We start from the raw sequence: 46,523 nt of genomic DNA, 5'->3' as shown, positions 1-46,523 counted from the left end.
ATCAACATCACGCCGATGCTCGACCTCGCCTATGTGTTACTGGTGATTTTCATCCTGATGACGACTGCCTCGGTGCAGGGTTTGACCATGAACCTGCCCAAGCCCTCGAACAAGCCGAGTACGGAACAGCACGAGGTCAAGATCGTGCAGGTGCAGGAGGGCGGCACCATGCTGATGAACGGTATCGGCATCAGTCTGGCGGAGCTGGAAAGCCAGCTTAATGCAGCAAAGGCGCGCGACCCGAAATTCTCCGTGATGATCAAGGGCGATGCGCGTGCTCCATATGCGGGAATCATTGCCGTGGTGGATCTGGTGACGCGGCTGGAAATCGAGAATGTCGGCCTGGTGACATCGAGGATAGGCACCTGATGGCGGTAGCACAGATGCAGGAAGAACAAGCTGTTCCGGCCTGGAAACGGTTTGGGGTCATCGGCCTGGTGCTTGTGTTGCTGACAGTGCTTGGTTACGGCGTTTACAGCCTGTTATCGAGCAAGCCAGGGCCGAAGAAGCAACCGGTGACTACGATCAAGATATTGCCCGATACGCCGCCACCACCTCCTCCGCCGCCGAAAGAGCCACCCAAGGAGCAGCCGAAAGAGCAACCCAAGGAGATCAAGGTGGAGCAGCCCAAGCCGGTGGAAGCGCCGCCTGAGCCGCAGAACCTCAAGATGGAGGGCGAGGCGGGCGATGCGCCCAGCGCATTCGGCACGGGCAAGGTCACCAATGAATACAGCGGCGGTGATGTGGGCGTGAAGATCGGCGGCAGCAAGGGGTTGTCCGCCTATGCCTGGTACACCAGCAAGATCAAGGCCAGCATCGAGGCGGCCATTGCAGAGCAGAAAGACTTGGCGCGCGAGCAATACAAGGTTGTGGTGGAGCTTTGGCTTGCCAAGGATGGGCGAGTGGAAAGGATAGAGCTGGTGAGCGGCAGCGGCGAGCAGGCGAAGGATGAGCTGCTGCGGCAGGCATTGCGCTCGGTCACGCGCATTTCTGAAGCGCCGCCCGAGGATATGCCGCAGCCGGTGAGATTGAGGATTACCGCGAAAAGCATGGGCGGGTAGTCAATTTGAAGATGCAGGCCCAATGGCCTGAATGAAGGCAAGAGACGGAAATGAAGATGAAAACAGGGATGATCAAGCCGGCTGCGCTGGCGCTGGCCATGGCTTCGGTATTCACAGCGCCTGCCACGGCAGGGGAGCGCGAATCGCTGGAGCAATTGCGCAGCACGACGATTGGATTGATCGAGGCGCTGGTGCAGGAAGGCATACTGCCCAAGGACAAGGCGGACACGCTGTTGAAGAAGGCGGAGGAAGCCAGGCAGGCCGCCACTTCCACGGAGCAAGCGCCGGATGCCGCCGTTGCGGCGACGCCTGCCGCTGACGGCGGGGTGGTACGGGTGCAGTATGTGCCGGAGTTCGTCAAGCAGCAGTTGCGGGCCGATATCGAAAAGGAAGTCATGGCCAAGCTCAACTACCATGTGGAAGAAGAACGCTTGAAGTTGCCGGACTGGCTGGACCGTATTTCGTTTGAAGGCGATGTGCGCCTGCGCTATGAGCCCGACCGGTTTTCAGGCCGAAACCTGCAAGAGTTTCAATATGGGCTGAATCCAGGGCGCCAGGCAATGATCTCCAATACGCAGGATGACCAGAACCGCTATCGCGCGCGCGCGCGCTTTGGCATCAATGCGAAACTCAGCGACACCTTCACGGCTGGCATCCGCATGACCACCGGGCATATGGATGACCCTGTATCGCCGAACGAATCCATCGATATCCATGCCGCCAAGCTTCAGTGGGGGCTGGATCGGGCGTTTATCACCGCCAAACCCTATGATTGGGTCAGCGCGACCGCGGGCCGGTTCGCCAACCCCTTCTTCTCGACTGATATGGTATGGGACCCCGATCTGGCATTCGATGGCGTGGCGATGGCATTCATGCCCAAGTTGACGGATAGCATCGCGGGCTTTGGCACTATCGGCGCTTTCCCGATTGACCAGGTCAAGAAGGGCTCGGTCAATAAAGCCGATGACAAATGGATCATGGGAGCGCAGGCGGGAATTACCTGGACCAGTCCGAACCAGTCCAGCATCAAGGCCGGCATTGCGCTTTATGACTTCAAGAATGTTGAAGGCATCCGGAACAATATAGATGGCTTTGACTCGCGCTATAACGGCACGGTGATGCCGTACCGGCAAAAAGGCAACAATACGTTCGATGTTTACATGAACGGCAATAACAGTTGCGGCTTGGTCGTGACGGGCTCAGGCGCGGGATACAGTGGCGATGGTTGCGGTCTGGCTTCCAAATTCAAGGTATTGAACTTGACCGGCCAGATTGACCTGGCGACTTTCGACCCTGTGCATGTAATTCTGCAAGGCGATTACGCCAGAAATATTGGTTTCGACCAGAAGGAAATCCTGAGACGGACAGGATCCTTGTACAAGGAAGAGAATGAGGCTTACCAGATCAGGTTGACTGTGGGCATGCCAGAAATCAGGAAGCGCCATGACTGGCAGGTGTTTGGTGCCTACAAGAGGCTGGAGGCGGATGCAGTGGTGGATGCATTTACCGATTCCGATTTCCACATGGGCGGCACCGATGCCAAGGGGACTATTCTGGGCGGCAGCTACGGCCTGGACAAAAACACCTGGTTTACGGCACGCTGGCTCAGCACCCGCGAGATCAGCGGCTTGCCGCTTTCCATTGATGTATTCCAGTTTGACCTCAACGCCAGGTTCTGATCATGAGCATGGCCGGGATAATGGGAAGGATATCGCTGGTTTTGCTGGTCGTCATGGCGGTCAGCGGGGTGGCATCGCAGGCATGGGCTGCCGACAAGGACAAGGCCGCCAAGCAGCAGGAGCGCCGCATGCGCCAGATGATGCAGCAGGTGCAGGCGGAAAAGGAGCAGTTGCAGAGTCAGTTTGAGCAGGAAAAGACCAAATTGCAGGCGGAAACCCAGGCGGAGCAGGCCAGGAATGCGGAGTTGAAAAACAGCATTGCCAGCGCCGGCCGCAAGAGCGCGGCGCTTGGTATGGAGCTGGATGCATTGCGCAAGGAAAAGGAAAGTCTGCAGGTAACCGGGCAGGCGTTGCAGGTCCAGCTCGAAACCATACAGCAACAGCTTGCCACTGCGCAGGAGACCATGCGCAAGGGAGAGGCTCAGCGACAGGAAATGCAGGCGGTGATCGTGAAAAAACAGCAGCAATTGAATGCCAGCAGAGAGAAAAATGACAAGCTGTATGATTTCGGCCTGCAATTGATCAAGATTTATGAAAAGCCCGGCCTGTATCAGAAAGTCATGCGCGATGAGCCTTTTACCCAGCTCAAGCGTGTGGAGCTTGAAAATATCCTGCAGGATTACAAGGACAGGATAGACGAGGCAAGAATAGGCATAAATGACGTTTCTCCCTGATTCCACCCTGTTGATAAAAAATCCCGGTTTATAGCCGGGTTTTTTATGTGCGCCAAACGGGTTAATCATGCACATATAGTTGTCATATTCGTTTTTTAGAATGCATCGCAGGCAAGGTTGCCGCTCATAGGCGCCTTGATGTTTAAGTCAATCGACAGGGAACGATGTAATGAAAAAGAACATGATTTGCGCCGCTGTGGCGCTGGCGTTTCTGCCAGCAGTGGCGAGCGCTGACAGCAGCATCCTGAATGGTCTGGAAAAATTGTGGACGTACAACCATGCCAGTACCGGCGTGGCAGGACAATCTGCCGAGATCGTTGCTTTTGATAGCCTGACCAACTCATTGTGGGTTGCTGGCGTTGCAGGCGTGGATGTGCTCAATGCCAGCAACGGCAGCTTGATCCAGCATATCAACACCAGCATTTATGGCAGCATCAACAGTGTGGCCATCCATAACGGCATTGCCGCGTTTGCCATTGAGAATAAAACAGACCGCACCCAGCCGGGTGTCGTCAAACTGTTTGATACCACAACATTGTCATTGAGTGGCGGCATTAATTCGATCACGGTTGGTGCGCTGCCTGACATGCTGACCTTCAGTCCGGACGGTAGTCGCCTGCTGGTGGCGAATGAAGCGACGCCTACCAATTACTCCGGTTACGATCCCGTCGGTAGCGTCAGCATCATCGATATGGGCAGCCGCACGGTGGCGGCTACTGTTACCTTCGACAGTGCACCTGTATCGGGTAGCTATTTACGTCCTAAATCTGTTACCGGCATGGATTTCGAACCTGAATACATTGCGGTAAGTCCGGATGGCAGCAAAGCCTTCGTTACCTTGCAGGAATCCAATGGTGTAGGCGTGATCAACCTGAACACCCATCAGGCAGAACAAGTGATTGGCTTGGGTGTTAAGGATTTCAGCCAGCCAGGCAATTACATCGACCCTTCTGATAAGGATGGCAAGATAGAGCTACGCCCTGTCAATGCGAAAGGCTTATATCAACCTGATGGCATGGCAGCCTATGAAGCCAACGGCAACATCTACATGGTGCTTGCCAATGAAGGGGATACCCGTGAGGACGAGGCGGATAAAAGCCGCCTGGGTGGCGCTGGCGATGCCAATCGCCTGAACGTGGCCAACCCGGATACGACGCCGGATAATGTTGTGACATTCGGCGCACGTTCTTTCTCCATCCGCGACCAATACGGCAACCTGGTGTTCGATAGTGGCAGCCAGCTGGACGCCAAGGCCATCGCGCTCGGCATTTACGATGATGGTCGTAGCGACGACAAAGGCGTGGAGCCGGAAGGTGTCGAACTGCTGGAAATCAATGGCCGCACCATCGCCTTCATCGGCCTGGAACGCACTCTCAAGTCAGCCGTGGCGGTCTATGACATCACCGACCCATTCAATGTCAGCTACATCGACATGATCGTCACCGATGGTGATGTAGCGCCTGAGGGTCTAAAGGGCTATTTCCACGATGGCTATTATTACCTGTCCATCGCCAATGAAGGTACGGCCACCACCTCGCTTTACCGACTGGCAGCCGTGGCTGCCGTGCCAGAGCCATCGGCCTACGGCATGATGCTGGCCGGATTGGCCGCAATCGCCTGGGCTGGACGCCGTCGTCAACGCCGTTAAGCGTATTTATTGATTCATCCAAATGATTGTCAGAATTAAAGGAACCATGAACATGAAAAAACTAGCAAGCCTGTTGTTATTGTCCACACTCGGTATGAGCAGCCTGGCGAATGCCGATGTCAGGATCACCGAATGGATGTACAACACCGATAACAAGAAAAGTGGTGAGTTCTTCGAGCTGACCAACTTTGGCAGCGACGCCGTCGATTTTTTCAACTGGAGCTATGACGACGATAGCCGTATTCCCGGCACGTTCAGCCTGGCCTCTTTTGGTATTGTCAATCCTGGCGAGTCCGTCATCGTCACCGAGCTGGATGCCACGGCATTCCGCACCCTCTGGAACCTGGCGGCAAACACCAAGGTGATCGGCCTGCTGTCTGTCAACCTAGGGCGCGAGGATGAAATCAATATTTACAACGGCAATGTTCTGGTTGACCGGCTAACCTACAACGATAAGGAAAGCAACGGCCCGAGAACCAGCGGTATCGGCGGAGTGCCTGGCTCATGGGCGGCAGTGGGCGCTCATCAGGCATCAGGCTGGGTGCTGTCTCAGCTTGGTGATGCGGAAGGTAGCGTGCTTTCCAATGCAGGCGATATCGGTAGCCCTGGCCGTAGCGCTTACGCCTATGTCGCCGCAGTACCGGAACCTTCCACCTACGCTATGCTGGTTGCAGGCCTGGTATTGATGGGTTTTACTGCCTATCGCCGCCGCCGGGACAAATTCAAAGTGTGAGGATTGGTCATGGATTAGTCCATTCGGGCCCATGACAAAAAAAATGGGTCGGTTACAATACGCCCCATGCTGTAAAGAAAAAGATTTACTGTATTTTTAGATTGTTTTTATTTTTAGGGGATTTACATGAAATTCATCAAGACATTGCTGGCTTCCGTGGCATTCATGGTTGCTGCTTCCAGCGCTAATGCTGCTCCTGTTGTAAAGCAAGACCTGGGGCCAATCAGCAGCCTCACTTGGATTGATCCAGTGACGGTTACTGGTGCGATCGACGATATATTCACTTTTTCACTGAATGTGCCGGCTGCTGATTTTTCAGCCAACAAGCTTGTGCTGACCTTGGGTCAAGCCACGATCTGGGATTTCAGCAATCTGACATTCAGCGTCTATCAAGGAACATTTGGCTCTAACGTTGTGGCTGGTGATCTGCTGAACAGCGTTAACATCACTAGCCCTGCCTCAAGCGTTGAATTCAGCCTGAACGGACTGACTGCTGGCGATTTCTACATCCAAGTGGCTGGTACAACCAGTGGTCTGGGTGGTGGTACTTACACCTTCGCTATCGCTCCAGTACCAGAGCCAAGCAGCGTTGCTATGCTGTTGGTAGGTTTCGCTGCTCTGGGTGCTGTAGCACGCCGTCGTAGCAAGAGCCTGTAATATTCAGGATAGTTGAGAAAACGGCACCTAAGGGTGCCGTTTTTTTTTGTATTTTTCTGGCTGGTGTAGCTATTGTGTTTGCAGACCGTCAGCAAGTGTTGGATTGATTGTCCATTTCCTAATAAACAGTATTTGGAATAACCAATAAGGTTGCAAACGATGCTGATGGCGTCGTTTTTGTGTTAAGAATCAGTGTTTTTATAATTTTGTATAACCGTAAATTCTTTTGTTTGTGGGATATGCCGGTATAATTAAGTCCGGGGGGATCATTGATTGATCAGAAAAGGAGTTTTTATGAATGTACTTAAACGTGTAATGTTGCCTGCGGCTTTCGTATTTGCCGCTTCTACTGCTTATGCTGATGTTGTGGATCTGGGCGAACTCAGCCCTGGCGTTACTCCATATACTGCTACTGTAGCTGCAGGTGCTTTCAGCACTGACTACACCTTCAGCCTGGCTAATCTCACCAGCGGTGTTTTCTCTTTGAATCAATTGCCACTGACTAATAACGGTGTTGCTGTGTTTGATTTCAGCAGCCTGAAGTTCGACCTGTATAGCGTTGCTGATGGTTGGCAAGCAGGCGCTGTTGCAGGTGGCGAATTCAGTTTTGCTAACCTGGCAGCTGGTGATTACTATGTCACCGTTGCGGGTAATGCCAATGGTGCTTTCGGCGGTATCTATGCCGGTTCGATCAGCATTGCAGCCGTACCAGAGCCAAGCAGCATTGCCATGCTGATGATTGGTTTTGCTGCGCTGGGTGCTGTTGCGCGCCGTCGCCAGAACAAGCTGTAATTTGTAGTGTGGTATGTAAAACGGCGCTCATTGAGCGCCGTTTTTTTATCTATTCACCAAGCAAGTTGCAGCTTATTTAAGTGGCGGCACGTGGCAAGGTCAAGCGGAAGCAGGTTGCCTGCTCATTGCTGTGGACGGTTAATTTTCCGTCATGGCTTTCCAGGATTCTTCTGGCGATATGCAGGCCCAGGCCTGTGCCATGGATGGCAGAGCTATCTTCCAGCCGCACATATTTCTCAAAAATCCTCTCATGCAGCTCTTGAGGAATGCCAGGCCCGGTATTCCTTACCTCGAGATGACACTCATGCTGGTCATGAAACACCCGGACAGTGATATCTGTTTCGGGGGTGGAATATTTCAATGCATTATCAATCAGATTTGAAATCACCAGGTTGATCAGGTATTGATCCCCATGAATCATGGCTGAGGTCGGGCTGAGTTCCAGCACGATCCGGCGGTCGCTGAAATTCAGGTAGTGTTCGACCATCACGCGTGCCAGCTCTCCCAGGTTGAGGGTCTCATGGCGAATGTTCTGGCGGGTGTTGCCTGTTTCCAGCCTGTCCATGCTGAGAAAGTTATCGATCATGCGGCTCATGCGTTGGCTGGCGCGGCGTATTTTGCGCAATGCTGGAGCTAGGACGCCCATGTCGAGATTGGGTTGGGATTGGAGCAGAGATAATCGTTGCGAGGTAGTGTCGATAATGGCAAGCGGGGTGCGGAATTCATGGGAAGCCATGGCAAAAAATTCCCGTTGCGCCTGCATCAGCTCGTTTTGTTTTTCCAGGGAGTCTTCAAGCTTGGCTTGCAAGGCTTGCCGCTCTTGCACTTCATGGTGCAGCTTGTGATTGGCGCGTTCCAGCTGGAAGGTTCGATCCTGCACCCGCTGATCGAGAATGCGTTTGTGTTCCTGGGAAAGCTCCAGGGCTTTTTCCTTGGCATGCAGCTTTTTTTCCGCATCCTGTTTGGCGACATTAATCAGCCCTAGAGTCACGAGGGTAAGCGAAATCAGCGGCCAGAAGATAGGCATATCCATCATGGTGATTGGCGGGCCGATCGATATATTGAGGTTGTGCAGCATGACCAGGATATATAAACCGAAGCCGAGCCAGAACGACAATATGTACAAGAGACGGTCAAAATGCCGGTGGAGTAACAGCCATACACTGGCATAAAGCAGGATGGAAAGATTGACCATCAAAAACAGATTGGTCATGAGGCCATTGAATGGAAGTAATTGGATGCCGATACCCAGGAAAATTGCCAGTTCCAGGCCCACAATTATTTTTGTCAGGCGGAATAAACGGGGCAGGTGTTTTTTAAGCTGAAAAAGCGAAACATAGAAAATCAGGACAGTGGCCATGAACAGGAAGTTGGTCGATTTCTGGATGGCATCTGAAGCTAGGGGCGCAAGCGGGAGTGAAATTTGTGCCGTGCCTGCGAGATAAGCCTGTGTGATACATGAAACACACTGGTATATCGAATAAAGGATGAATACCTCATTGCGTAGCCATATCCAGAGAATCAGGGCAAGCAAGGCAAGAAACAGACGGACGCCATAATACGCGCCAGTGAGGCTATCTGGCTGGGATTGACCACTGATGAACACATGCGGCTGCCAAAGCGTGGCGTGAAAATTGATGACACTGGTGGATTGCACCCGGACGTAATAGGTTTGCGCGCCACTGCTCGCATCGGGATAAAGAGGAAAGAGGAAGTTTCGGTATTGGATTGGCCTGGCTTCGACCGAAAAATGATCTCCAAGCTGGAGCTTGCTGTAATGATTTTTAGCGTCAGGGACATACAGCGACACATCATCCAGAATGGCAGGAAATATCTCCAGCCAGTATTTATTGTTGGGGATATCAGGAAAATCCAGCGTGAATTTGAACCAGAACGCATCTTTGGAATAGCCGGCTATCCAGCCCAGAGGCATAGGGGAGAACGCGCCAGCCTGGTCTTGCCTGATAATCTCTTCAAGCGACGCCTGGCCGGAAGCATCCCTGAAATAAGCAAGTGCTCCTGTTTTGTCCAATTGAATACCATGCTGCATCGGGTTGGGCACTTGCAGGGCATGAGCGTGGAAAGAGCACAGCAGCGCCAGCAGGATGGAAAGTCGTAATAGCAAGCCGCACAAAAGAGTAGAATACCCAGCGTGTTGTTCGAAAGATTATGGATTTTATACGCAATTGAATACCGTTAGCCATTTGCGCGTGATTATCGTTGAAGATGATCTGGATCTTCGTGAAGAAACCGAGCTGGGGTTGCGTTCCCTCGGCTTCGAAGCGACCGGTGTGGCAGACGCCACGGCTTTATATCGGGAGCTGGTCAACAAAAAGTACGATATTGCGATTCTCGATATCGGCTTGCCGGGAGAGAGCGGCCTTTCCATCCTCAAGCACCTGCGCAGCTCAAGCAGCAATATGGGCATCGTGATATTGACTGCGCGCGGCACGCTCGATGACCGGGTACAGGGTTTGGATGATGGTGCCGACGCCTACATGGTCAAGCCAGTCGATCTGCAAGAGCTGGCTTCGGTGCTGAATTCACTGGCGCGGCGCTTGTCCCCGATAAACAAGCCTACGCATGCTCCTTCCGCACCTACCCAGGCCAATGCTTGCTGGAAACTATGTAAAACGCACTGGCAGCTCATTTCGCCGGACAACATCTCCATCCCGCTTACGCCCAAGGAATATACTTTGCTCAACCGCCTGGTTGAAAAGTGCGGGCAGCCAGTGTCCAAGGCCCACATCATCCATGCCTTTGGCGGCGACGTGGACGAGTTCGATTTTCACCGGGTCGAAGTCATGATCTCGCGTTTGCGGCGCAAGGGTAAAGCCGTCACAGGTGAATTGCTGCCCATCAAGGCGCTGCCCGGTTTTGGCTTTTCTTTTACCGGAAATTGCCAGTTCATTTGATCTACTGCCAGATAGCAGCTTTTCCCTAGAGTGTTTCTATCATCCATTGCGATAGTTGACTATTGTTGACAATCTCATTTTCACATTTTAGAAGTAATAACTTACTTTCTTTATAATCATTATCTATAATGATTTTTTGATGATTGTCTAAGGTTTATTCAGATAATTTTCACAATATATTTGTGAATTTATGTGAGTAAATGTCAATGAACCCTATATTAAATAGGGATAAATTCTCCCAGCCTTAAAAAGGTGTCGATATGGCACCTGCAAAAAAACAACAGATATTGCGAGTGTCAGGGAGAAATCTGTGCAAATGCATCATTGGATCAGTCGTGGTAATCGGGTAACCAAACCGAACACTGCCGGTACGGCAAAAATATATGCTTTGTGGGGCAGTGTTGTGTTGGCCTCATTGCTTTCCATGGTTGCCCTGCCTGCCATGGCTGCCGTCGATATATTGATCAGCTCATTGACGGATTCACCTGACCCTGCGCCCCGAGGCGGTGTTGTCGCCTACACAGTTGTCATTGATAACAATGGTGATGTGCCGGCAGATGGGGTAACGCTTACCGTGCCTGTGCCAGCAACTACTTCATATGAGGGAGCGGATGTAGCTGCTGGTGATACATGTGCTTTGGCTGGCGGCAATGTGGTATGTCAGCTTGGCACTGTAGTTGGCGTGGTGAATGGCGGTACCGAGAAACGAGTAGTGTTGAGATTCAAGACTAGTGATACCACCCCAGGCACAATTCCTTTGCAAGCGACAGTGGCAACGACCACTGCGGGAGATAATCCTGCAAATAATGCCGAAACACAAAACACTACCATTGATAATGGGGCTGACCTGTATGTAAACATCACTCCAGATGCACCTAGTGCGACCGCTGGCGGCAATGTGACATGGAGTGTCTCGGGTGGTAACAACGGCCCTAATGCTTCCGCCAATCGCAGTATCAGTTTCGAGATTCCCGGTACATTGAGTTATGTATCTGCTGGAGGGGCGGGGTTTAACTGTAGTCTGGCAGGGAATGTTGTGACCTGTACGGGTCCTGGGCTGGCTAATGGCGCTACTTTCTCCGGATTGAACCTGGTCACCAAGGTGACAGGCGCTGGCGGCGGTCAGGTCACCGTGAATCCGGTGATCACATCCAGCACCCTGGATCCTGACTCTACAAACAATAGTCCAACTGCCACAGTCAATGTGACCATTGGTGCCGATCTTTCAATCCCACAGTTGCCGCCGAATCCGACTCCTGCGATTTCAGGAGGCAACGTCATATTCACGCTCAATCCGACCAACCTTGGGCCGGATAACGCCACCAATGGCATGACGGTGACCTATCAATTGCCTCCAGGGTTCGCTTATCAGTCCGCCGTGCCAACAGGAGGCAACTGGGGTGCCTGTACTGTGGATGCCTCCAACCTAGTGACTTGCGTCAATAGCGGGTTGTTCGCGGCAGGGCGCGCGGACACAATCACGATTACCGCAACGGCGCCGACTGTGACCAGCAAGCAGGACTACAACAACATTATCGCTACGGTAGCGCACAACCCAGGGAATCCCGACGATCCTGTTCCGGCCAATAATTCCTCCATGGTGAATGTCAGTGTTTTTCCTGCTGGGGCAGGCTTGAATCTGACAAAAGAGCGTGCGCCCAACCCAGTGGTGGCAGGTGCGGAGATACGCAGCACCTTGAGGGTAAGCAATGCTGGCCCTGCAGCAACAGAAGCAGGCAAGGTATTTGTTACGGACACGATTGATACGGCCAATGAAGAGTTTGTTGGTCATGAAGGGACCGGCTGGGATTGCGTTGAGCAGACTCCAGCGCTCATGCGATGCACCTACAATGCAGCATTGTCCGATGGTGCGCAAACGCCGCCACTGACGATTGTCACTAGGACAAAGATACATAACCCGGCAAGCAATTATGTTGCCAATAATAATGCGGTTGTGTCCTGTGCTGCTGACCAGCAATGCTGGGATACGGGTTTTCTGGCTGCCAATGCGACTGCGAATGTGACGCAGGAAACAGACTCCATTGATCTTGCGCTGACCAAGAGCGCCAGTACAGCCACGCTGGCCGCTACAGAAGATACCCTGACCTATACCTTGGTGCTGCGCAACAACACCCCGGGCGCTGGTGTCGATGCGCGAGACATTGAGTTGCGTGATCCAATTCCCGGATATTTCACTTCTGCCAATGCAGGCACGACGGCTGTCAACGTCATTACGCCTGTATTAACCAATACATCCGGCAATTCCACCGCAGCATTTACCTGTACGGCGCCAGATGGCGAGGTGCGCTGTAGCCAGGATGGTGGCACGATTCTGGCGCCTGGAGATGTCGTCACATTCACGATCGAGGTGAGAAGGCCGATTCGCGACGGCGATTTCAAGAACGTGGCGTCTGCATATTCCAGAACACAGGGAGACCTAGACCGTTCCAATAATGTGGCTGAAGTGGATGTAGAGATAGCGCCAGTGGCGGATGTGGAGCTGGTGAACAAAACCTTGTCCGCGCCGTCCTCTTCTACTCAGGCTGGCACACAGGTCACCTATGTCATGTCCTTCCGCAACAACGGACCTTCCAGTGCGGCGGGTGTTGTCATGCAGGATCAGTTCACTATAGCACCCGGTGATCCTGGTTTTACTGTCGTTTCCATTACACCAAGCCAAGCGGGTATTACTTGTTCCGGCCTGGATGTCGGAATGGCATATAGCGCAGGATCGCCAACCCTCAGTTGTAATGTGGGGACGCTTGCCTTGAATGCTGCACGTAGTGTGACCCTGGTGGTGCGGCCCAACTGGAAAAGCGGACAAGTTGCAGATACTTGGACGATTGGCAATACAGCCCGCATAAGTACTACAACGCATGAGTCCAATACGGCAAATAACGACAAGAGCCAGACTTTGACTGTCACTGCTGCGGATATCGATCTCAGTGTGGATAACGTGGATAACGTTGACCCGCTGGGATATGACCCAAGCAATGGCGGTGATAACGCAACCAATGATGTGATCTATACGATTCGCACTGCCAATGGTGGACCATCCATGGCAACGGGCGTGAGATTCACATACACAATGACGCCACCCAATGGCAAGACAGTGAAGTTCATGGGCGATAGTGATGCTCAAGCTGGTGATTTCGCAGCGCCTATCTGTACGCCTGTAGGAGCTACTGCCACCGGGCCTGCGCCATTGACGCTGACCTGTATTTATCCTGCTGGTCAGGACGTGCTGGAGGCTGCCAGCGCCAGGAACCGGTATTTGAAGATCAGGATGCTGACTGCGCCAGAAACTGGCGGAGATACTTATCCAAGCCGCGCTACTGTCAGCGCCAACGAGACAGATCGCAATCCTCAGAACGATGCGGAGGATGAGCTGACCACCGTGCGGGTCAGGGTGGATCTGGAACTGAGCAAAACCCCATCGTTGAGCACAGTTTCCCTGCGGCAGCCTTTTGATTGGACATTGCAGGTAACCAACCGGGGGCCTGGGGATAGTGCCTTGACCTCGTTGCAGGATGTATTGCCTGCCGGGATGGAGTTTGCAGGGTCGACAGCACCTAGCTGGACCAACACAGCCACCAATGCAACAGGCAGTTGCACTACCGTGCCTGCTACCCGCACCATGAGTTGTGCCTTTGGGATGGTGAGAAATGCAGAGGCTGTGACCTTGACCGTGCCAGTGCGCATTACGACGATGCCAGCAAGTGGCCGCATCGAGAACTGTGCCTCGGTGACCACCAATGGCGCCGATCCTTCCAGTGTGAACAGCTCCGGGATCTGTGCTGGGGTTGATGTCCAGAAGTCTTCAATCGCTGGCCATGTGTATGGCGATACCAACAATAATGGCATCAAGGAAGGTGGAGAAGCTGGGATTCCGAATGTAACGGTCCGGCTGACTGGTACGGATGCATATGGCAACCCTGTTGACGTAACGGTGCAGACGGATAGTAGCGGGCGTTATCTCTTTGATAATTTGCCTCCTTCTGACGGTAACGGTTACCTGATTGAAGAAACCCAGCCTGATGATTATTCCGATGGTCGGGAAACCATTGGTAACGCAGGTGGCAACCCTGATGGCAATGATCGTATGCGTGTGGTATTGCCGACCAATACGGAGGCTACAGGATATGACTTTGCTGAATTAAGTGTTTCGCTGTCAGGAGGTGTCTTTGTCGATAACAATGATGATGGCATCTGGAATCCATCAGAACCCGGTATTCCCGGTACCACGCTGACTTTATCTGGCACTACCCGCTCGGGACGGAATGTATGTGACGTGATCCCAAGTTGCACGGTGCAGACAAATGCTGCTGGCCAATGGAGTTTTGCCGGCTTGCCTCTTTCCAATGCAGGCGGCTATACCGTCACTCAGACACAGCCGGCTGGATATCAGGATGGCAAGGACCAAGTCGGTAACCTGGGCCAGATTGGCGGGCCGGTGAATGATCAATTCACAGTGAATTTGTCTGCGGATGGCGCACATGGCACGGGCTATAACTTCGGCGAGCGTGTGGATTCAGCCGGGGTGGCGAGCATACGCGGCCATGTCTGGCGCGATCTGGACCATGACCGCGTCTTGTCTTCCGGTAGTGCCATGGATGTTCCTCAAGGCGGGTGGGTTGTCGAGCTGCTGCGGAATGGTCAACTGATTGCCACCGAGATTACCGATACAAATGGCGCTTATGCCTTTACCAATATTCCGGTGCCAGCAGGCGGACAGGATTATCAGATTCGCTTCCGCCATCCTGTCAATGGCTTGGTGTACGGTCAGGCACGGCCTAATGAACAAGGTCTGAGCTATGTAGAAGGCCAGGTGGACAGCAATAGCAATCCTGGTGGCGCAAGCAACAGTGGCGGCGCGCTGAGCGGGATTACCCTGCGTCCGGGTGACAATATCACCGAGCATAGTTTGCCTCTTGATCCGGCAGGTATCGTTTACGATGCGCTAACGGGTGCAGCGGTGCAAGGTGCCGTGGTCAGAATTACCGGCCCTGCCGGTTTTGACCCGGTCAATGACCTCGTCGGCGGCGCGGCGGAGCAGACTACCGGGATAGATGGCGCATACCAGTTCTTGCTCAATCCAACTGCTCCAGGTGGCATCTATACCCTGGAAATCTTGACATATCCAAGCGGCTATTCCCCATTGCCTTCGACCATTATCCCAGTCTGCGCAGGCACTCTGATCGTAGATGCCAATCCGGATCCTGCGTTGGTGCAAACCAATGGCATGGCACCGATCAATGTGGCAAACAAACACGAACCGGCTGCTTGTCCGGCCAATTCTGGGGGATTTGCCCCCGCAGGCCAGGCGACAACACAACATTACTTTAGCTTTGACATCAACAATACGCCAGGGCCTGGGCGGTCTGCGAATGTGCTTAACAACCATATTCCGCTGGATCCCATTAGCAATACCCTGCTCAGGATTACCAAGATTACCCCGTTGGTGAATGTGGTGCGCGGCGATCTGGTGCCATACACCATCACTGCGACCAGTACCGTTGCGCTGACAAGCGTGGATGTATCAGACCGTTTGCCGCCAGGCTTCAAGTACCGCAGCGGCTCTGCTTCCGCTAATGGCGTGCGTGTGGAGCCAGAGGTCAATGGCCGTGACATTCTCTGGAAAAACCAGAATTTCACTGCCGGTGAAACCAAGATATACAAGCTGATTCTCGTTGTGGGCACAGGTGTTGGCGAGGGGGAGTATGTCAATCAGGCCTGGGCGCAACGAAGTGGCGGCATTATTTCCAACATCGGTTCCGCCGCGGTCAAGGTCACACCCGACCCGACCTTCGATTGTTCCGACATCATCGGCAAGGTGTTCGATGACAAGAATGCCAACGGCTACCAGGACCAGGGCGAGCCGGGCATCCCGAATGTGCGCGTGGTAACGGCGCGTGGCCTGCTGGTCACGACCGATGCCGAGGGCCGCTTCCACGTGACTTGCGCGGATATCCCCAATATGGACCGTGGCGCCAACTTCGTCATGAAGCTGGATGAGCGCACCTTGCCTTCCGGCTATCGCGTGACGACGGAGAACCCGCGCGATGTGCGTGTCACGCGAGGCAAGATGGTCAAGCTGAACTTCGGCGCGACCGTGCATCGCGTGGTGCGTCTCGACCTGAACGATGCGGCCTTCGTGCCTGACAGCACTGATCTGCAAGCGCAATGGCAGCAGGCATTTGCCGATATGGTGAAACAGCTTGATGGCCGGCCTTCGGTATTGCGGATTGCCTACGATCCGGGCGGCAGTCCGGGTGATGGGGCGAAGCTCGCCAAGAAGCGCCTGGACAGCGTTGCCAAGGCCGCGCGCAAGCTCTGGAAAGATGCGCATAACAACAATAAGGATGAGGCAGCCTTCCCGCTGATCATCGAGACAGCAGTGGAGGGGCAGCCATGATGAAGAAGCGAGCAATTGCTATCGCCATCAGTGTGATGATGAGCGGCGGGGCTTACGCAGAGTCCTTGCTGATAAGCAACAGGGACTATGCGGCTGAAATGCTGCCGACGCGCGATATGCCTGTGCCTGATTTCGAGCAGGAAGCCGGCAAGCGCATCGACCATGGCCGCGTGGATTTCCATGGCATGCCTGCCTCTGCCGAGCGGCAGGGGCCAACCAGCTATCCGCTGCCTTCCGGCATCAACAGCAGCGCGCTGGAGCGCATGCGCGCAGCGGCGGCTCATGTGCCGCAGGTTGAGCCGCAAGTGCTCACTCGCCTGATGGAAAACAGCGGCGCGGCGCAGTTCGAGTCCGGCAAGGCCGATTTGACCGCCAGCTCGGTAGCCGAGCTAGAAGAGTTGGCAGTCCAATTGCAGGGCAAGAATAATGTGCGCATCGACATTGCCGGGCATACCGACAACCAGCGCCTGTCGCCCAACGCCAAGAAGATATTCCGCGACAACCAGGGTTTGTCCGAGGCACGCTCGCTTTCCGTGGCAGCGTTTCTGAAACAAAAATTAGGGCTGGATAACAGCCAGTTCAGCATCAGCGGCTTCGGCGAGAGCCAGCCTGTCGCGGGCAACGACACGCCTGAAGGCATGGCGCAGAACCGCCGCGTGATCATCCGCGTCTGGTTCGACGAGCAGGAGATCATCCCGGCAGAGCCGGTGGCCGTGGTGCCGCCAACGCGCAGCGCCTGCGAGGCTACTTTCGTGGCGAGAGCGGGAGCGCCATTCCGCATTAGCATCGACGGCGAACCGGTCAATCTGGACGACGGCCCGTTGGAAGCGGACCGGCAGCGTTGCACCGATGTGGCGCTGGAAAAGGCCGATATCCAGGTGCGCTACGATAATCTTTCCACCCTGCCGCAGATGAACGTCTGGCAGACAACCAATGGCGTGGTGCGCGGCGAAGAGGCGGAATTCCGCGCCTGGGCTAACTACCTGCCGTGGATCAAGAAGGCGGAAATCCGCCTGTTCAAGCTCGGCCAGCAGCCGCAAGAGAACCCATTGGCCGTGCTGCCGGTGGATTGGAACGGCGTGACCAAGTGGCAGGCCTCTGTCGAGGATACCGACCAGGTGATGTTCCTGCTGCGCGTGTACGACGAACAGGGGCGTTTCGACGAAACCGTGATGAAGCCGCTGGAGATACTCTCGCATGCCACGCCGCGCGTCACCAGCGACCTGCAACCCGGCAAGGAAGCGCTGATCGGCTATGGCGAGAACAGCCTCAGCCTGCGCAATATCCCGGTCAAGGGCGGCACAGTGACTGTGAATGGCCGCTATATCAAGCCTGGCCAACAGGTCGAGACGCTGGGCCTGAATGTGCCTGTCGACGCCAATGGTCGTTTTGCGATCAAGCAGATCATGCCGCCCGGCCCGAACAGCGTGGAGGTGAAACTGGTCGAGGAAGACGGCGAATTCACCAGCTTCCGCCGCAACCTGAATATTGCCGATGACGATTGGTTCTACATCGCGATCGGCGACATTACCGCAGGCAAGAACAAGGTGAGCGGTCCCGCCCAGCTCGTGACTGGCGACAAGGATCACTATGACGGCTCCAGCCATGTCGATGGTCGCGGCGCTTTCTACGTCAAGGGCAAGGTGAAGGGTGAGTATTTGCTGACTGCCGCCGCTGATACGCGCGAACAGCCGCTCAAGCATTTATTCTCCAACTTCTCGTCTAAGGATCCGCGTTACCTGCTGCGCAACATCAACCCAGACCTGTATTACCCGGTGTATGGCGACGACAGCACCACGGTGGACGATGCGCCGACCCAGGGCAAGTTCTACGTCAAGCTGGCGCGCGGCGACTCGCATGTGATGTGGGGTAATTTCAAGACTTCCTGGAACGGCACAGAGCTGCTGCAATATTCCCGCGGCCTGTATGGCGCGAATGCCAAGTACCGTTCCGAGGACACCACCAAATATGGCGAGAAAGCCACCACGGTAGATGCATTTGCCGCCGATCCGGGCACGCTGGGCGCGCGTGACGAGTTCCGCGGCACGGGCGGCTCGCTGTACTACTTGCGCCATCAGGCGTTGACGATGGGCTCTGAGCGCGTCTGGGTGGAAGTCCGCGACCGCGACTCCGGCCTGGTGATCGAGCGCAAGCTGCTTTCCCCGGCGCAGGATTATGAAATCAACTACCTGCAAGGCCGCATTACGCTGCGCGAGGCGCTGAATTCCACCGGCGCCGCGCCCAGCATGATCAGCACCGGCTCCATCAACGGCAGCGAAATTTATCTGGTCACTTCGTATGAATATGTGCCTGGCCTGACCAAAGTGGACAATTTCTCCACCGGCGGTCGCGCTTCGCATTGGGTGAATGATTACTTGCAGATCGGCATCACCGGCTTCAAGCAAGGCGAAGGCCAGATGGAGCAGAAGCTCAGCGGGCTGGATGCGACGATACGCTATACGCCCGGCACTTTCATCAAGCTGGAAGCCGCCCATTCCGAAGGCGCTGGGGACGGCGCGCAGACTTCATTGGATGGTGGTTTCGCCTTCAATGGCCTCACTCCTACCGGCGAGGCCGCCAACGCCTATCGCGTGGAAGCTGCGGTGGACCTGGCGGATGTGACGGACAAGGCCAAGGGCAAGGTGACGGCCTATGTGCAGAACCGCGAACGCGGATTCTCCGGCCCGGGCCAGATCACCACGACGGGCGAAGCGGTGAACCAGCAAGGCTTCAAGGCGAACGTTCAGGTGGCTGACAATACCTTTGTCGATGCCAAGGGTGACGTGCGTCGCGCTGACACCATAGACACGCAGGCGGTGGAAGTCGGCGTGCGCCAGCAGCTCGATAGCGAATGGCAGGCTGGCGTGGCAGTGCGGCAGGATGAGCGCAACGTGCATATTCCCAATGCCAGCAGCGTGCTTTCCAACAACGGCAACCGTACCGATGTGCAGGTGCGCATGGATTACACTCCCGATGACCATGAAGCCGAGATGCAAGAGGGCGAGCCGTTGCCGAAGAAGGACTGGAGCGCCTACGGCTACCTGCAGGGCACCGTAGCCCGTGACGGCGACCGCGAAAACAACAACCGGGCCGGGATGGGCATGAGCTGGCGCGTCAACGATCGTCTCAAACTCATTGCTGAAGGCTCGCAGGGCAGCATGGGGCCGGGTGTCAAGATTGGCGCGGATTACCGACTTTCCGACCGCAGCAACGCCTATACCAACTATCTGGTGGAAAATGAGCGGGCCGACAATGCCTGGCGCGGCCGCCAGGGCAGTTGGGTGACCGGTACTTCCTACCGCGTGAGCGATGAGATGCGTGTATTCGGTGAAACCCGCACCATGGACGGTTCCGGCGTGCAAAGCCTAGTCAACGCCTTTGGCCTGGATTATGCCGCGAACGATTTCTGGAACTTCGGCGTCAAGGGCGAAGTGGGGAAGGTGAGCCATCCATTGTCGGGCGACCTCAAGCGCAAGGCAGTAAGTTTTGCCTTGGCCTACAAGCGTGACAACACCAAGTACAGCGGCAATATCGAGTATCGCGACGAAACCAGCAATGTCACGGGCGACCGCGATACCTGGCTGATCCGCAATACCTTCGGCCACCAGGCGACGCCGGAATGGCGTTTGCTGGGCAAGCTGAACTGGTCGGTGTCGAACAACAATCAGGGCGCGTTCTACGATGGCGATTACCATGAAATCGTCACCGGCGCGGCCTATCGCCCAATCGACAACGACCGCTGGAACACCTTGTTCAAGTACACCAACTTCTACAACCTGCCATCGCCAGGGCAGGTGGCGCCGTCAGGCTCCGTGGCAGACTATGCGCAACGCAGCCAGGTGCTGTCCATCGACACCATCTATGACGTCAAGCCATGGCTGTCGCTGGGCGCCAAGTATGCCTTCCGCATCGGTGAACTAAAGGACAGCAAGGTGGACGGCGAATGGTTCTCCAGCCGGGCGGACCTCATGATCGTGCGAGCCGACTGGCATTTCGTGAAGGAATGGGATGCCGTGGTCGAACTGCGCAACATGCGGGCAACCGAGGCCAAGGACTCGAAGGCCGGGGCATTGCTGGCGATCTACCGCCACATGGCGGAAGGCGTCAAGGCGGGCGTGGGTTACAACTTCACCGATTATTCGGATGACCTGACCAACCTGTCCTACCGCAGCCGTGGCTTCTTCGTCAACGTCATCGGCACGATGTAAATTGCTATGTGAATAGTGGTGTGTAGATAGACGTACACTGGTACGGACAGCTTCGAATCAGCCGCGAGATAGTGCTAACTATCATGCGGCTGATGTTTTTCTAAGAGCCTGCTCACAATCTTTTCTGGATGGCTACGCTTTAAAAGCATGGCTCCATCTCCATATCTCAGCTGATTTGTCTTGACAGACATGCATTCGGGTATAATTTCGTTTTTACGGGAATTGTTGCGATGCCAATTTACGATTATCAATGTACACACTGTGGTCATAAAGCGGAACTCATGCGCAAGGTGAGCGAGGCCGGCACGACGGCTTGTCCTGCGTGCAGCAAGGAAACCTTCGAGAAACAGGTCTCCGCGCCCAATTTTCAACTCAACGGCAGCGGCTGGTATGCGACAGACTTCAAGGGCGGCAGCCCGGCAAAGAAAACCGAGGAAGCAGTGCCTGCCGCCGCCTGCGGCACCGGTTGCGCCTGTCATTGACAGATCTTCCACATCAAGAATATCCATATGAAAAGTTACTTTATTACCGGGCTGCTGGTGCTGGTGCCCTTGTGCATCACCATCTGGGTGCTCAGCACCTTGATCGGCCTGATGGACCAGAGCCTGCTATTGCTGCCGGCATCCTGGCGGCCGGAAGCCCAGTTCGGCCGGGCAATTCCCGGCTTGGGCGCCATCTTGACCTTGCTGATTGTGTTCGTCACCGGCCTGGTCGCCACCAACTTCTTCGGACGCCGCATCATCCAGTTCTGGGAAGCATTACTGGCGCGTGTGCCGGTGGTCAAGTCCATCTACTACAGCGTCAAGCAGGTATCCGACACCCTGTTCTCCGATTCAGGCCAGGCGTTCCGCAAGGCATTGCTGGTGCAGTATCCGCGCCAGGGGAGCTGGACCATCGGCTTCATGACTGGCCAGCCGGGCGGCGATGTAGCCAATCACCTGCAAGGCGAGTTTGTGAGCGTGTATGTGCCGACGACGCCCAATCCCACCTCGGGGTTTTTCCTCATGATGCCGAAGGCGGATGTGGTCGAGCTGGACATGAGCGTGGATGAAGCGCTGAAATACATCATTTCCATGGGCGTGGTTGCTCCCGGCAACAAGATCAAGCCCTGATTTTTAACCTGATACTTCCAATACAAGAAAATCGTTATGCGTACTCATTACTGCGGTCACCTGAACCGTGAACACATTGGCCAGACCGTCACCCTCTGTGGTTGGGCACACCGTCGCCGCGACCATGGCGGCGTGATCTTCATCGATTTGCGCGACCGCGAAGGCATGGCGCAAATCGTCATTGATCCGGATACGCCGGAGGCTTTCAAGCTGGCCGAGAGCGTGCGTAATGAGTTCGTGCTCAAGGTGGTGTGCAAGGTGCGCGCCCGTCCTGAAGGCACCGTCAACCTCAACATCCCGACCGGCGAAGTGGAAATGCTGGCGAGCGAGATCGAGATTCTCAATCCGTCGCTGACGCCGCCGTTCATGCTCGACGACGACAACCTGTCCGAGATGGTGCGCCTGGAGCATCGATACATCGACTTGCGCCGCCCGGCGATGCAGAAGAACCTCATGCTGCGCTACCGCGTCGCCAAGGTGCTGCGCGACCAGCTCGACAGCCAGGGCTTCATCGAGGTCGAGACGCCGATGCTGACCCGCTCCACGCCGGAAGGCGCGCGCGACTACCTCGTGCCTTCGCGCGTGCACCACGGCCAGTTCTTTGCCTTGCCGCAATCGCCGCAATTGTTCAAGCAATTGCTCATGGTGTCCGGCTTCGACCGCTACTTCCAGATCACCAAGTGCTTCCGCGACGAAGACCTGCGTGCAGACCGCCAGCCGGAATTCACCCAGGTGGATATCGAGACCTCCTTCCTCAATGAGGAGGAGATCATGTCCATCGTCGAAGGCATGATCCGCACCATGTTCAAGCAGGTGCAGGATATCGACCTGCCCAACCCGTTCCCGCGCATGCCGTTCTCCGAGGCGCTGAACCGCTACGGCTCCGACAAGCCGGATATGCGCGTGACGCTGGAAATCACCGAGCTGACCGACGTCATGAAGGACGTTGACTTCAAAGTGTTCGCTGGCGCTGCCAATTCCGCAGGCGGCCGCGTGGCAGCGATCCGCGTGCCTAACGGCGCTGCATTGTCCCGCAGCGAGATTGACGCCTACACCGAATTCGTCAAGATCTACGGCGCCAAGGGCCTGGCCTACATCAAGATCAACGATGCGAGCAAGCTGAATGAGGAAGGCCTGCAAAGCCCCATCGTCAAGAACATCCACGAAACCGCGCTCAAGGCCATTATCGAACGTACCGGCGCGCAAAGCGGCGACATCGTCTTCTTCGGCGCCGACAAGGCCAAGATCGTCAACGAGGCCTTGGGCGCGTTGCGCACCAAGGTCGGTCATGAGAAGGGCCACGTCGACGGCCGCGCCTGGGCGCCGTTGTGGGTGGTGGATTTCCCCATGTTCGAGCATGACGAGGAAAACGACCGCTGGGTGGCATTGCACCACCCGTTCACCAGCCCCAAGGACGGCCACGAGGACCTGCTGACCAGCAACCCCGGCGCTGCCTTGTCCAAGGCTTACGACATGGTGCTGAACGGCTGGGAAGTCGGCGGCGGTTCCGTGCGTATCCACAAACAGGAAGTGCAGTCCAAGGTATTCGACGCGCTCAAGATCAGCAAGGAAGAAGCCCAGGAGAAATTCGGCTTCCTGCTCGACGCGTTGCAATACGGCGCGCCACCGCACGGCGGCCTCGCCTTCGGCCTCGACCGCCTGGTGACCTTGATGGCGGGCGCGGAATCCATTCGCGACGTGATCGCCTTCCCCAAGACCCAGCGCGCGCAATGCTTGATGACCAAAGCGCCTAACGAAGTGGATGAGAAACAACTACGCGAGCTGCATATACGCGTGCGCCAGCAGAACCCTGCTGCGTAAAATGAAATCGCTTGTGCTGGCGGCGTTGCGCTTTCTTGCCGTACTTAATGTACTGTCTGCGAGTTTGCGCCTTGCCAGCCCGGCGCGAATTTCATTTTAAGGATTGGTTAGATGGCAATTCCAGATTTTCAGACATTGATGTTGCCTGTTCTTAAAGCATTAAAGGACGGACAAGAGCATCCATTTAGGAATATTGTTGAGTTGCTTGCCTTGGAATTTAATCTGACTCAAGATGAGTTGAGTCAGATGCTTCCAAGTCGACGTGCCCCTACATTTTATAATAGGGTTGCTTGGGCTAAGTTCTACCTCAAAAAAGCCAAGCTGGTTTCACAAGTAAAACGTAGCTACCTCAGTATTACTCCAAGAGGCCAGAAGGTACTTGCAGATAATCCATCTGTAATCAATATAAAATTTCTTGAGCAATTTTCAGATTTTATTTTGACAAAAGATAATGAGTCGATAGATGAGACATCTAATGTTGTGACTAACGATGACTCATCAAGCAATACGCCAGAAGAAGTAATGGAGAATTCATATCAGAAGTTGAATATTTTATTGGCTTCGGAATTGCTGGAAGTTGTGAAGTCATGTACCCCTCAATTTTTCGAGCGGCTTGTTGTCGAGGTGCTGCTGGCAATGGGATATGGAGGTAGCCGAGTTGAGGCTGGCCGTGCAATTGGACAAAGTGGCGATGGCGGAATAGATGGCATTATTGATGAGGATAAGCTGGGGCTAGATTCCATCTATATTCAAGCAAAGCGGTGGGAAGGTTCTGTAGGAAGACCAGAAATACAGAAGTTTGTTGGCGCATTACAGGGACAGCGAGCACACAAGGGTGTGTTTATTACGACTTCTGATTTCACCAAAGACGCGCAGGAATACGTTAGAAATATCAGTAGTAAAGTGGTATTGATCAACGGATTTACTTTGGCGAGATTGATGATTGAAAACAATGTTGGTGTTTCAACTGTGTCAACCTATGAAGTAAAAAAGATTGATACTGATTATTTTGTTGATGAGTAAATGTCAATAAAGTCGCTCATCCGCACCATCCCCGACTATCCCAAGCCTGGCGTCCAGTTCCGCGACATCACCACGCTGCTCAAGGATGCCGACGGCTTGCGACAGGTGGTGGATGCATTGGTTGAACGCTATGCGGGTACCAAGGTCGATAAGGTAGTGGGCATCGAGTCGCGCGGCTTCATTGTCGGCGCGGCGGTGGCATACGAGCTCGGCGTCGGCTTCGTGCCGGTGCGCAAGAAGGGCAAGCTGCCTGGCGACGTACTGGGCCATGACTATGCCTTGGAGTACGGCACCGACCGCGTGGAAATCCACAGCGATGCCATCGGGCCGAATGAAAATGTATTATTGCTGGATGACCTGATTGCCACCGGCGGCACTGCTGAAGCGGCGGCGGTGCTGATCGAGAAGCTCGGCGGCCATGTGCTGGAATGTGCGTTCATTATCGGCCTGCCCGACCTGGGCGGCGAACGGAAATTGCGCGCATTGGGTTACAAGACGTTCAGCTTGTGCGAGTTCGAGGGCAGTTAGTGAATAGCCAGCCACCGGTATACAAGACGCCGGTTTCAGCCCTGGTGCTGGTGCATACCCGGGATTTGCAAGTGCTCATCATGGAGCGTGCGGACAAGGCCGGTTTCTGGCAATCCGTGACCGGCAGCCTGGAAAGGCTGCCGAACGGCGAGCTGGAGCGGCCGGTCGATGCGGCAGTCCGCGAGGTGAGGGAAGAGACCGGCCTCGATGCGGCGAATTACAAGCTGCTGGACTGGCACTGCGCGCACGTGTACGAAATCTACCCGCACTGGCGCTTCCGCTATGCGCCCGGCGTGACGGAAAATACCGAACATATATTTGGCTTGGAATTACCTGAGCCTGTCGCTGTCCAACTCGCTCCCCGCGAGCATGTAGCTTACGAGTGGGTGGACTGGCGCGAGGCGGCAAAACGTGTATTCTCATGGACAAATGTCGAGGCCCTGCGCAAGCTGGGTGAACGTAACAACTTAACATTGTGAATTAACAGCCATGCAAGCAACTCTAGAGACAACAGAAAGACCAGCGGTGATCGCCGAGCCGATCAAGTTTGAGCGTTTCCAGGCGACGCAGGAGGCCGAGCTGCAGGCGCGCATCATCGCCGCCAAGAAAAAGCTCGGCAACCGGCTGGTGATCCTCGGCCATCACTACCAGCAGGAAAGCGTCTATCGTCATGCCGATTACACCGGCGATTCGCTCAAGCTCTCGCGCTTCGCTGGAGAGACTGATGCCGAGTACATCGTGTTCCTCGGCGTGCATTTCATGGCCGAGGTGGCGGACATCCTGTCGCGTCCCGAGCAGATTTCCATCCTGCCCGACCTTTCCGCCGGCTGCTCCATGGCGGACATGGCCAACCTGGCCAAGGTCGAGCGCTCGCGCCGCGAACTGTCCAAGGTGCTGGATTTCGATGCCACCATCACGCCAATCACCTATATCAATTCCGCCGCCGATCTCAAGGCGTTCTGCGGTGAGCATGGCGGCATCGTCTGCACCTCGACCAACGCCACCAAGATCATCGAGTGGGGCTTCAGGCAGCGCGAGAAAGTGCTGTTCTTCCCAGACCAGAACCTGGGTCGCTGGTCCGGCTACAAGATGGGCATCCCGCTGGAGCAGATGCCGGTGTGGGACCCAGACCTGCCGATGGGCGGTCTGACGGAAGAGCAGATCAAGAATGCCAAGATCCTGCTGTGGAAGGGCCATTGTGCCGTGCACCAGATGTTCTGCGAGCAGAACATCACGCGTTTCCGCGCCGAGCATCCCGACGGCATCGTGATTTCGCACCCGGAATCGCCGTTCGAGGTGTGCCTCAATTCAGATTACGTCGGTTCCACCGAGTACATCCTGAAAACCGTCAGCGACGCGCCTGCCGGCACGCGCTGGCTGGTGGGCACCGAGCTCAACCTGGTGAACCGCCTGGCCGAGCAGATGAAGCCGCAGGGCAAGATCGTGCAGTTCATGTCGCACGTGATCTGCGAGTGTTCCACCATGGCGCGCATCGACCCCCAGCATCTGGCATGGACATTGGAAAACCTGGCGGAAGGCAACGTGGTCAACCGCATCAAGGTGCCGGAACACGAGGCCGAGCTGGCCCGCCTGACCCTGCAACGCATGCTGGACGCATCCTGAGCCGTTATTGCACGTTTGACTGAAAGGCTGGAACTTGCAAAGCGTTATCAGGATTGCCACCTTTAACATTCACAAGGGCGTGACCAGTTTCAACGCCCGTTTTGCGCTGCACGAGCAACGAGATCTGATCCGCAAATTACAGGCAGATATCGTTTTTCTGCAGGAAGTGCGCGACCAGCACATCAAGCATAGCCGCCGTTTCAGCGCCTGGCCGCTGGACGGGCAGGTGGAATTTCTTGCCGATGCGGTCTGGAACGACTATGCCTATGGCAAGAACTCGGTCTATCCCGCCGGGCATCACGGCAATGCCTTGCTGTCCAAATATCCCATTATCAAGTACGAAAATACGGATATTTCCGCGCACCAAAGTGAGCAGCGTGGCTTGTTGCATTGTGAGATATCCATCCCCGGCTGGCAGCAGCCCCTGCACTGCATTTGCGTGCACCTAGGCCTGTTTGCCGGATGGCGCCGCAAGCAGATCGGCATACTGCGTGACCGTATCATGGAGATGGTGCCAGATGATGCGCCGTTGGTGATTGCCGGAGATTTCAATGACTGGAGCATGAGTGCAGGCCGGGAATTGGTACATGGGCTGCATCTGCATGAGGTATTCGAGCATCACGGTGATGGCAAGCCTGCGCGCAGCTTTCCATCTTTCCTGCCCATGTTCCGGCTGGACCGGATTTACGTGCGCGGCTTTCATGTCAAGCATGTGGAAGTCCACTCCGGGCCGCAGTTTGTCAAAGTATCTGACCACGCAGTATTGACTGCTGTGCTATCGAGAGTGTGATGCGCTGGCAATCCGGCAACCGTATTACCCTGCTCAGGAACGGGACCGAATTTTTCCCCGCTCTCGCTGCCTCCATCGAGGCGGCCGAACAGGAAATTCATATCCAGACCTATATCTACGAGCTGGATGATACCGGCCTGATGATAGGCGAAAAACTCAAGGCTGCCGCCATGCGCGGCGTGATGGTATACCTGTTGCTGGACGGCTTCGGCAGCCGCAAGTTGCCACAGGAGTATGTGCTGGAACTGGAAGCGTTCGGCATCAAGGTCATGTTTTACCGTCCGAAGATTTCGGCATGGTCATTCAAGCGCAGCCGTTTGCGGCGCCTGCACCGCAAAGTATCTGTGTTCGACGGCCAGCATGCCTATGTCGGTGGCATCAACATCATCGACGACATGAATGTGCCGAGTAATCTCGATGCGCCACGTGTCGACTATGCAGTGCGGGTAGAGGGCAGGCTGGTGCAAAGCATACACGCCAGTACGCGCAATCTGTGGCGTCGCCTGGCGTGGATGCATCTGCGGGAGGTTGAGGTATATTCCGCATTGCCTGAGCCTGGGTTCATCCATGGCGGTATGCGGGCTGCCTTTGTCGTGCGCGACAATGTGTTGCATCGGCGCGATATCGAGCGCGCCTATCTCAAGGCTATCGGCAAGGCGCGGGTCGAAGTCATCATTGCCAGCGCTTATTTCGTGCCGGGCAAGAAATTTCGCCAAGCGTTGATCGAGGCAGCCAGGCGCGGCGTGCGCGTGCGCTTGTTGTTGCAGGGGCGCATGGAGTATTGGCTGATGTTCGCCACGCATGAGGTGTATGGGTTACTGCTGCGCCATGGCATCGAAATCTATGAATATCGTGCCAGCTTCATGCACAGCAAGGTGGCCGTGGCTGATAGTCGCTGGGCGACGGTAGGTTCTTCCAACCTCGATCCATTCAGCCTGCTGCTGTCGCGCGAGGCCAATATTGTGGTGCAGGATAAAGCCTTCAATGCTGAGCTCAAGGCGGACCTTGAGCAGGCCATTGCGGAGAAGTCGATCCAGGTGTGCCCGGAGGACTGGTCGCGCAGGCATATGTTCAAGCGTATATTTTCGTGGGTGGTATATGTGTTGGTGCGGCTCATGATCGGCCTGGTCGGGCCGAAGGAGAAACAATAATGCTGCCAGTGCATGAGCAACTGTCTTGAAAGTCAAGCCTCGCAAGCGCGCAGACTCGATTCAATTGTGGGTGTTTTATCAATAATTCAAGAATTGATTTATTATCGAACTATGAATGAAGCCCAAGCCGTTTCCGCCCTCGGTGCCCTGGCCCACACCCAGCGTCTGCGCATCTTCCGCGCCCTGGTCGTCGCCGGCCCCGAAGGGCTCACCCCCAGCACCATGGCCGAGCAGCTTGAGGTAGTCCGCAACGCGCTCTCCTTCCATCTGAAGGAACTGGCCCACGCCGGCCTGGTCACCATCGAGCAGCAGGGCCGCAACCTGATCTACCGCGCCGACTTCACCCAAATGAATGGGCTGCTCGGCTACCTGACCGAGCACTGCTGCCAGGGCAGCACGTGCGAGGTCACCGAATCCTCCTCCGCCTGTACTTCCTGCTGAAAGGATCTCCCCATGAAGCGCTTCCACGTCCACCTGCACGTCGATGACCTGAACCGAAGCATCGGCTTCTATTCCCAATTGTTCGCCGCGCAGCCGGCGCGCGTCGAAGGCGACTACGCGAAGTGGATGCTCGAAGACCCGCCGGTGAACTTCGCCATCTCCACGCGCGGCGCTAAGCCGGGCATCGACCACCTGGGCATCCAAACCGATGATGCCGAGGAACTGGCGGCGCTGAAGGCACGCGCCGAGGCAGCCGACATGACGCTGCTGGACGAGGGCACTACCACCTGCTGCTACGCGCGCAGTGAGAAGCACTGGATCACCGACCCGCAGGGCGTGGCCTGGGAACACTTCCACACGCTGGGCAACATCCCGGTCTTCAACGAAGCGGTGCCTGCAGCGGATTCTGCCTCTGCCTGCTGCACCCCGCCGCGCGGCAAGCCGGTGGGCGTCGCGGTAAAGCCGGCTTCCTCCTGCTGCTGATGTGAGATACCCATGACCACCGACAAGACCTACAACGCACTGTTCATCTGCACGGGCAATTCGGCCCGCTCCATCCTGGCCGAAGGCATCCTCAACGAACTGGGCCAGGGGCGATTCCGCGCCTACTCGGCGGGCAGCCACCCCAAGGGCGAGGTGCATCCGCTGGCGCTCGCCACGCTGGAGCGGCTGCACATGCCGACCGCCGGCTACCGCAGCAAGAACTGGGATGAGTTCGCGGTGCCCGGTGCGCCGGAACTGGATTTCATCTTCACGGTCTGCGACAACGCCGCCGGCGAGGTCTGCCCCGTGTGGCCGGGACGCCCGATGTCTGCGCATTGGGGTGCGCCCGATCCCGCAGCCGTCGAAGGCACCGACGAGCAGAAGCGCAAGGCGTTCACAGATGCGGCGCTGACACTGAGAAGGCGCATCGAGCTGCTTCTCTTGCTGCCATTGCAGCGCCTGGATGCCATGTCGCTGCAGCACGAGCTGCGCAGCATCGGTACGAAGTGAGGTCTGCGCGATGAGTGTTGGAACCCAAACGGCCGGCCATACGCCGGCCACCTCCACCATGAGCGTCTTCGAGCGTTACCTGAGCGTCTGGGTGCTGCTGTGCATCGTCGCCGGTATCGCGCTGGGCCAGCTCGCGCCGGGCGTGTTCCAGGCCATCGGCCGCATGGAGGTCGCCCAGGTCAACTTGCCCGTGGGTCTGCTGATTTGGGTGATGATCATCCCCATGCTGCTCAAGGTGGACTTCGGCGCGCTCGGCCAGGTCAAGCAGCATTGGCGCGGTATCGGTGTGACGCTGTTCATCAACTGGGCCGTCAAGCCGTTCTCGATGGCGCTGCTGGCGTGGATCTTCATCCGCCAGGTCTTCGCGCAGTGGTTGCCCGCCGACCAGCTCGACAGCTACGTCGCTGGCCTGATTCTGCTGGCCGCCGCCCCCTGCACGGCCATGGTGTTCGTCTGGAGCCGGCTGACCGGCGGCGATCCGGTGTTCACGCTGTCTCAAGTGGCGCTAAACGACACCATCATGGTCTTCGCTTTCGCGCCCATCGTCGGCCTGCTGCTGGGCCTGTCGTCCATCACCGTGCCATGGGACACGCTACTGGTGTCGGTGGCTCTGTACATCGTCATTCCGGTGATCCTCGCGCAGCTCTGGCGACGCGCGTTGCTACGCCGAGGCCAAGCCGCCTTCGATGCAACGCTGGAGCACATCGGGCCGCTGTCGATCGCGGCGCTGCTGCTGACGCTAGTGCTGCTGTTCGCCTTCCAGGGCGAGGCCATCATCCGCCAGCCGTTGGTGATCGCCATGCTGGCGGTGCCGATCCTGATCCAGGTGTTCTTCAATTCCGGCCTGGCCTACTGGCTCAACCGCAAGGCGGGCGAGCAGCACAGCATCGCCTGTCCCTCGGCGCTGATTGGCGCCAGCAACTTCTTCGAGCTGGCCGTGGCCGCTGCCATCAGCCTGTTCGGTTTTCAGTCCGGCGCGGCGCTGGCCACCGTGGTCGGCGTGCTGATCGAGGTGCCCGTGATGCTGCTGGTGGTTCGGATCGTCAACCAAAGCAAGGGCTGGTACGAGTGTGGCCAGAGCCCAGCCCGCAGATAACCAGGACATTTCCCATGGGCGATATCACGATCTATCACAACCCGGCCTGCGGCACGTCGCGCAACGTGCTGGCCCTGATCCGCAACAGTGGCGAGGAACCCACGGTCATCGAGTACCTGAAGACCCCGCCCGACCGTGCCACGCTCACAGCGCTGATCGCCGCCATGGGCGTGCCGGTGCGCACCGTGCTGCGCGAGAAGGGCACGCCCTACGCGGAGCTGGGTCTGGATGCCCCCAAATGGAGCGACGAACAGCTGATCGGCTTCATGCTGCAGCACCCCATCCTCATCAACCGGCCCATCGTGGTCACGCCGCTGGGCACGCGCCTGTGCCGGCCGTCGGAAGCCGTGCTGGACATCCTGCCGCAGCCGCAGCGCGGTGCATTCAGCAAGGAAGACGGCGAAGCCGTGGTGGACGCGCAGGGCCACAGGGTCTAATACCTTCCGCGCAGCAGACGAGGCCGTCTGCAATCACCATTTCAGGCCGGCGCCAGTTGGTCATTCCATGGCTGTCCGCTTTTGACCATGGCATTCATGATGACCAGCAGCTTGCGCATGCAGGCCACAATGGCAACCTTTTTTGGCTTGCCAGCCGCCAGCAGGCGCTCATAGCACTGCCGTATCACGGCGTTAAAACGCATGGCGACGATGGCGGCCATATACAACGCACTCCTAACTGTGGCCCGCCCGCCGCAAATGATGCGTTTGCCGCGAGCCTGGCCCGAGTCCCGGTTCATCGGTGCGACACCCACCAGCGCACAGATCTGCTTAGCCTTGAGCTGGCCAAGCTCCGGCAGCTCGGAAATCAGCGTCGCAGCCATCGCGGGGCCAACGCCCTTGACGCTCTTGAGCAATGCGGCCAGATTGGACTGGTATTGCGCCAGGTGCTCCGCAATCCTTCGATCCAACGCCTCAAGCTGCTTCGCCAGCACATCCATCAGCTCCGCAATATCCTGCACTACCTCCGGATGCGCCATGTGTTTGCGCTGGCGCTCGCTGACCAGCAAGCGCACCAACTGCCGACGCCGAAGAACCAACGCACGCAGCTGCTGTTGTGCCTGGTCAGGCATCGATTTGATGAAGCGATCCCGATCAGAGCGCTGATTCAGCACCTGTGCCAGTTCCGCCAGCATCCTGGCATCCACGCTGTCGGTCTTGACCAATCGCCCCATGGCCTTGGCGAAGTCCCGGGCCTGCCGAGGGTTGATGACGACGACAGCGAATCCCGCAGTCTGGAGAGCGCAAGCACAGGCCAGTTGGTACTGGCCGGTCGCTTCCATCACGATCAGCGAGATCTGATGGCTCTTCAACACTTCGATCAACGCTTGATGCCCGGCACCATCGTTGCTGAATATGGCCGTGGACTGCTCGTGCCCGATGGCTACATCCATGGTCTTCTTGGAGATGTCGATACCGACTGCAATTTGATTGGCCATGATCCCCGCGTCCCTTCCTTGTAAATGCGAACGGCGTTCACGCAACTGTTCGGGCTTTCAGAGATCGGGCGCAAGCATGCGCCCAGGACTCACGCACGGGCTCAAGAGGCACCGAGGGATGACGGGCTACATGCTGCGGCCAACCCCGAACCCTGACAGGTTCGGGCGTGACGGCATCGCCGAACACGCACCTCAAAGATACAAGGGATTGGATGTCGCCAGCGTTGCCAATGTAATCCAATTGGCAGTCGCCCCGGCTTTCCTGCTTACCGGCAGTGGCGCCATGCTGGCGGTAATGGCAGGACGTTTGGCGCGTGTGGTGGACCGTTTTCGCGAACTGCATGAATCAGATGGCTGGAAGCATGAGCAGAAGTCGATCGAGATGCAGCTGCTGCTCAAGCGTTCACGCTGGATACACCGCGCGATTACCTTATCCACCTTGGCGGCATTGCTGGTGTGTATTGTGATTGCCACTTTGTTTGCCGCAGTGGAAGTGGGCTGGAATCCCTCCAGGCTGATATCCCTGCTGTTTATCTGCGCCATGGGCTCACTGATTTCCGGCATGTTGTGCTTCCTGCGCGAAATCGCCCTGTCCACCGATATCATCGAAGAATTCCCAGCTAGCTCTTAGCGACTGACATCGTTCTTCTGGGATGGCAGTTTTTCTGCCATGCGGTTGGTAATGTCTATAGCCAAACGATTGGTCAGATTGCTGCGCAGTTTTGCACAGGACTCTGGATTCAGTGCGGGATTGCGATAAAATACACACCATCGCTCGTCGCCGGTGTAGCTCAGTTGGTAGAGCAGCGCATTCGTAATGCGAAGGTCGGGGGTTCGACTCCTCTCACCGGCACCACACTCAAGTTCAACCAGTTCCATGCCGTCCTGCAACACGCGCCAATACGGGATATATCGTATATTTTCCATTCGATAGCATCCCAATAACGTTATCATCAAGCAGGTGCGTAAACTGCCTGTTGCAAGCTGCTGCCGAGAGTGAGTTTATTGACCTGGGCTGCATATTGGTCAGTGGGCATGGGGTGGCCATATAAATATCCTTGCACTGCCATGCAGCCTTCCGCGCGCACGAGGTCGAGTTGTTCGGCGGTTTCCACGCCTTCCGCAACCGTGACTACGTGCAGCCGCTTGCCCAGGTCGGCAATGACCTTGACCACTGCGGCGCAATCGGGTCGGTTGACGGCATCCTTGACAAACGAGCCGTCGATCTTGATCTTGTCGAACGGGAAGGCGCGCAGATGGGCGAGAGAGGAGTAGCCGGTGCCGAAGTCGTCCAGGGCAATGCGCACGCCCATGTCGCGCAATTGCTGTAGTTCGTCAATGCCTTGCTGGGCGCTGTTGAGCAAGGCGGTTTCGGTGATTTCTATTTCCAGGCGGCCTGGCGGCAGGCCAGTATCGGCCAGAGTTGACTGAACCATGCTAACCAGGGTGCCTTTGCCGATCAATTCGGCGGAAATGTTGACGGCAACGCTTACATGCTCTTCCCATTCAGAAGCATCTTTGCAGGCATGGAAGATGACAAATTGACTTAGACGCCCAATCAGTCCGATCTGCTCCGCGACAGGAATGAACTCGCTGGGTGAAACCCAGCCGCGTTGTGGATGATGCCAGCGTACCAGGGCCTCGCGGGTAGTGGTCCTGCCGGTTTCGATATCCACGATGGGCTGGTAGAAAACAAAGAGGTTTTCATTGTGCTCCAGCGCGGAGCGCAGGTTCATTTCGAGATATACATGTTCCTGGATGCGTTCTTCCATGGCGATGGTAAATGTCTTGAATGTGCATTTTCCCATCGCTTTGGCCGCATACAAGGCAATATCCGCCCGCGATAACAGCACTTCTGCGGTGTTGCCATGCTGTGGCGCCAGGGAAATGCCGATGGAGGCACCGATATTGACGCTGACATCCTGGTCGAGATGGAATGGCAGCGAGATGATGTTGACTAGGGAATCGGCCAGGGTTTCAGCCTGTTGGAGGGTGGAATGCTCCAGCAGAACGGCAAATTCGTCGCCGCCAAGCCTGCCTATAGTGCTACCCATTTCCTGGCAGGCGTTGCGCAAGCGGTCGGCTACCTGCTTGAGCAGAATATCGCCGGTACGGTGGCCCTTGGAGTCATTGACCAGCTTGAACCCATCCAGGTCGATAAACAGTATGCCCACCTGGCTACCCGGTGCCTGCAGGCTCTCTGTGAGTTGTTCATAAAATCGGCTGCGGTTGTAGAAGCGGGTCAGGGTGTCGTAATGGGCCAGTTGCAGAATCTGGTTTTCAGCCTCGACTTCCTTGGTGATGAGCGCTAGGTTCAGCATGGGGGCGATATAGCGGCCATCATGGTCGTGCACGGCGGATACCTGCAAATCCAGGATTTCCGGCCCCAGTCTGATGTGAGCATGATGAGGAAGGTTCTTGGAATCGGCGAGCAGGCGGCGCTGATGCTCCGGGTGTTTATGGAAGATATCAATGGAGCTGCCCAGCAGGTTTTCCGCCTTGATCGGCAGCAGGTGCTCGATGTTTCTGATCAGGCTGATGGCGGTGGCATTGGCATAATTGATCCGAAAGGTGGCCAGGTCGATGGTCATGGCAGCCATGGGCATGTCGTTCAGCATGTGCAACAGCTTGCCTTGCTCTCGCATTTGCTTGCGTAGCTCGGCCTGGGCGCTAATCATGCGGGCAAAGTCGCGGCTCTGGATCAGGACGATGATGACCGAAGCAGCCAGTACCAGCAGTATATTGACTGCCATGGCCTTGAGTGCCATCACCTCGATTGTGACGAGGAAACCGATAAAAAAGATCCCCATGACTGCTGCCACGATCAATGCGGCGGATGCCAGGTGGATCAGGCAAAACATGGTGCTGATCAGGGAAATGGCAAGAAAAAGAACCACATGACTTTGGGTATAGTTATCCCCATGCGGAAACAGCAGCATGGCCCAGATCAGGAATGAAATGGGTAATATTGCGGACAGCTTATTGGTACGCTTGGCTTCCTTGATGGCGATTTTCGGCGTGAGGGCTATATTGCGGTTGCGCCACCAGGTAATGGTCCTGGCCGTGCAAATGAGAGTGAAAAAACTGGCAATGGGCAGCGTCATGCCAAAAGGAGCTGAGTCGATAAAATTGATTGCCAGCACCCAGCTATTGGCCAACAGGATGCAATATAACAAGGGAATGAAGCGCGATAGCTCGGTGCATTTCGCGCAAAGCAATTCTGGATCATTGATCGGGATGGCAACCAGTTCCCTTATTTTTCGCAGCGCATTGATGATCATGTGTGTGCCTCCCCGGCACGACTGTCTTTTCGGATGAATTGCCCAGTATTTATCTTTATCGTGGAAATACATGCCATTCTTTAGCTGTCATGGCGGGCAGCTGACATTTGTTTGCTAATCTCTCCCGGCATTTTTTCGGAAGAGATCAGGCAGGCTATCTTCTAGCCGATCTTGAAGATTTGTACGGCCTGCCTCAGGTTGTTCGCCTGGTTATCCAGTGCAGAGGCGGTTGCTGCGGCTTCTTCCACCAGCGCCGCATTTTGCTGAGTTGCTTCATCCATGATGGAAATAGCCACTTTCACCTGGGCAATGCCATCGGCTTGTTCCCGTGAGGCGTTGGCGATTTCCTCGATCATGGTGGCGACCTGGTTCACCGAGGTAGCGACTTCGTGAATCGTCTCGCCAGCCGCGGTGACCTGGCGCGTGCCCGCATTCACGACCTCGCTTGAGGAAACGATGAGCGTCTTGATTTCCCTGGCGGCGCTGGCGCTGCGCTGTGCCAGGGAGCGGACTTCGCTGGCAACCACGGCAAAGCCCTTGCCTTGTTCACCTGCCCTGGCAGCTTCCACCGCGGCATTCAGCGCGAGGATATTGGTCTGGAACGCAATCCCGTCAATCATGCTGGTGATTTCCTCTATCTGCCGGGATTGAGTATTGATTTCCTGCATGATCTTCACCACCTCGGCCATGGTGGCCTCGCTTCGCGTGGCAACGCTGGTCGCATCCTGCATCAGGTTGCTCGCCGTCCTGGCATGGTCTGCATTGTTGGCCACGGTTTGCGCCAGTTCTTCCATGCTGGTGGCGGTTTCTTCAAGGGAGGAGGCCTGCTGTTCCGTGCGGCGTGACAGGTCATTATTGCCGGAAGCAATCTCGTTGGTGCCGGTGTTGATCTGCTCCACGCCTTCCCGTACCGTGCCGACGGTGCGCGCCAAGCTATTCTTCATGTCGATCAGGTAGGGATAGATTTGCCCCGGACAATTCTTGCCGAAAAGTGCGATATGAAAAGTCAGGTCGCCATCAGCGATTTTCTGGAAATATTCCTTCACCTGGTCCAGCGGCGTGCGCACGAAATGGACGATGTAGCGGTCAGCCAGTAGCAGTAATACCAGGAACAGGGCAAGCACCCCGCCAAGAATGACCATCATCAACCTGCGGTCGCTGCGGGTATTTTCCATCATGGTTTGATATTGCTGTTCCATCCGGCTATTGAAGGTGGCGATGGTGTCGCCAAACTGCTGGCTGGCGGCGTTGATGCTGCTGGCATCGTGCTGCCTGGCTTGCTCAAGGTTGCCGCTATCCAGCAGTTGCGCCAGCTTGTGCAGTCCGTTCTGCGCCAGCGCCTGGTATTGGGCCTTGATGTCCTGGCTGGTCTGTCCATCGGCATGTTGCAGAAATGTATTGAAACTGGCCTCTGCCTTGGCAAGTGCGTTAGCTGCCGCCAGGGATTCCGCACGGCTGGCATCCTTGGCGTCTAATGCAAGATATTCGCTTTGCCGGCTCAGGTGCAGTCTGGCTTGCATGAGCTGGTTGTTGGCCTGGCTCAATGTCTCGCTTTGTTGCAGAAGCCGGTGGTGTGATTCCAGCCTGCTGTTCGCATTGTTCAGGTTTTTCAGGCTCAATCCTGCAAGGGTGATGAACAGGATACTGATGAAGATCAGCATAATGATGACCATGCGGTGGACGGTAATATCTTTCAGGAACTGTTTCATAGCATTCTCTTATTGGTGATTATTGAATAAAGGTTATTAGTTCTGATAATTGACAAATGTATTTATGCAGGTTAACGGCATAAAAAGCATATATTTGACAATACATTAAAAAATAAGCAAATTGCGGTAGGGTGGAGGCTGATGAAAGTAGGGTACTTATCCGTCTGGATGGATAATGGTTTCCTGGTGGCGATGGTTAACAATGCTAGTATTCAGCCCATTGATTGAATGGGCAGGATGTTACGGAATGGCAGTATTGAAGGAGTCACAAAACATCACGATCCCCAATGCTGATGGATTGAGATTGGCAGCCAGGCTGGAGTTGCCTGACGGCCCATTGCTGGGAATGGCCATGATTGCGCCCGCGTTCGGCTGCGGCAAGGATATATTGATTGCCTCCAGAGCTGCACGTTGTTTGCTCCAGTACGGCATAGGCACGCTGCGGCTGGACTTTACCGGCATCGGGCAGAGCGAAGGCGATTTTTCGCTCACCAACCTGGATACCCAGATACAGGATTTCACCAGTGCAGCCGACTGGTTGCGGCAGCACGTCCGCGCGCCCGACATTTTGATCGGCCATAGCTTTGGCGGGCTGGTGGCGCTGAATGCATGCGGCCTTATCCCTGAAACCAAGGCCTGCGTCACCATTGCCACGCCCAATAGCCCTGCTCATGTACTGGAGATCATTGGTGCGGAAAAAACCCATGAAATCGAGCAGGATGGTGCGACTCGGATAGAAGTGAACCGCCAGCCTTATACCTTGCGCCGGCAGTTTGTTGATAACGCCCGACAGTTCCAGATGGCTGATGCCATGCGGCGTCTCAAAGTGCCGTTGTTGATGATGCATTCTCCCCGGGATGACATGGTGCCCCTGCACCATGCCCAGGCAATGTTTGAAGCTGCGCCGCTTCCCAAGAGTCTGATGATGATAGAAGACGCGGACCATATGGTGTATGAGCGTCCGGCGGCGGAATTTGTGGTGGATACCATTGGTTTGTGGAGCAGGCGTTATCTGGGGCGTGAGTAGTCATAGCCTGTTTGCGCCCGCCCGACTTTCCTATACGGTATGAAGTCGCCGGGATTATTTTGTCCTGAATAGCTGCATGGATTTTCTCAGGGTTTCCGTCAGTTCGTTCAGCGTATCTGCGGCAGATGCAGATGCTTCTGCCCATGACGCATCCTGGGGCGCGCCCGTCTCAGCCTGCTCCCTTGCAACGCGGGCAATCTCCTTGATCTGCCGGGACTGATGATGTGGATTTCCTGTACCGCCTGAATCAGCCCGTTCAGGGCGAATGCCTGTTGCCGGGTAAGTGCGGCTGCATTTGACATGCTTTCTGCGGGCTGCTGTTCTGTATGGGGCGGAAGTTCCTGATGCGATGATTTCATGACATCCTTTCCATCATTTGTAATGATTGAATGAAGCTATCTGATTTTTCTTGGCAATATAATACCGACATAAAAGCAAATTAATTTAAATTTATAAGCAAATATCTTTAATTTACTTTTGTGGAAATGCAGAAGTTTGTCTGTGCAATAGAGGAGGCAGCGCTATCCACTAAAATGGTGGCGGCAGTTAAAATGCTGTTTCCTTGACGACAGGAAAATGCCGGCAAGGGAATTTAAAATGTTTGCCTTGGTCACAGGGCGTGTCATTAATAGATTTGAATAAGGTTCATGTAATGCATTTTCGGGGATTGATCGGCAAGTTGGCGGTATTGGTTACGCTTGGCAGTATGTTGACGGCATGTGGCGGAGCCAGCCTATGGCCGTTTGGCGATGATGAAGCGGGCGCGCGATCCCGTGGGCCTGCAGGTTCCACTGAGTATCGTTGCGACAAGGGCCGCAAGTTTTATGTCAAGGTGGCAGATGCTGGCAAGACGGCCTGGCTGGTCTTGCCAGACCGCGAAGTATTGCTGAACCAGGCTGAAGCCGGACGTTACAGTAACGGCATTACCACCCTGGCGCTGGAGGGCGAGACAGCAACGCTCGATGATGGTTATAAGCGTGACTACAACGACTGCAAAGCTACTCTGCCGGTGAAGAAATAACTTAACTTGCAAGCAACTCTTGTAGTGGGGCCACTCCTGAGGGGTGGTTTTTTTGCTATATGCGTACTGTAAAACCTCATTTCTGCAGGGGCATAATGGCAAGATCGAGCAACAAAGTGGCAGTATTGATTAAGCGAGACCGAGATGATCACTGGATAATTGCCACGATCAAGTGATTCCGTCAAACCAGTTCATCATGGTAATTCCTATATGTTAGGCATCGTCAAAGTCGCGCTCAGGCGTCCCTATACATTCGTCGTCATGGCGATCCTGATCATGATTGCCGGGATATTGTCCGCGCTGCGGATGCCAACGGATATTTTCCCTGATATTCGTATCCCCGTGATTGCGGTAGTTTGGCAATATGCCGGGATGTCGCCGGACCAGATGACCGGGCGCATCATTACACCGTATCAGCGTTCGCTGACGACCACGGTCAACGGCATTGAGCATATCGAATCCAACTCATATACCGGCTTCGGTGTCGTCAAGATTTTTTTCCAGCCTGGAGTCAATATATCCACGGCCAATGCCCAAGTGACTGCCATGGCGCAATCCATGTTGCGGCAGTTGCCGAGCGGCACGCAACCCCCTTTGATTCTTAACTATAACGCATCCACTGTGCCTATTCTGCAGCTGGCATTGGCAGGTACAGGCTTGACCGAGCAGAATCTGGCGGATCTGGGCATGAATGCGGTACGCACGCGCCTGGTGACAGTGCCGGGTGCGGCGATTCCTTATCCATTCGGCGGCAAGACGCGACAGGTGCAGATCGACCTTGACCCGGATGCGATGCAGGCGCGTGGACTTTCTGGTCAGGATGTAGCCAATGCATTGGCGGCGCAGAACCTGATTTTGCCTGCCGGGACGCAGAAAATCGGCAATTTTGAATATACGATCCAGCTCAATAATGCGCCTTCCGCGCTGGAAGAGTTGGGAGATTTACCGATCAAGGTGGTAAATGGCGCCACGGTTCATATCCGGGACGTGGCGCAGGTGCGGGATGGCAACCCGCCGCAGACCAATGTGGTGCATGTGGATGGTGCGCGCTCGGTATTGATGTCGGTGCTGAAGAATGGTGCGACCTCCACGCTGGCGATCGTGGCGGGCATCAAGGATAAGCTGGCCGAGATCAAGCCTACCCTGCCCGACGAGCTGGAGGTGCGGCCTATCAACGATCAGTCGATTTTCGTCAGCGCCGCCATCAAGGGTGTGGTGCTGGAGGGATGTATTGCTGCTGCCTTGACCAGTGTCATGATCCTGCTGTTCCTGGGGAGCTGGCGTTCGACGGTCATCATTGCCATTTCCATTCCCTTATCGATTCTGGGTGCCATTGCCGGACTGGCGATGGCGGGAGAAACGCTGAATATCATGACCCTGGGCGGGCTGGCGCTGGCTGTCGGCATCCTGGTGGATGATGCCACGGTGACGATAGAGAACATCAACTGGCATTTGGAGCAGGGCAAGCCGGTGGAGCCCGCCATCCTGGACGGCGCGCGCCAGATTGTGACCCCGGCGTTTGTATCGCTGCTGTGCATTTGTATCGTATTTGTGCCGATGTTTTTCCTTGAAGGCGTGTCGCGATTCCTGTTTGTGCCCATGGCGGAATCCGTGATGTTCGCGATGATCAGCTCTTTCATCCTGTCACGGACGCTGGTGCCAACCATGGCGAAGTATCTGTTGAGGCCACATGCGCCGCATACGGATTTGCATGGCAACAACCAGTCGCTGCCGCCATCACGCAATCCGCTGGTGCGATTCCAGCGTGGTTTTGAGGAGCGATTCGAGCATTTCCGCGACGGTTATCAGGGCGTGTTGGTGCTGATGCTGGCCAAGCGACGGAAATTCATTGCCGCATTCCTGGCATTTATCATGCTCAGCTTTGCCTTGGTGCCATCGCTGGGACGCAATTTCTTCCCTGATGTGGATGGCGGACAGATTCTCATGCATGTGCGTGTGCCAGTAGGCACGAGACTGGAGGAAACTGCTGCCCGGTTTGCCAACATCCAGACCGCGATCCGCAACATCATTCCATCCAATGAAATTGAAACCATGGTGGATAATATTGGCATGCCGATCAGCGGTATCAACCTGGCCTATAACAATACCGGGGTCATCGGCGTGCAGGACGGGGATATCCAGATTGCGCTGACGCGGGAGCACAAACCGACAGCGGAGTATGTCAAGCGTTTACGCGAGGAGCTGCCGCGCTTGTTCCCGGATACAACCTTTACCTTCCCGCCTGCGGATATCGTGAGCCAGATTCTCAATTTCGGCTCGCCAGCGCCGATTGATCTGCAGATACGCGGCAACAATCTGCAGGCTAATTTCGATTATGCCAACCAGCTGGTGGCGGAAATTCGCAAGGTGCCAGGCATTGCCGATGTACGCGTACAGCAGTCGCGCCGCCAACCCGTGCTTAAAGTGGATATGGACCGTTCGCGCGCGCAGGAAGTCGGCCTGAATACGCGCGATGTCACCAATAATATGGTCGTGACGCTGGCGGGCAGCAGTCAGGTAGCGCCCACTTTCTGGCTGAATCCGGCCAATGGCGTTTCCTATCCAATTGTGATGCAAACACCGCAATACCGCATGGATAGCTTGTCAGCACTGGAAAATCTGCCTATCAATGGCAGCGCATCCGGCGCTACGCCGCAGATACTTGGTGGTTTGGCGACCTTCTCGCGCAGCAATGCCAACGCACTGGTCAGCCAGTACGATATCCAACCCATGGTGCAGATCAATGCCACCACGCAGGGCCGCGACCTGGGCGCGGTGGCAAAGGATATCCGCCAGATTCTGGCTGCACATGCCGACAGTATGCCCAAGGGCTCCAATGTTGCATTGCTGGGGCAGGTGCAGACCATGGAGCAGGCTTTCTCCGGTTTATTGTTCGGGCTGGTGGGTGCCATTGTCCTGATTTATTTGTTGATTGTGGTGAACTTCCAGTCCTGGAGCGATGCTTTCGTGATTGTCAGTGCCTTGCCGGCAGCGCTTGCTGGCATTGTCTGGATGCTGTTTGCCAGTTTTACACCATTATCGGTGCCCGCCTTGACGGGGGCTATCATGTGCATGGGGGTAGCGACGGCCAATAGTGTGCTGGTGATCAGCTTCGCGCGTGAGCGCCTCGCCGAGCTAGGCAATGCAACCCAGGCAGCTATCGAAGCAGGGTTTGTGCGATTCCGCCCGGTATTGATGACCGCATTGGCAATGATGATCGGTATGGCGCCGATGGCGCTGGGCCTGGGCGAGGGTGGCGAACAGAATGCGCCGCTCGGCCGCGCCGTGATCGGCGGCTTGCTGTTCGCAACTGTCACCACGCTGATTTTTGTGCCGGTGGTGTTTAGCGTTGTGCACCGTCATTACCGCAAGCCTGATGTAGAAAAGAATGTAGGGAACTCAAGTCATGGAGAAGTCAATGTCATCTGATCTGAACGCGCCGCGCCGTATTGTGCGTAAAGGCAGCCTGATCGCTGCCCTGGTGGCAATTGCTATTGTGGCCTACGGTCTGACGATACGCGCCAAGGAAAGCGAGGCGCTCAGGCAATGGACGGATGACCAGGCAATTCCATCTGTGGCCTTAGTCAGCCCTGTCAGCGATAGCAGTGCACGCACGCTGGAATTGCCCGCGCGACTGGAAGCCTTTGCCCGCGCCCCCATTTATGCACGAGTGAGCGGTTACCTCAAGCAATGGAATGCCGATATCGGCAGCAAGGTCAGGACAGGACAGGTGCTGGGCGAGATCGAGACGCCCGACCTTGATCAGCAGTTGCTGCAGGCCAGGGCTGACGTCGCCACTGCCAAGGTAAACGCCGAGTTGGCCGGAACGACTGCCAAGCGCTGGCAATCCATGTTGAACACGGATTCTGTCTCCAGACAGGAAGTGGATGAGCGCGTCGGCGACTATGCCGCCAAGCAGGCTATCCTGCAGGCGGCGCAAGCCAATCTCGACCGCATGCAGGCTACCAAGGGATTCACCAGGCTGGTGGCGCCTTTTGACGGCGTGGTGACGGCGCGTGCTACCGATATCGGCGCGTTGATCAATGCAGGCGATGCGGGCCAACCGCTGTTTGTCGTCTCCGATACGCGCAAGCTGCGCCTATATGTCAATGTGCCGCAGAACTACGTACCTTCCATTGGCAAGGATACGGTCGCGAAAGTGAGCATTCCCGGACGTCCGGGTACAGTCTATACCGCCAGGCTGGTCGCCTCCGCGCAAGCGGTGGATGCAGCCTCCGGCACTACATTGTTCCAGTTCCTGGTGCCGAACGAAGGTGGTGAATTGCTGCCCGGCGGCTTTGCCAGGGCCAGCCTGGAGCTACCTGCCAACGTAGCGACGTTGAGCATTCCTGCCAGTGCCTTGATCATGCGGCAGGGTGGTATGAAAGTGGCTGTGGTGGATGCGAATAATAAGGTAGTGCTCAAGCCGGTGACGATTGCAAGGGACCTGGGCAGGACACTGGAAATCAGCGCAGGCATTGAAGCGGGCGACAAGTTGGTGGATAGTCCGGCGGACGATATTGCTGATGGTATGCAGGTGCGAGCCATCTCCAGCGCCAATGAAGGGGCTGGCAAGTGAGCGCCAGGCAATATGCGCTGGCTGGCGGGCTGATGGTCTTGCTGGGCGCTTGCTCGTTTGCGCCCGAGCTCAAGTTGCCGGAGGTTCCGGTAGCGCAGGCTTATAAGGAAGCGCAGCCCTGGGTAGCCGCACAGCCTGCCGACCAATTGCCGCGAGGCCCATGGTGGAAGCTGTATGGCGATGCCGAACTGGATACTCTGCAGGATCGGCTGGTTGCTAATAGTCCAGACCTCTCGGCAGCGCTGGCCCGCTATCAGCAAGCGCTCGCCTATAGCGATCAGGCACGTGCCGGGCTGTTTCCCAGCTTGTCCGCCAATGGACAGGCCGGGCGCAACCGCGCTTCTGAAAACCGTCCGCTCGTCTCGCCAAATAGTGCTGTTTCACCGGTATATTCGAACTACAGCATAGGCTTGCAGGCTGATTATGAACTGGACCTGTGGGGGCGCGTCCGCAATACCGTGCAGGCAGGAGAAGCGCAGGCCGCGGCTATGGCGGCTGACCTGGAATCGGTACGTTTGAGTCTGCAGGCCCAGCTTGCCGATAGTTTTATCCTCCTGCGTGGTCTGGACCAGCAATTGCAATTGCTGGAAGAAACCGTGCAGGCCAATGACAAAGCCTTGGTGTTGACGCGCACCCGGCATGAAGCCGGTATCGTGCCTGGCCTTGATGTGAGCCGCGCCCAGACGCAGCTGGAAGCGACCCGCTCACAGCTTGAGCAGCTCAAGGCGCAACGCGCGGTGGTGGAGCATGCGATCGCTGCCTTGGTTGGCGAATCGCCTTCCAGTTTCAGCATCGCCAGCCAGCAGGTGCCGATTACCTTGCCGCAGATTCCCGTGAGCGTGCCTTCCACCTTGTTGCAGCGCAGGCCGGATATTGCCTCGGCGCAAAGGCGCGTGGCGGCGGCCAATGCCAGCGTGGGCGTGGCAAAAACGGCATTCTTTCCCGCGCTGAGCCTGAGCGCGGCATTTGGCTATCAAAGCATTTCCACCGGCAACTGGCTGAGCGCGCCGAGCAATTTCTGGGCTATCGGCCCGGCTATGGTATTCCAGCTATTCGATGGCGGTCGCCGCAAAGCGCAGGTGGCGCAAGCCGAAGCTGTGCTGGACGAAACTGGCGCGAATTACCGCAGCGTGGTACTGGAGGCTTTCCAGCAGGTGGAAGACAACCTGGCCCGCCTCCATCATTATCAGGTGGCAGCCACTGCTGAACAAACGGCTGCCGGAGCGGCGCGGAAATCCACGGAGTTTGCGCTGAGCCGGTATCGCGAAGGCGCGGCGAATTATCTGGAAGTGACCTCGGCGCAAACCCAGGCGCTGGATACTCAGCGAAACCTGCTGATTCTGCAAGTCAGCCAATTGCGCGCCAGCGTCGATCTGATCCGCGCTCTGGGCGGCGGATGGCAGCAATCTCAAGCGGTTGATGCAAGCCTGGGTGCTGCTGACTAATTACTTATCTGGAAGCCGGTTTTTCCTGTGACCAGCGCGTCAGGTAATTGCTGGGAGATTCACCCATGGAGCGCGTGAACATGCTGGTGAAGCCTGCTGTGCTTTCATAGCCCAGCGTCAGGGCGATATTAGTGATGCTGATGCCCTCAGTCAGCATTTCGACGGCGCGTATCAGGCACAATTGCTGGCGCCATGCGGAAAATGTCATGCCGGTTTCTTTCTGGAACAATCGCGCCAGGGTTCTGGCGCTGGCACCTGCGATCTGCGCCCATTCCTCGATATTGCGGTCATCTCCCGGTGACTGGTGCAGCCTCTCTGTCACACGGCGCAGGCGAGAATCCCTACCCTCTGGCAGGAACAGCGGCGCCTGCTTGGCAATGCTGATCTGATCGACCAATACCTGCATCAGCCTGTGTTCCGGCCCGTGCAGGGCGTACTGGTTGTTGATGGCAACCGCATGCGTGACCAATTCGCGCAGCAACGGGGTCAGCGTGATGACGCAGCAGCGCATGGGCAGGTTGTCCAGTAATTCCGGCGCGATGAATACCGTTTGCATTTCCGAGGGCTGGGTATAGGTGACGCTGTGGGCGGCAGCGCTGGGTATCCAGCAGGCCCGGCCCGGTGGCGTGATCCAGGAGCCATCCCGCGATTCGACGCGCATGCTGC

General features: G+C 56.1%; 37 protein-coding genes and 1 tRNA gene. 32 read left to right on the top strand and 6 right to left on the bottom strand.

The features are described 5' to 3' along the window. The 8 genes from V7Z75_RS08230 to V7Z75_RS08195 all read left to right on the top strand — a co-directional run. A partial coding sequence (locus V7Z75_RS08230) for an ExbD/TolR family protein (RefSeq protein ID WP_334108137.1) occupies positions 1 to 369 on the top strand: 369 nt, incomplete at its 5' end. After that, positions 369 to 1,061, top strand: a complete 693-nt coding sequence (locus tag V7Z75_RS08225; RefSeq protein WP_334108136.1) for a TonB family protein — start codon at positions 369 to 371, stop codon at positions 1,059 to 1,061. The genes V7Z75_RS08230 and V7Z75_RS08225, both read left to right, overlap by 1 nt. 56 nt (positions 1,062 to 1,117) lie before the next feature. Further along, entirely contained in the window at positions 1,118 to 2,740 is a 1,623-nt protein-coding gene (locus tag V7Z75_RS08220; RefSeq protein ID WP_334108135.1) for a putative porin, read from the top strand. Between the two features lie 20 nt (positions 2,741 to 2,760). Beyond that, positions 2,761 to 3,414 (top strand): hypothetical protein, encoded by a 654-nt coding sequence (locus tag V7Z75_RS08215; RefSeq protein WP_334108134.1) that lies wholly within the window; start codon positions 2,761 to 2,763, stop codon positions 3,412 to 3,414. A 169-nt stretch (positions 3,415 to 3,583) separates the two neighbouring features. Then, positions 3,584 to 5,062 (top strand): choice-of-anchor I family protein, encoded by a 1,479-nt coding sequence (locus V7Z75_RS08210; protein ID WP_334108133.1) that lies wholly within the window; start codon positions 3,584 to 3,586, stop codon positions 5,060 to 5,062. 52 nt (positions 5,063 to 5,114) lie between these two features. Next, positions 5,115 to 5,795, top strand: a complete 681-nt coding sequence (locus tag V7Z75_RS08205) for a lamin tail domain-containing protein (RefSeq protein ID WP_334108132.1) — start codon at positions 5,115 to 5,117, stop codon at positions 5,793 to 5,795. Positions 5,796 to 5,921: 126 nt separating this feature from the next. Then, positions 5,922 to 6,452 (top strand): FxDxF family PEP-CTERM protein, encoded by a 531-nt coding sequence (locus V7Z75_RS08200; RefSeq protein ID WP_334108131.1) that lies wholly within the window; start codon positions 5,922 to 5,924, stop codon positions 6,450 to 6,452. Between the two features lie 294 nt (positions 6,453 to 6,746). After that, a complete protein-coding gene (locus V7Z75_RS08195; RefSeq protein ID WP_334108130.1) occupies positions 6,747 to 7,244 on the top strand; it encodes an FxDxF family PEP-CTERM protein in 498 nt (165 codons plus the stop codon). Positions 7,245 to 7,320: 76 nt separating this feature from the next. Here the strand turns inward: V7Z75_RS08195 and V7Z75_RS08190 are convergent, their stop codons facing one another. Further along, positions 7,321 to 9,369 carry a sensor histidine kinase gene (locus V7Z75_RS08190; protein ID WP_334108129.1) on the bottom strand — a complete coding sequence of 683 codons (2,049 nt, stop codon included), beginning with the start codon at positions 9,367 to 9,369 and terminating at the stop codon, positions 7,321 to 7,323. Between the two features lie 61 nt (positions 9,370 to 9,430). Here V7Z75_RS08190 and V7Z75_RS08185 point away from each other — a divergent pair, with 61 nt between their 5' ends. From V7Z75_RS08185 to arsC, 17 genes are all read left to right on the top strand, one after another. Then, positions 9,431 to 10,159 (top strand): response regulator transcription factor, encoded by a 729-nt coding sequence (locus V7Z75_RS08185; RefSeq protein WP_334108128.1) that lies wholly within the window; start codon positions 9,431 to 9,433, stop codon positions 10,157 to 10,159. Positions 10,160 to 10,475: 316 nt separating this feature from the next. Further along, entirely contained in the window at positions 10,476 to 16,574 is a 6,099-nt protein-coding gene (locus V7Z75_RS08180; protein WP_334108284.1) for an SdrD B-like domain-containing protein, read from the top strand. Next, on the top strand, positions 16,571 to 20,782 hold the full coding sequence (locus tag V7Z75_RS08175; RefSeq protein ID WP_334108127.1) for an OmpA family protein: 4,212 nt from the start codon (positions 16,571 to 16,573) through the stop codon (positions 20,780 to 20,782). The genes V7Z75_RS08180 and V7Z75_RS08175 overlap by 4 nt, the downstream gene beginning before the upstream one ends. A 230-nt stretch (positions 20,783 to 21,012) precedes the next feature. After that, positions 21,013 to 21,264: an FmdB family zinc ribbon protein gene (locus V7Z75_RS08170; RefSeq protein WP_334108126.1), complete on the top strand. Its 252-nt coding sequence runs from the start codon at positions 21,013 to 21,015 to the stop codon at positions 21,262 to 21,264. Between the two features lie 27 nt (positions 21,265 to 21,291). Next, positions 21,292 to 21,894: a DUF502 domain-containing protein gene (locus V7Z75_RS08165; protein ID WP_334108125.1), complete on the top strand. Its 603-nt coding sequence runs from the start codon at positions 21,292 to 21,294 to the stop codon at positions 21,892 to 21,894. Between the two features lie 36 nt (positions 21,895 to 21,930). Beyond that, on the top strand, positions 21,931 to 23,715 hold the full coding sequence (gene aspS, locus V7Z75_RS08160) for an aspartate--tRNA ligase (RefSeq protein ID WP_334108124.1): 1,785 nt from the start codon (positions 21,931 to 21,933) through the stop codon (positions 23,713 to 23,715). 111 nt (positions 23,716 to 23,826) lie between these two features. Next, complete coding sequence (locus tag V7Z75_RS08155) at positions 23,827 to 24,738, top strand: restriction endonuclease (RefSeq protein ID WP_334108123.1); 912 nt, start codon at positions 23,827 to 23,829, stop codon at positions 24,736 to 24,738. Then, complete coding sequence (locus V7Z75_RS08150; RefSeq protein ID WP_334108122.1) at positions 24,739 to 25,266, top strand: adenine phosphoribosyltransferase; 528 nt, start codon at positions 24,739 to 24,741, stop codon at positions 25,264 to 25,266. After that, positions 25,266 to 25,745, top strand: coding sequence for a dihydroneopterin triphosphate diphosphatase (nudB, locus tag V7Z75_RS08145; protein WP_334108121.1), 480 nt, complete (start codon positions 25,266 to 25,268; stop codon positions 25,743 to 25,745). The genes V7Z75_RS08150 and nudB overlap by 1 nt, the downstream gene beginning before the upstream one ends. Positions 25,746 to 25,755: 10 nt before the next feature. Beyond that, entirely contained in the window at positions 25,756 to 26,889 is a 1,134-nt protein-coding gene (gene nadA, locus V7Z75_RS08140; protein ID WP_334108120.1) for a quinolinate synthase NadA, read from the top strand. A 34-nt stretch (positions 26,890 to 26,923) separates the two neighbouring features. Continuing rightward, positions 26,924 to 27,679 (top strand): endonuclease/exonuclease/phosphatase family protein, encoded by a 756-nt coding sequence (locus V7Z75_RS08135; RefSeq protein ID WP_334108119.1) that lies wholly within the window; start codon positions 26,924 to 26,926, stop codon positions 27,677 to 27,679. Then, positions 27,679 to 28,830, top strand: coding sequence for a cardiolipin synthase ClsB (clsB, locus tag V7Z75_RS08130; protein WP_334108118.1), 1,152 nt, complete (start codon positions 27,679 to 27,681; stop codon positions 28,828 to 28,830). The genes V7Z75_RS08135 and clsB overlap by 1 nt, the downstream gene beginning before the upstream one ends. 111 nt (positions 28,831 to 28,941) lie before the next feature. After that, positions 28,942 to 29,271 (top strand): ArsR/SmtB family transcription factor, encoded by a 330-nt coding sequence (locus V7Z75_RS08125; protein WP_334108117.1) that lies wholly within the window; start codon positions 28,942 to 28,944, stop codon positions 29,269 to 29,271. A 12-nt stretch (positions 29,272 to 29,283) separates the two neighbouring features. Then, positions 29,284 to 29,754: an ArsI/CadI family heavy metal resistance metalloenzyme gene (locus V7Z75_RS08120; protein ID WP_334108116.1), complete on the top strand. Its 471-nt coding sequence runs from the start codon at positions 29,284 to 29,286 to the stop codon at positions 29,752 to 29,754. A gap of 12 nt (positions 29,755 to 29,766) precedes the next feature. After that, positions 29,767 to 30,264, top strand: a complete 498-nt coding sequence (locus V7Z75_RS08115) for an arsenate reductase ArsC (protein ID WP_334108115.1) — start codon at positions 29,767 to 29,769, stop codon at positions 30,262 to 30,264. A 58-nt stretch (positions 30,265 to 30,322) separates the two neighbouring features. Further along, positions 30,323 to 31,360, top strand: coding sequence for an ACR3 family arsenite efflux transporter (gene arsB / locus V7Z75_RS08110; RefSeq protein WP_442919903.1), 1,038 nt, complete (start codon positions 30,323 to 30,325; stop codon positions 31,358 to 31,360). Positions 31,361 to 31,374: 14 nt separating this feature from the next. Continuing rightward, on the top strand, positions 31,375 to 31,797 hold the full coding sequence (gene arsC, locus V7Z75_RS08105) for an arsenate reductase (glutaredoxin) (protein ID WP_334108113.1): 423 nt from the start codon (positions 31,375 to 31,377) through the stop codon (positions 31,795 to 31,797). 41 nt (positions 31,798 to 31,838) lie between these two features. On the opposite strand, the gene V7Z75_RS08100 is transcribed toward arsC, so the two are convergent. Next, a complete protein-coding gene (locus V7Z75_RS08100; RefSeq protein WP_334108112.1) occupies positions 31,839 to 32,795 on the bottom strand; it encodes a transposase in 957 nt (318 codons plus the stop codon). A gap of 76 nt (positions 32,796 to 32,871) precedes the next feature. Here V7Z75_RS08100 and V7Z75_RS08095 point away from each other — a divergent pair, with 76 nt between their 5' ends. Together V7Z75_RS08095 and V7Z75_RS08090 are read left to right on the top strand one after the other, a co-directional pair. Beyond that, on the top strand, positions 32,872 to 33,426 hold the full coding sequence (locus V7Z75_RS08095; RefSeq protein WP_334108111.1) for a DUF2721 domain-containing protein: 555 nt from the start codon (positions 32,872 to 32,874) through the stop codon (positions 33,424 to 33,426). Positions 33,427 to 33,575: 149 nt separating this feature from the next. Beyond that, a tRNA-Thr gene (locus V7Z75_RS08090) sits at positions 33,576 to 33,651 on the top strand. 97 nt (positions 33,652 to 33,748) lie between these two features. Here the strand turns inward: V7Z75_RS08090 and V7Z75_RS08085 are convergent. Together V7Z75_RS08085 and V7Z75_RS08080 are read right to left on the bottom strand one after the other, a co-directional pair. Next, positions 33,749 to 36,076, bottom strand: a complete 2,328-nt coding sequence (locus V7Z75_RS08085; protein WP_334108110.1) for a putative bifunctional diguanylate cyclase/phosphodiesterase — start codon at positions 36,074 to 36,076, stop codon at positions 33,749 to 33,751. 161 nt (positions 36,077 to 36,237) lie between these two features. Continuing rightward, a complete protein-coding gene (locus V7Z75_RS08080) occupies positions 36,238 to 37,785 on the bottom strand; it encodes a methyl-accepting chemotaxis protein (protein ID WP_334108109.1) in 1,548 nt (515 codons plus the stop codon). Between the two features lie 247 nt (positions 37,786 to 38,032). On the opposite strand from V7Z75_RS08080, the gene V7Z75_RS08075 reads away from it, so the two are divergent. Beyond that, positions 38,033 to 38,812: an alpha/beta hydrolase gene (locus V7Z75_RS08075; protein WP_334108108.1), complete on the top strand. Its 780-nt coding sequence runs from the start codon at positions 38,033 to 38,035 to the stop codon at positions 38,810 to 38,812. 107 nt (positions 38,813 to 38,919) lie between these two features. Here the strand turns inward: V7Z75_RS08075 and V7Z75_RS08070 are convergent, their stop codons facing one another. Then, positions 38,920 to 39,171, bottom strand: coding sequence for a hypothetical protein (locus V7Z75_RS08070; protein ID WP_334108107.1), 252 nt, complete (start codon positions 39,169 to 39,171; stop codon positions 38,920 to 38,922). Between the two features lie 293 nt (positions 39,172 to 39,464). On the opposite strand from V7Z75_RS08070, the gene V7Z75_RS08065 reads away from it, so the two are divergent. The 4 genes from V7Z75_RS08065 to V7Z75_RS08050 all read left to right on the top strand — a co-directional run bounded on the left by V7Z75_RS08065 (position 39,465) and on the right by V7Z75_RS08050 (position 45,857). Then, complete coding sequence (locus tag V7Z75_RS08065; RefSeq protein WP_334108106.1) at positions 39,465 to 39,833, top strand: MliC family protein; 369 nt, start codon at positions 39,465 to 39,467, stop codon at positions 39,831 to 39,833. 210 nt (positions 39,834 to 40,043) lie between these two features. After that, complete coding sequence (locus V7Z75_RS08060) at positions 40,044 to 43,262, top strand: efflux RND transporter permease subunit (protein WP_334108105.1); 3,219 nt, start codon at positions 40,044 to 40,046, stop codon at positions 43,260 to 43,262. After that, complete coding sequence (locus tag V7Z75_RS08055; RefSeq protein ID WP_334108104.1) at positions 43,252 to 44,412, top strand: efflux RND transporter periplasmic adaptor subunit; 1,161 nt, start codon at positions 43,252 to 43,254, stop codon at positions 44,410 to 44,412. The genes V7Z75_RS08060 and V7Z75_RS08055 overlap by 11 nt, the downstream gene beginning before the upstream one ends. Beyond that, positions 44,409 to 45,857: an efflux transporter outer membrane subunit gene (locus tag V7Z75_RS08050; protein WP_334108103.1), complete on the top strand. Its 1,449-nt coding sequence runs from the start codon at positions 44,409 to 44,411 to the stop codon at positions 45,855 to 45,857. The genes V7Z75_RS08055 and V7Z75_RS08050 overlap by 4 nt, the downstream gene beginning before the upstream one ends. 4 nt (positions 45,858 to 45,861) lie before the next feature. Here the strand turns inward: V7Z75_RS08050 and V7Z75_RS08045 are convergent. Further along, on the bottom strand, positions 45,862 to 46,523 hold a 662-nt coding region (locus V7Z75_RS08045), incomplete at its 5' end, for a helix-turn-helix transcriptional regulator (protein WP_334108102.1).

Source organism: Methylobacillus sp. (genome assembly GCF_036844465.1).
Taxonomy (GTDB): domain Bacteria; phylum Pseudomonadota; class Gammaproteobacteria; order Burkholderiales; family Methylophilaceae; genus Methylobacillus.
The sequence above is the reverse complement of the archived record's forward strand: the minus strand, read 5'-3'. Positions and strand labels throughout refer to the sequence as shown.

Coding starts and splice junctions, on each gene's coding strand:
- V7Z75_RS08225 (WP_334108136.1), top strand. CDS start 369: ATGGCGGTAGCACAGATGCAGGAAGAACAAGCTGTTCCGGCCTGGAAA.
- V7Z75_RS08220 (WP_334108135.1), top strand. CDS start 1,118: ATGAAAACAGGGATGATCAAGCCGGCTGCGCTGGCGCTGGCCATGGCT.
- V7Z75_RS08215 (WP_334108134.1), top strand. CDS start 2,761: ATGGGAAGGATATCGCTGGTTTTGCTGGTCGTCATGGCGGTCAGCGGG.
- V7Z75_RS08210 (WP_334108133.1), top strand. CDS start 3,584: ATGAAAAAGAACATGATTTGCGCCGCTGTGGCGCTGGCGTTTCTGCCA.
- V7Z75_RS08205 (WP_334108132.1), top strand. CDS start 5,115: ATGAAAAAACTAGCAAGCCTGTTGTTATTGTCCACACTCGGTATGAGC.
- V7Z75_RS08200 (WP_334108131.1), top strand. CDS start 5,922: ATGAAATTCATCAAGACATTGCTGGCTTCCGTGGCATTCATGGTTGCT.
- V7Z75_RS08195 (WP_334108130.1), top strand. CDS start 6,747: ATGAATGTACTTAAACGTGTAATGTTGCCTGCGGCTTTCGTATTTGCC.
- V7Z75_RS08180 (WP_334108284.1), top strand. CDS start 10,476: ATGCATCATTGGATCAGTCGTGGTAATCGGGTAACCAAACCGAACACT.
- V7Z75_RS08175 (WP_334108127.1), top strand. CDS start 16,571: ATGATGAAGAAGCGAGCAATTGCTATCGCCATCAGTGTGATGATGAGC.
- V7Z75_RS08170 (WP_334108126.1), top strand. CDS start 21,013: ATGCCAATTTACGATTATCAATGTACACACTGTGGTCATAAAGCGGAA.
- V7Z75_RS08165 (WP_334108125.1), top strand. CDS start 21,292: ATGAAAAGTTACTTTATTACCGGGCTGCTGGTGCTGGTGCCCTTGTGC.
- aspS (WP_334108124.1), top strand. CDS start 21,931: ATGCGTACTCATTACTGCGGTCACCTGAACCGTGAACACATTGGCCAG.
- V7Z75_RS08155 (WP_334108123.1), top strand. CDS start 23,827: ATGGCAATTCCAGATTTTCAGACATTGATGTTGCCTGTTCTTAAAGCA.
- V7Z75_RS08150 (WP_334108122.1), top strand. CDS start 24,739: ATGTCAATAAAGTCGCTCATCCGCACCATCCCCGACTATCCCAAGCCT.
- nadA (WP_334108120.1), top strand. CDS start 25,756: ATGCAAGCAACTCTAGAGACAACAGAAAGACCAGCGGTGATCGCCGAG.
- clsB (WP_334108118.1), top strand. CDS start 27,679: ATGCGCTGGCAATCCGGCAACCGTATTACCCTGCTCAGGAACGGGACC.
- V7Z75_RS08125 (WP_334108117.1), top strand. CDS start 28,942: ATGAATGAAGCCCAAGCCGTTTCCGCCCTCGGTGCCCTGGCCCACACC.
- V7Z75_RS08120 (WP_334108116.1), top strand. CDS start 29,284: ATGAAGCGCTTCCACGTCCACCTGCACGTCGATGACCTGAACCGAAGC.
- V7Z75_RS08115 (WP_334108115.1), top strand. CDS start 29,767: ATGACCACCGACAAGACCTACAACGCACTGTTCATCTGCACGGGCAAT.
- arsB (WP_442919903.1), top strand. CDS start 30,323: ATGAGCGTCTTCGAGCGTTACCTGAGCGTCTGGGTGCTGCTGTGCATC.
- arsC (WP_334108113.1), top strand. CDS start 31,375: ATGGGCGATATCACGATCTATCACAACCCGGCCTGCGGCACGTCGCGC.
- V7Z75_RS08100 (WP_334108112.1), bottom strand. CDS start 32,795: ATGGCCAATCAAATTGCAGTCGGTATCGACATCTCCAAGAAGACCATG.
- V7Z75_RS08095 (WP_334108111.1), top strand. CDS start 32,872: ATGCGCCCAGGACTCACGCACGGGCTCAAGAGGCACCGAGGGATGACG.
- V7Z75_RS08085 (WP_334108110.1), bottom strand. CDS start 36,076: ATGATCATCAATGCGCTGCGAAAAATAAGGGAACTGGTTGCCATCCCG.
- V7Z75_RS08080 (WP_334108109.1), bottom strand. CDS start 37,785: ATGAAACAGTTCCTGAAAGATATTACCGTCCACCGCATGGTCATCATT.
- V7Z75_RS08075 (WP_334108108.1), top strand. CDS start 38,033: ATGGCAGTATTGAAGGAGTCACAAAACATCACGATCCCCAATGCTGAT.
- V7Z75_RS08070 (WP_334108107.1), bottom strand. CDS start 39,171: ATGAAATCATCGCATCAGGAACTTCCGCCCCATACAGAACAGCAGCCC.
- V7Z75_RS08065 (WP_334108106.1), top strand. CDS start 39,465: ATGCATTTTCGGGGATTGATCGGCAAGTTGGCGGTATTGGTTACGCTT.
- V7Z75_RS08060 (WP_334108105.1), top strand. CDS start 40,044: ATGTTAGGCATCGTCAAAGTCGCGCTCAGGCGTCCCTATACATTCGTC.
- V7Z75_RS08055 (WP_334108104.1), top strand. CDS start 43,252: ATGTCATCTGATCTGAACGCGCCGCGCCGTATTGTGCGTAAAGGCAGC.